General features: G+C 68.5%; 57 protein-coding genes, 1 tRNA gene and 1 riboswitch (2 of these 59 cut by a window edge). Of the genes, 29 read left to right on the top strand and 29 right to left on the bottom strand.

Going from position 1 to position 54,428, the window contains the following annotated elements:
- On the bottom strand, positions 1-372 hold the 5' portion of the coding sequence (locus ACFY5C_RS21355) for a winged helix-turn-helix transcriptional regulator (RefSeq protein WP_389446425.1). 183 nt of this gene lie to the left of the window's left edge; only the first 372 of its 555 coding nucleotides appear in the window; it begins with the start codon at positions 370-372; its stop codon lies off the left edge, out of view.
- Between the two features lie 69 nt (positions 373-441).
- Between ACFY5C_RS21355 and ACFY5C_RS21350 the strand changes: the two genes are divergently transcribed.
- Positions 442-1,860: an MFS transporter gene (locus ACFY5C_RS21350; protein ID WP_389446424.1), complete on the top strand. Its 1,419-nt coding sequence runs from the start codon at positions 442-444 to the stop codon at positions 1,858-1,860.
- Between the two features lie 11 nt (positions 1,861-1,871).
- On the opposite strand, the gene ACFY5C_RS21345 is transcribed toward ACFY5C_RS21350, so the two are convergent.
- On the bottom strand, positions 1,872-2,669 hold the full coding sequence (locus ACFY5C_RS21345; RefSeq protein ID WP_389446422.1) for a class E sortase: 798 nt from the start codon (positions 2,667-2,669) through the stop codon (positions 1,872-1,874).
- 395 nt (positions 2,670-3,064) lie between these two features.
- Here ACFY5C_RS21345 and ACFY5C_RS21340 point away from each other — a divergent pair, with 395 nt between their 5' ends.
- From ACFY5C_RS21340 to ACFY5C_RS21315, 6 genes are all read left to right on the top strand, one after another.
- Positions 3,065-4,537 (top strand): glycoside hydrolase, encoded by a 1,473-nt coding sequence (locus ACFY5C_RS21340; RefSeq protein ID WP_389446420.1) that lies wholly within the window; start codon positions 3,065-3,067, stop codon positions 4,535-4,537.
- A 63-nt stretch (positions 4,538-4,600) separates the two neighbouring features.
- On the top strand, positions 4,601-5,017 hold the full coding sequence (locus ACFY5C_RS21335) for a hypothetical protein (protein WP_389446418.1): 417 nt from the start codon (positions 4,601-4,603) through the stop codon (positions 5,015-5,017).
- Between the two features lie 113 nt (positions 5,018-5,130).
- On the top strand, positions 5,131-6,147 hold the full coding sequence (locus ACFY5C_RS21330) for an SEC-C metal-binding domain-containing protein (RefSeq protein ID WP_389446416.1): 1,017 nt from the start codon (positions 5,131-5,133) through the stop codon (positions 6,145-6,147).
- A 191-nt stretch (positions 6,148-6,338) separates the two neighbouring features.
- Entirely contained in the window at positions 6,339-7,892 is a 1,554-nt protein-coding gene (locus ACFY5C_RS21325; RefSeq protein ID WP_389446690.1) for an ATP-binding protein, read from the top strand.
- A 67-nt stretch (positions 7,893-7,959) separates the two neighbouring features.
- Positions 7,960-10,953: a Z1 domain-containing protein gene (locus ACFY5C_RS21320; RefSeq protein ID WP_389446414.1), complete on the top strand. Its 2,994-nt coding sequence runs from the start codon at positions 7,960-7,962 to the stop codon at positions 10,951-10,953.
- 17 nt (positions 10,954-10,970) lie between these two features.
- Positions 10,971-11,936 carry a NaeI family type II restriction endonuclease gene (locus ACFY5C_RS21315; protein WP_389446412.1) on the top strand — a complete coding sequence of 322 codons (966 nt, stop codon included), beginning with the start codon at positions 10,971-10,973 and terminating at the stop codon, positions 11,934-11,936.
- A 37-nt stretch (positions 11,937-11,973) separates the two neighbouring features.
- Here the strand turns inward: ACFY5C_RS21315 and ACFY5C_RS21310 are convergent, their stop codons facing one another.
- Complete coding sequence (locus ACFY5C_RS21310; RefSeq protein WP_389446410.1) at positions 11,974-12,813, bottom strand: NgoMIV family type II restriction endonuclease; 840 nt, start codon at positions 12,811-12,813, stop codon at positions 11,974-11,976.
- Between the two features lie 82 nt (positions 12,814-12,895).
- Here ACFY5C_RS21310 and ACFY5C_RS21305 point away from each other — a divergent pair, with 82 nt between their 5' ends.
- Positions 12,896-13,363, top strand: coding sequence for a very short patch repair endonuclease (locus ACFY5C_RS21305; protein ID WP_389446408.1), 468 nt, complete (start codon positions 12,896-12,898; stop codon positions 13,361-13,363).
- On the opposite strand, the gene ACFY5C_RS21300 is transcribed toward ACFY5C_RS21305, so the two are convergent.
- Entirely contained in the window at positions 13,360-14,526 is a 1,167-nt protein-coding gene (locus tag ACFY5C_RS21300) for a DNA cytosine methyltransferase (protein WP_389446407.1), read from the bottom strand. The genes ACFY5C_RS21305 and ACFY5C_RS21300 overlap by 4 nt on opposite strands.
- A 161-nt stretch (positions 14,527-14,687) precedes the next feature.
- Between ACFY5C_RS21300 and ACFY5C_RS21295 the strand changes: the two genes are divergently transcribed.
- A complete protein-coding gene (locus ACFY5C_RS21295; protein WP_389446405.1) occupies positions 14,688-15,437 on the top strand; it encodes an HNH endonuclease in 750 nt (249 codons plus the stop codon).
- On the opposite strand, the gene ACFY5C_RS21290 is transcribed toward ACFY5C_RS21295, so the two are convergent.
- Complete coding sequence (locus ACFY5C_RS21290; protein WP_389446403.1) at positions 15,434-16,066, bottom strand: ATP-binding protein; 633 nt, start codon at positions 16,064-16,066, stop codon at positions 15,434-15,436. The two genes, ACFY5C_RS21295 and ACFY5C_RS21290, sit on opposite strands and share 4 nt — an antisense overlap.
- Before the next feature lie 218 nt (positions 16,067-16,284).
- On the opposite strand from ACFY5C_RS21290, the gene ACFY5C_RS21285 reads away from it, so the two are divergent.
- From ACFY5C_RS21285 to ACFY5C_RS21265, 5 genes are all read left to right on the top strand, one after another.
- Positions 16,285-17,130: a helix-turn-helix domain-containing protein gene (locus ACFY5C_RS21285; protein WP_389446401.1), complete on the top strand. Its 846-nt coding sequence runs from the start codon at positions 16,285-16,287 to the stop codon at positions 17,128-17,130.
- Complete coding sequence (locus ACFY5C_RS21280) at positions 17,131-17,331, top strand: DUF397 domain-containing protein (RefSeq protein WP_389446399.1); 201 nt, start codon at positions 17,131-17,133, stop codon at positions 17,329-17,331.
- 382 nt (positions 17,332-17,713) lie between these two features.
- Positions 17,714-17,956 carry a hypothetical protein gene (locus tag ACFY5C_RS21275; RefSeq protein ID WP_389446397.1) on the top strand — a complete coding sequence of 81 codons (243 nt, stop codon included), beginning with the start codon at positions 17,714-17,716 and terminating at the stop codon, positions 17,954-17,956.
- A gap of 304 nt (positions 17,957-18,260) precedes the next feature.
- Positions 18,261-18,953, top strand: a complete 693-nt coding sequence (locus tag ACFY5C_RS21270) for a hypothetical protein (RefSeq protein ID WP_389446396.1) — start codon at positions 18,261-18,263, stop codon at positions 18,951-18,953.
- A gap of 87 nt (positions 18,954-19,040) precedes the next feature.
- Positions 19,041-19,235 (top strand): hypothetical protein, encoded by a 195-nt coding sequence (locus tag ACFY5C_RS21265; RefSeq protein WP_389446688.1) that lies wholly within the window; start codon positions 19,041-19,043, stop codon positions 19,233-19,235.
- A 69-nt stretch (positions 19,236-19,304) separates the two neighbouring features.
- Here the strand turns inward: ACFY5C_RS21265 and ACFY5C_RS21260 are convergent, their stop codons facing one another.
- Positions 19,305-20,840 (bottom strand): hypothetical protein, encoded by a 1,536-nt coding sequence (locus tag ACFY5C_RS21260; RefSeq protein WP_389446394.1) that lies wholly within the window; start codon positions 20,838-20,840, stop codon positions 19,305-19,307.
- A gap of 515 nt (positions 20,841-21,355) precedes the next feature.
- On the opposite strand from ACFY5C_RS21260, the gene ACFY5C_RS21255 reads away from it, so the two are divergent.
- From ACFY5C_RS21255 to ACFY5C_RS21245, 3 genes are all read left to right on the top strand, one after another.
- Entirely contained in the window at positions 21,356-22,219 is an 864-nt protein-coding gene (locus ACFY5C_RS21255) for an LLM class flavin-dependent oxidoreductase (RefSeq protein WP_389446393.1), read from the top strand.
- Positions 22,220-22,359: 140 nt separating this feature from the next.
- Positions 22,360-22,656, top strand: coding sequence for a hypothetical protein (locus ACFY5C_RS21250; RefSeq protein WP_389446391.1), 297 nt, complete (start codon positions 22,360-22,362; stop codon positions 22,654-22,656).
- Between the two features lie 54 nt (positions 22,657-22,710).
- Positions 22,711-23,013: a hypothetical protein gene (locus ACFY5C_RS21245; protein ID WP_389446389.1), complete on the top strand. Its 303-nt coding sequence runs from the start codon at positions 22,711-22,713 to the stop codon at positions 23,011-23,013.
- Between the two features lie 280 nt (positions 23,014-23,293).
- Here ACFY5C_RS21245 and ACFY5C_RS21240 read toward each other — a convergent pair whose 3' ends face one another.
- Positions 23,294-23,653, bottom strand: coding sequence for a VOC family protein (locus tag ACFY5C_RS21240; RefSeq protein WP_389446388.1), 360 nt, complete (start codon positions 23,651-23,653; stop codon positions 23,294-23,296).
- A 145-nt stretch (positions 23,654-23,798) separates the two neighbouring features.
- On the opposite strand from ACFY5C_RS21240, the gene ACFY5C_RS21235 reads away from it, so the two are divergent.
- Positions 23,799-25,319, top strand: a complete 1,521-nt coding sequence (locus tag ACFY5C_RS21235; protein WP_389446686.1) for an alginate lyase family protein — start codon at positions 23,799-23,801, stop codon at positions 25,317-25,319.
- A gap of 2 nt (positions 25,320-25,321) precedes the next feature.
- Here ACFY5C_RS21235 and ACFY5C_RS21230 read toward each other — a convergent pair whose 3' ends face one another.
- Together ACFY5C_RS21230 and ACFY5C_RS21225 are read right to left on the bottom strand one after the other, a co-directional pair.
- Entirely contained in the window at positions 25,322-26,812 is a 1,491-nt protein-coding gene (locus ACFY5C_RS21230) for an MFS transporter (RefSeq protein ID WP_389446386.1), read from the bottom strand.
- Between the two features lie 81 nt (positions 26,813-26,893).
- The gene (locus tag ACFY5C_RS21225) at positions 26,894-28,261 is read right to left on the bottom strand and encodes a DUF445 domain-containing protein (protein ID WP_362382971.1); all 1,368 of its coding nucleotides are present in this window, start codon (positions 28,259-28,261) and stop codon (positions 26,894-26,896) included.
- Positions 28,262-28,493: 232 nt separating this feature from the next.
- Here ACFY5C_RS21225 and ACFY5C_RS21220 point away from each other — a divergent pair, with 232 nt between their 5' ends.
- Complete coding sequence (locus ACFY5C_RS21220) at positions 28,494-29,831, top strand: SGNH/GDSL hydrolase family protein (protein ID WP_389446384.1); 1,338 nt, start codon at positions 28,494-28,496, stop codon at positions 29,829-29,831.
- 381 nt (positions 29,832-30,212) lie between these two features.
- Here the strand turns inward: ACFY5C_RS21220 and ACFY5C_RS21215 are convergent, their stop codons facing one another.
- From ACFY5C_RS21215 to ACFY5C_RS21200, 4 genes are all read right to left on the bottom strand, one after another.
- Positions 30,213-31,031, bottom strand: coding sequence for a DUF1707 domain-containing protein (locus tag ACFY5C_RS21215; RefSeq protein WP_389446383.1), 819 nt, complete (start codon positions 31,029-31,031; stop codon positions 30,213-30,215).
- 33 nt (positions 31,032-31,064) lie between these two features.
- Positions 31,065-32,078, bottom strand: a complete 1,014-nt coding sequence (locus ACFY5C_RS21210; RefSeq protein ID WP_389446684.1) for an ATP-binding cassette domain-containing protein — start codon at positions 32,076-32,078, stop codon at positions 31,065-31,067.
- A 35-nt stretch (positions 32,079-32,113) separates the two neighbouring features.
- Complete coding sequence (locus tag ACFY5C_RS21205) at positions 32,114-32,878, bottom strand: ABC transporter permease (protein ID WP_389446683.1); 765 nt, start codon at positions 32,876-32,878, stop codon at positions 32,114-32,116.
- A 91-nt stretch (positions 32,879-32,969) separates the two neighbouring features.
- Positions 32,970-33,770 carry an ABC transporter permease gene (locus tag ACFY5C_RS21200; protein ID WP_389446681.1) on the bottom strand — a complete coding sequence of 267 codons (801 nt, stop codon included), beginning with the start codon at positions 33,768-33,770 and terminating at the stop codon, positions 32,970-32,972.
- Between the two features lie 238 nt (positions 33,771-34,008).
- On the opposite strand from ACFY5C_RS21200, the gene ACFY5C_RS21195 reads away from it, so the two are divergent.
- Positions 34,009-36,405: a transglycosylase domain-containing protein gene (locus tag ACFY5C_RS21195; protein WP_389446381.1), complete on the top strand. Its 2,397-nt coding sequence runs from the start codon at positions 34,009-34,011 to the stop codon at positions 36,403-36,405.
- Positions 36,406-36,417: 12 nt separating this feature from the next.
- Here the strand turns inward: ACFY5C_RS21195 and ACFY5C_RS21190 are convergent, their stop codons facing one another.
- The 3 genes from ACFY5C_RS21190 to ACFY5C_RS21180 form a co-directional block, all read right to left on the bottom strand.
- A complete protein-coding gene (locus tag ACFY5C_RS21190; protein ID WP_031478377.1) occupies positions 36,418-36,738 on the bottom strand; it encodes a multidrug efflux SMR transporter in 321 nt (106 codons plus the stop codon).
- A gap of 35 nt (positions 36,739-36,773) precedes the next feature.
- A riboswitch (guanidine-III (ykkC-III) riboswitch) is annotated at positions 36,774-36,835 on the bottom strand.
- Positions 36,836-36,908: 73 nt separating this feature from the next.
- Positions 36,909-37,265: a co-chaperone GroES gene (locus ACFY5C_RS21185; RefSeq protein ID WP_328427387.1), complete on the bottom strand. Its 357-nt coding sequence runs from the start codon at positions 37,263-37,265 to the stop codon at positions 36,909-36,911.
- 55 nt (positions 37,266-37,320) lie between these two features.
- Entirely contained in the window at positions 37,321-37,650 is a 330-nt protein-coding gene (locus tag ACFY5C_RS21180) for a DUF3618 domain-containing protein (RefSeq protein WP_328427386.1), read from the bottom strand.
- A gap of 95 nt (positions 37,651-37,745) precedes the next feature.
- Here ACFY5C_RS21180 and bcp point away from each other — a divergent pair, with 95 nt between their 5' ends.
- The gene (gene bcp / locus ACFY5C_RS21175) at positions 37,746-38,213 is read left to right on the top strand and encodes a thioredoxin-dependent thiol peroxidase (protein ID WP_389446379.1); all 468 of its coding nucleotides are present in this window, start codon (positions 37,746-37,748) and stop codon (positions 38,211-38,213) included.
- Here bcp and ACFY5C_RS21170 read toward each other — a convergent pair.
- Positions 38,194-38,736, bottom strand: coding sequence for a GNAT family N-acetyltransferase (locus tag ACFY5C_RS21170; RefSeq protein WP_389446377.1), 543 nt, complete (start codon positions 38,734-38,736; stop codon positions 38,194-38,196). The two genes, bcp and ACFY5C_RS21170, sit on opposite strands and share 20 nt — an antisense overlap.
- 148 nt (positions 38,737-38,884) lie before the next feature.
- On the opposite strand from ACFY5C_RS21170, the gene ACFY5C_RS21165 reads away from it, so the two are divergent.
- The 3 genes from ACFY5C_RS21165 (at position 38,885) to ACFY5C_RS21155 (ending at position 40,301) form a co-directional block, all read left to right on the top strand.
- On the top strand, positions 38,885-39,544 hold the full coding sequence (locus ACFY5C_RS21165) for an HNH endonuclease signature motif containing protein (protein WP_389446375.1): 660 nt from the start codon (positions 38,885-38,887) through the stop codon (positions 39,542-39,544).
- Positions 39,544-40,239 (top strand): HNH endonuclease, encoded by a 696-nt coding sequence (locus ACFY5C_RS21160; RefSeq protein WP_389446373.1) that lies wholly within the window; start codon positions 39,544-39,546, stop codon positions 40,237-40,239. The genes ACFY5C_RS21165 and ACFY5C_RS21160 overlap by 1 nt, the downstream gene beginning before the upstream one ends.
- A tRNA-Leu gene (locus ACFY5C_RS21155) sits at positions 40,218-40,301 on the top strand. Before ACFY5C_RS21160 ends, ACFY5C_RS21155 begins: the two co-directional genes overlap by 22 nt.
- 54 nt (positions 40,302-40,355) lie before the next feature.
- Here the strand turns inward: ACFY5C_RS21155 and rdgB are convergent.
- The 4 genes from rdgB to ACFY5C_RS21135 all read right to left on the bottom strand — a co-directional run bounded on the left by rdgB (position 40,356) and on the right by ACFY5C_RS21135 (position 42,771).
- The gene (gene rdgB / locus ACFY5C_RS21150; RefSeq protein ID WP_389446371.1) at positions 40,356-40,958 is read right to left on the bottom strand and encodes an RdgB/HAM1 family non-canonical purine NTP pyrophosphatase; all 603 of its coding nucleotides are present in this window, start codon (positions 40,956-40,958) and stop codon (positions 40,356-40,358) included.
- A gap of 156 nt (positions 40,959-41,114) precedes the next feature.
- Positions 41,115-41,519: a hypothetical protein gene (locus ACFY5C_RS21145; protein WP_389446370.1), complete on the bottom strand. Its 405-nt coding sequence runs from the start codon at positions 41,517-41,519 to the stop codon at positions 41,115-41,117.
- A 151-nt stretch (positions 41,520-41,670) separates the two neighbouring features.
- The gene (rph, locus tag ACFY5C_RS21140) at positions 41,671-42,408 is read right to left on the bottom strand and encodes a ribonuclease PH (RefSeq protein ID WP_389446679.1); all 738 of its coding nucleotides are present in this window, start codon (positions 42,406-42,408) and stop codon (positions 41,671-41,673) included.
- A gap of 129 nt (positions 42,409-42,537) precedes the next feature.
- Positions 42,538-42,771: a PTS glucose/sucrose transporter subunit IIB gene (locus tag ACFY5C_RS21135; protein WP_328427381.1), complete on the bottom strand. Its 234-nt coding sequence runs from the start codon at positions 42,769-42,771 to the stop codon at positions 42,538-42,540.
- A 150-nt stretch (positions 42,772-42,921) separates the two neighbouring features.
- Between ACFY5C_RS21135 and ACFY5C_RS21130 the strand changes: the two genes are divergently transcribed.
- Together ACFY5C_RS21130 and ACFY5C_RS21125 are read left to right on the top strand one after the other, a co-directional pair.
- Entirely contained in the window at positions 42,922-44,214 is a 1,293-nt protein-coding gene (locus tag ACFY5C_RS21130) for a PTS transporter subunit EIIC (RefSeq protein ID WP_389446368.1), read from the top strand.
- Between the two features lie 187 nt (positions 44,215-44,401).
- Entirely contained in the window at positions 44,402-45,667 is a 1,266-nt protein-coding gene (locus ACFY5C_RS21125; protein WP_389446367.1) for a PTS transporter subunit EIIC, read from the top strand.
- A gap of 103 nt (positions 45,668-45,770) precedes the next feature.
- Here the strand turns inward: ACFY5C_RS21125 and ACFY5C_RS21120 are convergent, their stop codons facing one another.
- Positions 45,771-46,523: an MBL fold metallo-hydrolase gene (locus ACFY5C_RS21120; protein ID WP_389446365.1), complete on the bottom strand. Its 753-nt coding sequence runs from the start codon at positions 46,521-46,523 to the stop codon at positions 45,771-45,773.
- 221 nt (positions 46,524-46,744) lie between these two features.
- Between ACFY5C_RS21120 and ACFY5C_RS21115 the strand changes: the two genes are divergently transcribed.
- On the top strand, positions 46,745-47,209 hold the full coding sequence (locus ACFY5C_RS21115; RefSeq protein WP_389446363.1) for a type II toxin-antitoxin system PemK/MazF family toxin: 465 nt from the start codon (positions 46,745-46,747) through the stop codon (positions 47,207-47,209).
- A 63-nt stretch (positions 47,210-47,272) separates the two neighbouring features.
- Here ACFY5C_RS21115 and ACFY5C_RS21110 read toward each other — a convergent pair whose 3' ends face one another.
- The 7 genes from ACFY5C_RS21110 to clpS form a co-directional block, all read right to left on the bottom strand.
- Positions 47,273-48,223 carry a PLP-dependent cysteine synthase family protein gene (locus ACFY5C_RS21110; protein ID WP_383608783.1) on the bottom strand — a complete coding sequence of 317 codons (951 nt, stop codon included), beginning with the start codon at positions 48,221-48,223 and terminating at the stop codon, positions 47,273-47,275.
- 5 nt (positions 48,224-48,228) lie between these two features.
- Positions 48,229-48,507, bottom strand: a complete 279-nt coding sequence (locus ACFY5C_RS21105) for a MoaD/ThiS family protein (protein ID WP_389446361.1) — start codon at positions 48,505-48,507, stop codon at positions 48,229-48,231.
- Positions 48,508-48,621: 114 nt separating this feature from the next.
- Positions 48,622-48,717, bottom strand: coding sequence for a putative leader peptide (locus tag ACFY5C_RS21100; protein ID WP_316959376.1), 96 nt, complete (start codon positions 48,715-48,717; stop codon positions 48,622-48,624).
- Between the two features lie 147 nt (positions 48,718-48,864).
- Positions 48,865-49,287: a Mov34/MPN/PAD-1 family protein gene (locus ACFY5C_RS21095; RefSeq protein WP_389446359.1), complete on the bottom strand. Its 423-nt coding sequence runs from the start codon at positions 49,285-49,287 to the stop codon at positions 48,865-48,867.
- A gap of 245 nt (positions 49,288-49,532) precedes the next feature.
- Positions 49,533-50,972 (bottom strand): amino acid permease, encoded by a 1,440-nt coding sequence (locus ACFY5C_RS21090; RefSeq protein ID WP_389446357.1) that lies wholly within the window; start codon positions 50,970-50,972, stop codon positions 49,533-49,535.
- Positions 50,973-51,478: 506 nt separating this feature from the next.
- Entirely contained in the window at positions 51,479-52,087 is a 609-nt protein-coding gene (locus ACFY5C_RS21085; RefSeq protein ID WP_389446355.1) for a DUF2017 domain-containing protein, read from the bottom strand.
- 56 nt (positions 52,088-52,143) lie between these two features.
- Positions 52,144-52,461, bottom strand: a complete 318-nt coding sequence (clpS, locus tag ACFY5C_RS21080; RefSeq protein ID WP_328427371.1) for an ATP-dependent Clp protease adapter ClpS — start codon at positions 52,459-52,461, stop codon at positions 52,144-52,146.
- 188 nt (positions 52,462-52,649) lie between these two features.
- Between clpS and ACFY5C_RS21075 the strand changes: the two genes are divergently transcribed.
- Together ACFY5C_RS21075 and ACFY5C_RS21070 are read left to right on the top strand one after the other, a co-directional pair.
- Positions 52,650-54,008 carry a nicotinate phosphoribosyltransferase gene (locus ACFY5C_RS21075; protein ID WP_389446353.1) on the top strand — a complete coding sequence of 453 codons (1,359 nt, stop codon included), beginning with the start codon at positions 52,650-52,652 and terminating at the stop codon, positions 54,006-54,008.
- Positions 54,009-54,144: 136 nt separating this feature from the next.
- A protein-coding gene (locus tag ACFY5C_RS21070; protein ID WP_389446351.1) for an isochorismatase family protein crosses the window boundary here: on the top strand, positions 54,145-54,428 show its 5' end (the start). It continues 307 nt past the right edge of the window; the window shows 284 of its 591 coding nt (coding positions 1-284); it begins with the start codon at positions 54,145-54,147; the stop codon falls past the right edge of the window.

Here is a 54,428-nt window from a genome sequence, read left to right as displayed (position 1 = left end):
CGGGCCGAGTTCCGTACCGCAGTCGGCGTGCCGGAAGACGCGCAGCTTCTCCTCGCCGAAGTGCTCGCGGCCCCACAGGCCGAGCGAGCGCAGGGTCGGCCACAGCGCGATGCCGCGGTCTGTGAGGACGTACTCGTCCCGCGGCGGCGACTGCTGATACCGGCGCTTGTCGAGGACGCCCTCCGCGGTGAGCGCCTGGAGGCGGGCCGCCAGGACGGCGCGGGGGATGCCGAGGTGGACGAGGAAGTCGTTGTAGCGCCGGATGCCGTACAGGGCGTCGCGGACGACGAGCAGCGTCCAGCGCTCACCGACGATCTCCAGTGCCCGGGCGATCGAGCACTCCTGTGTCGCGTAGTCCTTGCCCAGTGCCATGGCGCCCACTGTAACGCCTTTCCACCTTCTTGGTTCAATGAACGAACCTACGATGCTACGGTGGGGCACATGCCCAGGTTCAATGAACGAACTCTCACGCCGACGGCCGCCGCCACACAGGCCGCCCCCGGCCCCGCCGCGGAGCAGCCCGCGAACCCACGTGCCACCCTCGCCCTCACCAGCTCCGCCACCGTCGTGGCCCTGATGACGTACACCGCGCCGATGGTCACGCTCCCCCAGACGGCCGCCGCCCTGCACACCCCGCTCTCCGCCCAGGCCTGGCTCTTGAACGGCACCCCGCTCGGCCTCGCCGCACTCCTGCTGGTGGCCGGCAGCCTCGCCGACGACTACGGCCGCCGCCGGATCTTCGTCGCCGGCACCTTCGCACTGGGCATCACCACGGCCCTGGGCGCCCTGACAAGCAGCACCTGGCTCTTCACGCTGGCCCGCGTCGCCCAGGGAGCGGCGAGCGCGGCCCTCCTCGCCAGCAGCCTCGGCCTGATCGTCCACGCCTTCCCGAGCGCACGCGGCCGCCTGCACGCGACCGGCGTATGGGGCGCGTTCGTGAGCGGCGGCATCGCGCTGGGCCCGGTCCTCACCGGGTCGATACCGAACTGGCGGCTCTCCTACGGCGTCCTGGGCGGCGCCGCGCTGGTCGTGGCGGCCCTGTCCACGCGCTGTCTGTCGGAATCCCGCGCCCCGCGCGGCGGCCGCCCCGACCTCGCCGGAGCCGTCACCTTCGGGCTGGCCCTGGTCGCCCTGGTGGCGGCACTGACCCTGGGCCGTGACGGCTGGCTGCGGGCACCGGTGGGCCTGCTGCTCCTGGCGAGCGTGGCCCTGCTGGGTCTCTTCGCCGCGGTGGAGCGCCGCACGGCGACCCCGATGATCGACCTGTCCCTGCTCCGCCGTCCCCCGTTCCTCGCGTCCTCCGCCGGCGGACTGTTCACGGGGCTCGCGGTGATCGGCCTGTTCAGCTTCCTGCCGGCACTGCTCCAGCAGACGCTCGGCCTGTCCGCGATGGACACGGCATGGCTGTTCCTTCTGTGGTCCGGCCTGTCCTTCGCGGTCGCCCTCCAGGCCCGCAGACTGTCCGGCCGGGTGTCACCGCGGTGGCAGCTGGCGATCGGTTTCGTCCTCCACGCGGGCGGCGCACTGGCGATGCTGGGCGCGTTGGACGCGGGTTCCTGGCCCCGGCTGCTGCCCGGCCTGCTGCTGGCCGGAATCGGCAGCGGCCTGCTGAACGCCGCGCTGCCACTGCTCTCCGTGGAGTCCGTACCGGCCCAGCGAGCCGCGATGGGCTCGGGCGCCCAGCAGACCTTCCGCTACATCGGCTCCTGCGCCGGAGTGGCCCTCACCATCGCCCTCGCCACGTCCGCCGAGGGCGGCCTGGCACGGGGTGCGGACATCGCGATGGTGGTGTCGGCGGGGCTGGCGCTGGTGGCGGCAGTGAGTGTGGGGGTGCTGCGGGAGCGGGGAGCGTCCGCCTGAGGGCTGCGGCTTCAGCGCGGTCGCATCGACACGAGCTTGCCCCACACCACCAGACGGTACTTCGAGGTGTACTCGGGGGTGCAGGTGGTGAGGGTGAGGTAGTACCCGGGGGCCTCGTATCCGTAGCGCGGCTTGACGCGGGAGCGCGGGACGGGCCGGATGACACTGGCGTCGTGGGCGGCGGTCTGCGGCAGGGTCTGGTCGACGGCGTACGTGTACGTCGCGCTCCGTGTCTCGACCCGCACGATGTCCTTGGGAGCGAGCCGGTTGATGTACCGGAAGGGCTCACCGTGGGTGTTGCGGTGCCCGGCGACGGCGAAGTTGCCGGCCTGGCCCGGCTGCCCGGTGCCGGGATAGTGGCCGACGTAGCCCTTGTTGAGCACACCCGCTTTGCTGACGCCCTCGGCGACGGGCACGCGCAGGTGGAGGCGCGGGATGCTGAGGATGGCGTAGGCCTGGGACCAGTCGGGGGCGGGCGGGGTGGCGGACCGGGGCCGGGTGCCGGCGGTGGGCTCGGACCCCCCGTCGTCCGCGGGCACGTCCGCGAGCGAGGGTTCAGCCGCAGCCGACGGCGCCGGTACGGCCGTACCGAAATCGCCGCCTTCACCGTCCCAGGCCCGCTCCAGGGCACGGACCTCACGCCCGGCGCCCGCCCTCGCCTCCCGGTTGGTCCACCACACCTGGTGAACGACCAGCAGCAGAAGCACCACCCCGACGGTGACGAGCGCTTCCCCGCCACCCCAGAGCACCCGGCGCCACAGGGCACGCCGCCGGAGCCCGCTGTGCTGCACGACGCGAACCCGCACCATCCGTGAGCCTCCTTCACCGGGCCGCCCGCACGATAAGGGGCGGGGCGCGAGGTCTCCAGTGCCGTACGCACAACGAGCGTCGCCGACCTGCCGCAGTCCCGACGCGTGCACCTCGCCCGGAGCGACACCTGTCCCGACCCGGCTCACCTCCGGCTCGGGGCCCACCCCCGCTTCAACACCCGGCCGTCCCCGCCGTGTCCGGCCCTCCGAACACCTCCCCGCACCCCCTCACCCCTTCCTCCACAGGTTTGAGAAAGGGCTGTCAGAACCCTCGACAACCTCACGCGCCACACCCGATGCTTCCTGACGGCACGAACGGCACGAACGGGACCAGCCACGGAGCCGGTTCGACGACGACACCGCCGACACCGGCTGTTGAGCGAAGCGGAGAAGTCATGATCCGACGTAGAACTCTGCTGGCGGCATCGGGCGGCGCACTCCTCGGCAGTGCCCTGGCGACGGGCACCGCCCACGCGGACGCCACCATCGCCGTCAACCCCGGCACCTCGTACGGCACCTGGGAGGGCTGGGGCACGTCCCTGGCCTGGTGGGCGAACGTCTTCGGCAACCGGAACGACTTCGCCGACCTGTTCTTCACCACCAACTCGGTGACGTACAACGGCACGGCCCTGCCCGGCCTCGGCCTCAACATCGCCCGCTACAACCTCGGCGCGTGCAGCTGGAACAGCGTGAACGGCGAGACGATGGTCGAGTCGCCGAACATCCCCGGCTTCAAGCAGATCGAGGGCTTCTGGCAGGACTGGAACAACGAGGACCCCGCCTCCTCGGCCTGGAACTGGACCGCGGACGCCAACCAGCGCGCGATGCTGGTGAAAGCGGCCTCTCGCGGCGCGACCACGGAACTCTTCGCCAACTCCCCCATGTGGTGGATGTGTTCCAACCACAACCCGTCCGGCGCGGCGGACGGCGGCAACAACCTCCAGACCTGGAACTACCGCCAGCACGCCTCCCACCTGGCGGCCACGGCCCTGTACGCCAGGAACAACTGGGGCGTGAACTTCGCGACGGTCGACCCCTTCAACGAGCCGGCCTCGAGCTGGTGGACGGCGACCGGCACCCAGGAGGGCTGCCACCTGGACCCGGCGGTCCAGGCGGCCGTGCTCCCTCATATGCGCAGCGAGTTGGACAGCCGCGGCCTGACGGGCGTCCGCATCGCGGCCTCGGACGAGACGAACTACGACACGGCCCGCTCGACGTGGGGGTCCTTCGGTACGTCGACGAAAGCCCTGGTCTCGCAGGTCAACGTGCACGGCTACCAGGGCTCGGGCGGCCGCAGGGACCTCCTCCACACGGACGTGGTGACGACGTCCGGCAAGAAACTCTGGAACTCGGAGACGGGCGACAGCGACGGCACCGGCCTCACCCTGGCCTCCAACCTCTGCTACGACTTCCGCTGGCTGCACCCGACCGCCTGGTGCTACTGGCAGGTCATGGACCCGTCGACAGGCTGGGCGATGATCGCGTACGACGCGAACACCCTCCAACCCACGACCATCCAGACCAAGTACTACGTAATGGCCCAATTCAGCCGCCACATCCGCCCCGGCATGCGCATCCTCGACACGGGCGTGAGCTACGCGGCGGCGGCCTACGACGCGACCGCGCGCCGCCTGGTGATCGTGGCGGTGAACACGTCGGCCTCGGCCCAGACGTTGACCTTCGACCTGTCCCGCTTCACGACGGTCGCCGGCGGCTCGGGCGGCCTGGTCCCGCGCTGGAACACGGTGACGACGGGCGGGGACCAGTACCGGGCGTACGCGAACACGTACCTGAGCGGAAAGTCGGTGGCGGTGCCGTTCGCGGCGAAGGCGGTGCAGACGTTGCAGATCGACGGGGTGGTGATCTGAAGCGACTCGGGCCGGGGGCGCCATGAAGGCAACCGGAGGCGTATCCGGAACGTCGTGTGTCACGTGACGAAAGCAGCCACGCAAGCAGGGGAAGACGAGCGCGGGCGCCCGCCCCGAGCCGGCCGCCGGTTCGGCCTGCCGGCGCCCGCACTGGCCAACCTGGCCCTCGGCGTACCCGCGATCATCCCGCTCCACCTGACGTACTGGCTGCTGACCGAGTACCTCCCCTCGGACTGCGACGCCTTCGCAACCGGGCCGGAACTGAGGGAGATGTCGAACTGCGACTACCACACGCTCGATCACGCCCCGGTGATGATGTTCCTGCTGGCGGTGACCGGCGTGATGCTGCTGATCGCGCTGCTGGCAGTGAACGTCCGGGGACCCCGCCGCCGCAAGGACGCCCGCCCGGCCCGCTGGCCGGCCATGGCGCCCTTGATCACGATCCCCTTCCTGGTGCTGCTGTACATGGCAAAGGCATAGGAAAGGCATAGGGACGAGGACAGCACCGCGGACCGGCTGGACCAGGCAATATCTGCCCCCTCTTCTCCCCTCTGTCCTCTCCTCCGTCAGCCGTGGGCAGTACGGTGTCCCCCATGCGCCCCGACACGCCTGCCGAAAACGTCGACCACACCGCCGAAGCGGCACGCCTGGAGCGAACCGCCGGCCTCTACCCCGAGGACGCCGAGGCCCTGCTCCTCCAAGCCGCGGCCCACCTGGAACTGTCCGGCGACCGCCCCGCCGCGACCGCGCTCTACGACCGCCTGCTGGCGTCGTCGGCTCCCCTGGACAACCCCCACCTGGTACGCGCCCTCAAGGCATCGAACCTGTGGGAGTACGGCCACGAGGCAGAGGCCCGCGCGATCATCGACGGCGTCCGGTCGTCCTCTCCCCGGGACCCGGCAGCGTGGGTGATCGTCGCCGAGGCCCTGGAGTCCCACGACGAGTTGGAGCAGGCGCAGGAAACCTTCACGGAGGGTGCCCGCCTCCTCCTGACGGACGTCCCGGAGCCCCCGTACGCCACGCACCCGCTCCTGTTCGGCCGCCATCGCGTACGCCGCATGCTGGGCGTCGCCCACGACGAGTGGGACGCCCTGGCGGACACGCTCCACTCGATGCCGATCTCCCTGGACGAACTCCACGACCCCAAGCGCGTGTGGTCCCTCGGCTCGGACAACCCGGCGGAGCTGGAGGCGGAGATCTCGCGCCTGCGGGCGGAGCTGGGCGCGTACCGGGAGGCGCTGTCCCGCCCGTTCCCGGTGGCGGTACTGCACTGGACGGCGGACGAGCTGACTGAGCTGCTCTCCGCGTATCCCTCACTCTCGGCCGAGTACCCCTCCCACGAGGAGCACCTGGCGACGATAGAGGGCTCCCTGAGGGAACTGTCGGCCTCCGGCACCCCGAACCTGGGCATCGTGACGGGCACGGTCCCGTCCTACGAAGCCTTCGCCGCCTCGGAGCTCTCGTCCCCGGACGACACGACCCTGCTTCCGCAGTACGCGACGACGCTGGCGGCACGGGGACGGGCGGTGGCTTGGCCGCCGCAGCGGGGGGCGGGGTGCTGGTGCGGGTCGGGGCGGGCGTATGGCGAGTGCCACGGAACAGGCAGCTGATCTGGACCCCTTCGGGCTCCTGCACCCCGTGGCCTGCCGCCTGAACCCCCTTGGCAGATAAGGGATTTATCATCCCACTTCACGGTTCAACCTCCCGCAATGTCCCACCTTTGCAGTACGGTCACATTTACCATGTGAACCGAAGGGCCGCCGTGTGCGGAGTGGCTCTGACCTGTGCCTTTGAGGAAGCGATGCCCTACGAGCCCGGCACCGTCTGGCAGTACGACGTCCCCACTACCGGCAGCACTCATCTGCCACCAGACGCCGGCTATGGGCGAGCCCTGACCAACCAGGGTTACGGCTTCGAGGTCGCCGTAGCGGACCTGATCGACAACTCGATCGACGCGGGTGCAGACAAGATCGTGGTGCACTTCCTGCGTGACGCCAAGCGGATCCTGACGCTGCTGATCATCGACAACGGCAAGGGAATGGACGAGGCCGGACTCGATGACGCGATGACGGTCGGGAGGCGCCGCACGTACGGCGAACATGCCCTCGGCATGTACGGCACCGGCCTGAAGGCCGCATCGCTCTCGCATGCTTCGTCCCTCACCGTGGTCAGCCGTACGAAGCGCAGTCGTGCCGCAGGCCGCCGCCTCACCGCGGAGGGGATCGAAGACAGCTTCCGCTGTGACACCGTCGACCCTCGATACGCGCAGGATCTCGTCGACCGGTACGACGGCCTCATCGAGTGGCACGGCACGGTCGTGCGATGGGACGGGGTGCGCACGTTCGAAACCGTGACGCCGGGGCAGAGCGACCAGTACTTGTCGAAGGCGATCGCCCGCCTGGAGAACCACCTCGGCCTCTACTTGCACCGCTTCCTGCAGCGCGGTCTCCAGCTTGACATTGCCGTATGGGACGTGAGCAGCAGCGCGAATGAGCTCGGCGAAGAAGTGGACCACATCGCCGTAGAGGCGCTGGATCCCTTCGGGTACACAGTGCCCGGGAAGAAGGGATACCCAAGGGAGTTCACGGCGCCGGTCGAGGGCATGGGGGACATGTGCCTGACCGCCCACATCTGGCCGGCCAAGTCGAAACAGGCGGGCTTCCGGCAGATCGGTGCGCTCGCGGACCGTCAGGGTTTCTACTTCTACCGGAACGACCGCCTCGTGCAGGCGGGAGGCTGGAACGGCCTGCGCAATCCCGAAGGACACCTCGTACTGGCCAGGGTAGCCGTGGATCTCCCCTCGGACGAGAACAGCGTCCTGAGTCTCGACGTGAAGAAGGAAAGGGTCACGGTCACCCCCGCCTTCACTCTCGGCGTGGACAAAGCGGTGGACGCCGGGGGAAACACTTTCCACCAGTACCTCAGCGACGCCGAGGCCGCCTATCGAAGCGGTTCGAGGCGCACGGAGATCGTCCGGAAGCCCGTCACGCCTCCGGGCAAGGGGCTCGATCCGAAGATCAAGCGGGTTATCAAGGAGGAACTGCCCGAGAAGGCAGGCGAGGAACCGATCACGTTCACATGGGCGGCGCTTCCCCGCGACCGGTTCTTCGACCTCGACCGCGAGAACAACACCGTCATCCTCAACAAGGACTTCCGCGAGGACTTCAATGACGGCCGACGGGGCGGCGCGAACGATGTTCCCGTCACAAAGACCCTGCTTTATCTGCTTCTTGAGGATTGCTTCGGGCTTGGGCGCTGGGAGCGCAGCCGACAAGATCGTGTCGACTACTGGAACACCATTCTCCTGGCCTCTGCGGAGGCGCATCGCACACGGCGTACGCAGGCGCTCTCCTGACCGCCGTACGACACCCGCCCCTGGCCCCACTGACCGCTGACCGCTGACCGCTGACTAAGGCCCGCCCATGAACTACACCCCGGCCGACGTTCTCCTGAACATCCATGCTTCCGCTCTCGCAGGCATGGTCAGCAGCCCCAAGCATTTCGAACGCTGGGCCGCGCTGGCCGCCGACGAGGACTATCCGGACGCCGACCTCAGCGAGGAGCGCTTCCACGAGAGTCTGGTCAGCGCGGACGAGGCACTCACGGCCCTGTGGAGCCGCCACGTCACCGCATGGGACTTCGCGGAAGAACCTCATTGGGCACTGGACACCCGTGCCCGCACCGACGAACGACGGACGGTCATCTACGACCGGCTCCGATTCGGCAGCGACCTGCGGAAGGCGCTGGACAACGCCGTTCCCGTGGCCAAGATCCCCGGCCCCACCGTGATCACCCGCGAGTTCACCCCCTGGTACACCCCGGAGCGGGCGGCTACTCGGTCCTTCTACTGGACCTCATACGAGGGGAAGCTCCGCGCCAAGGGCTGGTCAGACGCGGCGATAGCCAGCCTGGACGAGGCGAGCCGGGCGGTCGTCGAACGCCTCACCGACCCCGAACAGGCCGCGGCCCGGCAGGCGAAGGGCCTGGTGGTGGGCTACGTCCAGTCAGGCAAGACAGCCAACTTCACCGGCGTCACAGCCAAGGCGATCGATGTCGGCTACCGCCTCGTCATCGTGCTCGGCGGCACTCTCAACCTCCTGCGCGCACAGACTCAACGCCGCCTCGACATGGAACTGATCGGCCAGGAGAACATTCTTCGGGGCGCCGACCTCAACGACCTGGACTCCCTGGTCGGCGTTGACTACGTCAGCGACGACGACGCGGACTGGCCCGAGTTCGTCCGGCACGGAGGACGCCCCTCCACGCTGGGCGCCTTCGACATCGAGCGCCTGACGACCCGGGACAACGACTATAAGAGCCTGGCCCAGGGCATCCGGGCACTGGAATTCGAAAAGCGCGAGCCAACCCGTCCGCTCCACGACCCGGCGAACATCCATCACGCCGCGGCTCGAGTACTGGTGGTGAAAAAGAACAAGTCCGTCCTCACCAAGCTCGTCAAAGACCTCAAGCAGATTCACGGGCTGCTTGGAGAGCTCCCTGCCCTGATCATCGACGACGAGTCCGACCAGGCTTCCGTGAACACGCTGGACCCGAAGAAGTGGGAAGCCGGTACCACCGAGCGCACGGCGATCAACGGCCTGATCTCGGAGCTTCTAAAGCTCCTCCCTCGGGCGCAGTACGTGGGTTACACGGCAACTCCGTTTGCCAATGTGTTCGTTGACCCTGGTGACGACGAGGACATCTTCCCAAGCGACTTCCTGATCTCGCTTCCCCGCCCCACCGGGTATATGGGTGCTCAGGACTTCCACGACCTGGACTCTCCCGTGGCAGAAGACGAACAGACATTCGCTAACTCGCAAGAGAAGGCGCACGTCCGAGGGATCTATGAGTCAACAGGTGACCGCCTGCAGGAGGCTATGGACGCCTTTGTCCTGTCTGGCGCCTTGAAGCTCTACCGAGCTGAACACGGAGTCCCGGAGAAGCCGTTCCGGCACCACACGATGCTTGTGCATCAGTCCGTTCGCAAGGACGACCATGCCGAACTCGCGTTGCGCATCAATTCCATGTGGCATCAGGCGGGATACAGCTCGTCGGCAGGCCATGAGCGACTTGCCGCTCATTGGGCCTCCGACATCATTCCGGTGAGCGAGGCACGTGCGTCTGATCTCCCATCACCGGCCTCCTATGAGGAGCTTCGCCCGTACGTCAACCTGGCTCGGCAGCGCATCGGTTCAAACGGCCAGCCGGTCATCGTCGTGAACGGCGACAGCGACCGCTACTTCGATCAGCTCGGCCTCGACTTCGACAGGACCCCGCACGTATGGAAAATCCTGGTCGGCGGTACAAAGCTGTCGCGCGGCTTCACCGTGGAGGGCCTGACGGTCACCTACTACCGGCGCACCACCCAGCAGGCGGACACGCTGATGCAGATGGGGCGTTGGTTCGGGTTCAGACCCGGATACCGCGACCTTGTCAGGCTCTACATCGGGCGGGAAGAACCCTTCGGGCGCGACAAGTCCGCGGATCTGTACGAGGCGTATGAAGCGATATGCCGGGACGAGGAGACGTTCCGGCAGCAGCTGGCCCAATACGCCGTGGTAGTCGATGGAGAACCCCAGGTGACGCCCATGGAGGTGCCTCCTCTGGTGGCACAGCATCTGCCATGGGTCAGGCCCTCCGCACGCAACAAGATGTTCAACGCGGAACTCGTAGAGATCCGGTCCCCTGGGCGCCCCATCGAGCCTGCCTCGTACCCGCTGAACAACAGCGCGGCACACAAGCGGAACAGTGAACGCTGGCGGCCGCTTCTCGATGCGCTGGATACAACGCCGGTGTCATTCAGCAATCCACCGGACAGCTCCAGCTCTCTGAAGCGTACCTTCGAAGCTCTCACCGGGATCGTTGCTCACGACGATCTCGTGGGCGTGCTGTCCCAGCTTGAGTGGGAGCGTCCACGCTACTTCGACCCCCACCTGACCTATCTGAGGCAGCTCGACGGCTCGCTGGCGAAGGTGGACAACTGGCTGCTCGTCTCGCCCCGACTGGCCTCAAACAAACGTGTCGAGGCCGGCATCCTCGGTTCCATCCCGCTGTCCCTGGTCCGACGCAAGCGGCAGGCCGGCAAGACGTCCTTCGGGCGCATCGCCAGCGTGGAACACCGCACGGCCGCACAGCGCCTCATCGACGATGCAGCCTCACCGCTCGGCCTCCACCCGGATCAGCATGGCGCAGTCGGCCCAACAACCGGAGTCGTCCTTCTGTACCCCGTCGTCGATGGTGACAGCCACAGCGACGTCCACGCCGTCGTACGCAACGGATCGGCCGACCCGTCGAAGATCGTGATGGCCTTTACCCTGATCCCGCCGACCTCGGCCTTGAGCGCGGACCGCCGACTGGTGCGGTTCCGGGCGAAGGATTCCAGACACCTCAACGACGCTACCATTCCGGTTAGTTGAGCCTGAGGGGGATCCAAGTGCTACCCATCGACATCCATGCCGCACAGAACATCCGCGTGGCGGACGAGCTGCAACTCGACGCCGAGCTCCAGACAGTGCACTCGGAGCTCAGCCGCATGGATCCCGAGGGAGAACGGTTCGCGACAGTGCTCCGGAACACGATCGATCAGCTGCTGAACGGCGAGGTCACAGGCCGATACGCCTGGGAGTCCCTGTACAAGACGGAGCGGACCCACGCGGGAACTCTTGTAGAAATCAATCTGCAGCGGGAGTTCAAGTTCGCAGATGGCAGGGCGATGGACTACCGGATCGCCGACATCGAGGTGGACTGCAAGTACTCGCAGAGTTTCGGCGGCTGGATGATCCCACCCGAGGCCAGGGGGCATCTCTGCCTGCTCGTGTGGGCAAACGACCAGGAGAGCCGCTGGAGCGCCGGCCTCTTCCGGGTCAAGGAAGAGTGGCTGAACAAGGGAAGCAACCGTGATTCCAAGCTCACCATAAAGGCCATACACCGGGACAAAATCGCCTGGCTGTGGCACACCGCGGAACTCCCCGAGAACGTACTCCTCCACATGCACCCAACCGACCGCGCCGCAGTCTTCGCACCGCAGTCCGGGCAGCAGCGCCTGAACGAGCTGTTCCGGCGCGTACAGAAGCGGCGCATCAGCCGCAACGTAGTGCGAACTGTGGCGCAGCAGAAGGACTACATGAAACGGGTTCGCGGCAATGGTGGATGCAGATCAGCGTTACAGCCCGAGGGGATCATCATCATGGGCGACTACGACAGCCACAAGCGCATAGCTGCCCAGCTAGGGCTACCAATCCCCCAAGAAGGAGAGTTCGTTGCTGCGCGGGTCGTTGAAGTGCGGGAGTCGGAGCCAGACCGCCCCACCGCATTCCTCAACGGGCACTACTGGGCGTGCGCAAGGGAGCTGGACACTCCCCACTCAGCCCCACTCCTTCCATCACACACCAAGCAGTAGATGAAATTCCACAAACACACCATCGAAGGGTAACATCTCACTCGGCAAGAATATCGCTAGACAATTCCTGGTAGTCCCTGAGGCGCCCAGTTTTTATCATTGCACTTAGATGCTCTTGCTGCGACTTCTCACCCTTTTTCAATGTTAGCGGAGTGTACTCACTCACTGCTTCCCTCAAGAGTTCATAAGCGACATGGTAGACGGCGTCTATCTCACCCATACCTTGCGTCAACGCACTCAATCTGCTCGGCAGTGGCTCAGCCGTTACCGCAACCAGGTGCGGGGCTCTGCCACGACGTGACTTAATGAGCGAGTTGAACTCGTGACGGACATTTTGCGCACGGTCTGATCTAATTGTCCACTTACAGGAAACGACCGCCCTCAAAACTTCCCCATACTTGCCCGGAACACCTACAGTGACGTCTGGATCGATCAGATAGTCGCCAGCAATCAGATCCGTCAGGTCGGGGTATTCTTCAGCGGCTTCCTTCAGCTCTTGGATATGCGCATACTGCCAGAAGTCCCAGATCTTACTATTCCTGGAAACCTGCCATTCTCCGGACTTGGGATCGCTTCCGAAACACTCTGTCAAGTGCTTCTGGACGCTGACCTCCAAGAGCTTCCCAAGGCTCTCGTCGTCGTCTTCGGTTTCTTTTGCGATCTGCAGTCGATCGAAGATGTAGCCAGCGATCCCAAGACTCGCCCTCTGCGAGCCATCCGCGATATTCGGAGCAGTATCCCTTCCGAGCGTCTTCGCCACCAAGCTCTGGTTCCCCTTCGTCGTCGGCTTCCACGCAAACAGCTCGGGGAGCCACGAGGGCACCGTCGCGAGAGCGGGCTTCAGTCCCAGGCCACTCTCTGCATCACTTGCTGGCATTGGCATAGGGTGCTCCTGATCGCCGACCAACCTCAGTACACGCGCGTTCAGAGCTTACTGATCTACGTCCAGGAGGGCAGAGGTGTCTGACAACTGGACTCCTCCTCAAGGATCTTGGGCCTCCTCCGCAGCCCGCCGACGCAACATGCAGGCCATCCGGAACCGCGACACCAAACCGGAGTGGCTGATCCGGAAGCTCGTGCATGCACAAGGCTTGCGCTACAGAGTCGCAGCCAAGCCGCTGCCAGGCCTTCGCCGGACCGCCGACCTGGTGTTCGGTCCGGTGAAAGTAGCCGTGTTCATCGACGGCTGCTATTGGCACGGCTGCCCCGAACACTACGTGCCGCCAAAGACCAACCCGGGCTACTGGTCAGACAAGGTCGCGCGGAACATGGCCCGCGACCGTGACACCGACCAGCGCCTGGAAGAGGCGGGCTGGACGGTGCTTCGGTTCTGGGAACATGAACCCTCCGAAGACTGCGCTGCACGCATCGCGGCCGAAGTCGAGAAGCGTCGCAGCGCAGCCCGGAAGGCGAAGCCGGACAGCTAGCCCTGCTTCTGATTGCGCTCCCGCGCCGCCTTCAGCACATCGATGATCGATTCGCCGATGGCCTGCGCGACAGGCGGCGGAAACGCGTTTCCTACCTGCCGGTACTGGGCCGTCTTGCCCCCGCTGAAGTCCCAGCGTGTCGGGAACCCCTGAATGATTGCGGCTTGGCGCACCGTAAGCATCGGGCCTTCAGCACCGAACAGATCCCTGTCCTCAGTGCCCGTCGGCTCACCCTCCACGGGCGCGTTAGCGACGCCCATACCCGAGACCCCTAGCGCTCGCCACGCCTTCTTCGCGCGACTGGGACCGAGGTCGGCGCCGCCGTGCTTCTTGGAGCCGCCGACGAGCGTGGGAGCCACGTCCTTGTCAGCAGCCTGCTTCCAGTCATCGAAGACTCGCCGTGCCTGCGCGGCCCGAGGCCCTTTTTCAAACGGCTTAATGCGCTCCAGCATCGTCTTCTCCAGGGCCTTGAAGACCGAGACTCGCTCGGCACTGGGCGCGGGAGCTTCGTACTTCAGATCCTTGAGGACGTCCCTCCGGAAGGCGACAAGGATCGAGCGGGGCCGGAGCTGCGGAACGCCGAACTTCTCCGCCTCGAATACCTCCCACCCCACCACCTCATAGCCAGGCAGCCCATCGTCGCTTGGCTCCATCTCCTCGAGCTTCGCCTGAATCCGGGACCTGTAGCCGTCGAACTTGGCGTCCATGAGGCCGCGGACGTTCTCGATCATCACGGCTCGGGGACGGATCTTCTCGGCCAGAGCCAAGATGCGAGGGAAGAGGTCACGCTCATCGTCTTCACCGAGCTGCTTGCCAGCATGGGAGAACGGCGGGCACGGCACACCGCCGGCCAGCAGGTCAACCTCACCTCGGCGATAGAGCCTGGCACTCTTCTTCAGATCGCGCTCGGGCTCAAACTCCAGCACGTCCTGGCAGAGAACATCGCAGTTGTCCCGCTCCCAGTCCCACTTCGGGTGCACCTCGATGTTCTCGCGCAGGGTGGCCGCGGCGTATCTGTCGATTTCGACCAGGGCCAGGTGCCCGAAGCCAGCCTGATGCAGACCGATGGCTTGTCCGCCGGCCCCAGCGCAGATCTCGATCGACGTGAACTCAGGCTCTCGCACCTCAGTAGCGCCCTGCTCCGGTTCCTTAGTGTGGGTCATGCCCCCTCCTTACAGCCGTACAGCGGCAGACACATCTTGCAATCCACCATCACTGAGGGTGACAGACCCCACTGACAACGAGACCTCCCCAAGTGTGCAGTACGCCCCGCGGTTCGTTGAACGCACCCTCCGTCGCGCCGAACACTCATACGATATTGCCCATGCGGATACCTGCCTGGACTGAGGATGAACTGGTGCTTGCCGGAGCGCTCGTGGTGAAGAACGGCTGGCGCGAGCTGCGGACCAACGACCAGGAGGTCCAGGAGCTGTCGGAGCTGATCCGTTCGCTTCCTATCCACACGCCGGAGAAACGCGCCCTTCCCGGCTTCCGGTCGCCCGACAGCGTCAGCCGCAAAACCACCGACTTCATGACGAACCACAAGCTGTACACGGGCAAGCCCACCCGATGCGGCAAGCCCACGCTTCTCATGATCGAGGCCTTCACGGAACGTGAGGCCGAGATGCTTCAGGCAGCCCAGGCCCTCGAAGAGGGCATCGGCTCGGGCCAGCTGCAGCTCATCTCCCCGCAGCCGGACGAAGTTGATGACTCGGGAGCCACCGCCATCGAGGGCCGGCTCCTCGCCCGCTGGGCGCTGGCACGCGAACGAGACCCCAAGCTCCGCAAGCTCAAGATCGAGCAGGTACGTCGCCTCAGGCGCGCGCTGCGCTGTGAGGTTTGCGGCTTCGATTTTGCCCGCACCTACGGAGACCTGGGCGAGGGCTATATCGAAGTGCACCACGTCACTCCCCTCCACATCTCCGGAACCCGGGAGACCAAGCTCGACGACCTGGCCTGCCTGTGCGCCAATTGCCACCGCATGTGCCACAAGAGCCGACCTGGTGAATCCTGGCGCACTCCGGCCGACCTGCGGGAGCAGATGCGCAAGTCCGCTCGATCGGCCGTCCACTAGGCCGCATGCGCTTCGGCTTCGAAGTGCATCTGAGCACGGTCAAGAACGTCGTCCGGATCATGGCCCCCGGCCGCGGCCCAGTGCAGCAAGTCCGCGATCAACTCAACCGCCGACTCCTGGAGACGTACCCCGTGCCCCGTGCCCTGTAGAGCAATGCCGTCTCTTGCCCCTTCGTACTGCTCCAACGCCTCAGCAGCTCGCTGAAGACGTCGGCAGACACGCCCTTCCCCCGTCGCGATCTCGCACCAGACGGCCTTACCTGCCGTAGTCAGCGAGGCGCCCCAGGCGACGGCAACAGCCGCAACCAGATGCAGGCCACGACCGCACTCCTCGCCGCAGCCCGCCAGGCTAAGCGATGGCACCGCCCGGCTCTTGTCGTGGACCTCAAGGCGCAGCCGCTCTCCCCTCCATTCCAGGATCAAAGTCGCTGAGGTTCCCTTTCCGACGTGCTTTACGACGTTCGTCGCCAACTCGCTCACAAGCAGCTCCGCTTCGCCGACAGCTGCGGACATCCCCCACCGGATCAGCTGCTTGGCGGTAGCTCTCCGCAGCAGGCGCACCTCTGCCGGCGCCGCCTCGAAGGGCAGGACACAGCGGAGTCGGGATTCGGTGACTTCGTAGCCACGCATGGCCACTCCTCCCTCCCAGGCCACGCACATGCTGCGCCTGCCGTATCCGTACGGCTGCATTGCGTAGCGGTCTGTGGCCGAGCATGGCATAGAGAACTCTCACTGTGTAACTTCTCACGAGAATCCATCGGGTGAATCTGATGGTGGGGCAGCTTCAGCGCTGCCTAGCCTGATGGGAATCTCCGGGCCTGCAGCCCGGCACCTGGCGAAGGAGCCACATGCCTGAACGGACCACGACCCGCCGCCGCCAACTGGGCGCGATGATGCGCAAGTTGCGAGCTCGCAAGGGACTGACCCTTGAAGAGGCCGGGCAGCTTGTCGGCGTCTCGAAGGCAACGGTCAGCAGGTATGAAACCCAAGCCGGGCCAGTTAAGTGGATCGTCGTCGACGCACTGTGCCGCGAGTACGGGGCAACTGACGCTGAGCACAAAGCAGTTGTCGGGCTCGCGAAGGACGCCAAGCAGCAGGGCTGGTGGAGCTCGTTCGCCGACTCCATCCCGGAGAGCATGAACCTGCTGCTCACCCTTGAGGACGAGGCCGTACGAGAGAGTCACTTCTCCTGTGTCTACGTTCCTGGCCTTCTGCAGACGCGTGCCTACAGCACGGCGCTCCAGAAGGCCAATGAAGTACCGCTGGAGGCAAATGAGATCGAGCGCCTCGTCGACATCCGCATGAAGCGGCAGGAGATCCTTACCCGTTCGAAGCCTCTGCACCTGTGGGCGATCCTCGATGAGTCCGTAATCCGCCGCGTAGTCGGGTCGCCTCAGACGATGAAGGAACAGCTCGACCGCTTGCTTGAGGCGAACGAGTCCCCTCACGTCACGCTTCAGGTGCTGCCCTTCGCCAAGGGCGCCCATGCCGCAGCACTAGGCAGTTTCGTCATCATCGGCGGAACGGAGCCGGCCCTTGACGTTGTGTACGTCGACTTTCTCACCGGTTCGCTCTTCTTGGAGAAGGACGAGGAACTGGGGCGCTACAGACTTGCGTTCGAGTACCTCCGGGCACAAGCGTTGGACATGGAGGCCTCCTCCTCAGTGATCCAACTAGCCCGCAAGGAGCTGTGAATGCCTGCTGACTCTCAGCCTGTCACCATCGAGTCCGCCTGGTTCAAGTCGTCATACAGCGGCGGCAACGCAACCGAATGTATCGAGACCGCCTTCATATCCTCCGGGGTTCTGGTTCGAGACTCGAAGCAGCCTCGGGGCCCTCATATCTCGGTTTCAGCCACAGCATGGAGCAACTTTCTTACCGGCAGTGTGGTTTGAGAACCGCTCGCTAAAGTGTTGCCTCGGCCCTGCGATCGGTTGCATGGCATCTACCAGCGGGGGCTGGCCTGGTGGTACCGCCGCTCGCGAATCACAGCAGCCAGAACACGGACGCGCCGCGTCAGCGACGGTCACGCCCGGCCTTGTGATCCGGCCGGGCTGACGTGCTCTCACTCTCCACAGCTCGACCGCTGACTTGTACCCGTCGCGCGCGAGCCAGGTGCCCGGCCTGACGAGGCCTCACGCCAGGAGCTGATTGCCCATCACGCCCGTGCCCCGTATGGCAGCCCCAATGAGCGCCCCAGCGCATATCGGATTAGCCTCCTAAATGAGCGCAATGTGGATCTTTAGGTGTGCGCTCCAATCGACCCAAGGAGGAGACATGCGCAAGCTTCAGAAGGCCGCTCTCGCGGCCGCCATGGTCGGGAGCCTCAGCCTCATAGCCACCGGCACCGCCTCCGCTGCGCCGGCCTACGACGGGCATGGTTGCAAGTCTCACGACCAGAACATCAACCTCCTCAACAACATCGGGCTTGCCAACGGCTTGGCAGGCAACCTGCTGAACGGCGACGGCTCTCCGGGCGCTCAGTACAACCACGTCGGCTCCAGCTGCGGACACCACTGATCGACAGGGATCGTGTTACGTAGCTCGCTGATACGAGTCTCGGCGCCCGGGCGGCTTCCGTCCGGGCGCTGAGGCCTGTCCAGCTACCAAAGTTGCGGGTGCGTCGACCAACGGCCGATGACGCGGCCTGCGGCTGCCTCCAGACTCGGCAGGGCGGGGCAGGGCGAGCCGGCGGGCGGCGCCCCGCGGTCGGGATGCGCCTCGTCGGAGCGAGCAGAAGCGTGGGTGGGGGGGTATGAGGGGTACGGGGGATCTTTCGAAGAAGGGCCGTCCGTCGGTTGGCGGATCTGAGCGGGATGCCATCGTGATCGCCGAGTCGGCCTGGTTTCTGACGCTGTTCTGTGTCGCGTGCGGGGGCGGCGTCGGATGGTTGGTCACCCTTTTGGCGAAGTGGCTCGTGACGTTGGCCTGGGCGCCGTTGCAGGGGCCGGCCAAGCTGCTGACGTCCGTTCCGGAGCCGTGGCTCAGCGTCGGTGGCGTTGGGGTGGGGGCGCTGGCGGGGGTGGTGGTCGGGTTCGTCGCCGTGCATGAGTCGTTGGCGGTGACTGTGTCCTCCATGCGTGTCGTCCTCGGTGTCAGGGACTCGTCGCAGGAGTTCGGGCGGGACGAGATCGCCCTGGTGGTGCGGGACGGTAAGCAGCTCGTGCTGCTCGGGGCTGACGGTATGGAGATCGCTCGGGAGGAGTGCGGGCTGTCCTGGGAGCGGGTCGCCGATGCCTTCGCCGTGCACAGTTACCGGTGGGCCGATGAGGATCCGCACCGGGAGGAGTTCCGGCGCTGGGTTCCAGGGATGCCCGGGCTGCCCGAGGGGGCGGACGCCCTGCTCAGGGCTCGTGCGGCCGCGCGCGAGAAGGACGAGGGCGCCGAGGATGCCCGGGAGCTGCGTGGGGAGCTGCTGCGGCTCGGCGTTGTCGTACGGGACGAGAAGCGGCGGCAGTACTGGCGTATGCCGCAAACACCGGACGCGCACACGCCTCAGACGCCTCAACAGTCCTGAAGCGCCGACGCACCTGGGCTGCCGGGCCGGGGCGCAGCGTCGGCTGGGAGGATTGCGCGGACCACAGAGGAAGAAGGGGGGATGAGCATGATCGTGCTCGCCTTGGTCGGCGTTCTCCTGCTCGCCGTCGCAGGGTGCGTGTGTGTCGTCTGGGCGTCTCGGGGTGGCCCACGCTGGGTGCGTGGGGTGGCCACCGTGACGCTGGGACTGGGCGAGGTGGTGCGGGTGTTGGGACGTTCCGGAAGCGGGTCGAGGTCCTCGAACTCCGGCTCGGACGACTGACGCCCTACGGGCGCGAGGCGAGCGCGGGCCGCGCCGACGCGGGTGACGGTCGGCGCGGCCCGCATGACGTCAGCCGGTCGTCCCGGGCGACGGCGGGCCGGTTGTCGCCCCGCCCTTGCCCTCCGTCAGGAGCCACTCACGGTTCAGGGCCCCCAGCGGGATCTTCTTCTGGAAGACGGGCGTGCCGAAGATGGTCAGCTGGAGCTGGAGGGAACCGGTGAGGTCCACTCCGCCGTAGAGGGCGTAGGCACCGGTCACCGCACCCGTGCCGTCGGAGGAGCCCTCCGCCGACGCCTCGGCGTGGGCGCGGACGTACGGGGCCAGGTCGGCGGTGACTCCTACGGTGCCGTAGAGACCCACGGTCGCCTCGGCGCCGAGGGCGGCCTTGACGTCACCGGCCGCGGTGACCGTGGCCTTGAGGGGCTCGCCCGACATCTCGGACTCGCTGACCGGGGTCCAGCCCTTGGTCCAGGAGAAGGTGCCGCCGACGCGGAAGTCGCCCTTGATGTCCTGTTCGACGTCGACCGTGACGCGGCCGTCCGCGTTCACCTGGATGTAGCAGGTGAGGTCCAGGTTGACGACCACGGGGATCGGGCCGACCTGGATCACCGGGTCGGAGTGGAGCTCGGCGAAGGGGATGCGGATCGGCCGCCCGTCGGTCGATCCGGCCGCGCGGCCCTTCAGGGACCACTTCGAGGCCCAGTCGCCGGACAGGCCCAGGAAGGCACCGCCGGGCGAAGCACCCGTGCCGTCGCCGGAACCGTCGTACGAGAACGCGACCTCTGGCGCGAGCTGGACGAAGCCCTCCACGGACGCCGCGGCCGACGCCGGGGCACCCTCGGACGTCTCCACCGCAGCACCCACGTCGATACGGAGGCTGCCCAGCGGGAGTTTCGCGCCCTCGGGGCCGAAGTGGAGGTCGCCCGTCTTCGCCCAGGAGACCTTCACGCCCTTCAGGAGGGGCTCGACCTCCATGGCCGACGGGTCCACCGGGACCGTGCCCCTGGCCTTGCTTTCGCCGAGCAGGGAGTTGAGCTTCGCCGGTTCCGTCTCGACCGTCGTCTCGCCGTCCTGCGTGGCGCCTACGACCTGCGTCACCTCGGCCAGTACGCCGTCCGGGGCGCCGGGGGCCGGTGCGCTGGCGATGAAGTCGCCGACGGATACCGGGGGTTGGGCGGAGTCGGAGTTGGAGTCGGAGGCGGGGACGGAAGCGGGGACGGAAGCGGAGGGGCTGGTCGAGGGCTTCGCGGGCGAGGCAGGTGAGGGGCTGGTGCCGGCCGACGGGGCCGGGGGCGGCTTCGGCACGGACGGCGACGAGATGACGGCCCGTCCGGACTTCCTGTCGTACGAGGCGACCTTGAGGGACGACTTCCGCGCCGTGCCTCCCTCACCTCCGTCGGCGACGGCGGTGGGAGTGGCCGTACCGGACGGGGCCGACACGACGGCGAGTTGTTCCTGGACCGCGGCGGGGTCGGGGGTCTCGGCCGCCGCCCTGGTCGCCGGGTCGGTGATGGTCGGGGAGTTGGACGAGCAGCCCGTGACGAGCACGGCCGCGAGGGTGGCTGCCGACAGTAAGGCATGCCTCTTGAGCTTGGGTCTGTGCACGCGTGTTCCTCGGGAGCGGGGTATGGGGGTGCGCTTCAGGAGGTGACGCATGGGGAGCGGGCACGCCGGTCAACCAGGCGTTCCCGTACGGCCGTTGCTGCGCTGCGCGCGGCCGATGGTTACCCCCCAGTAGTCATGCATGAGCATGCCAGCACCGCGGGGGCAGCACCCGCTTTCTTTTCCGGGGGTGGCGGTGACGTGAGTCACAGCCGATTGCCGGCCAGTTCCCGCAGTCGGGTCGGGGCGGGGCGGGACGACGACCGGCGGAACTGAGCACATCCCAGCGGGGTCACGGGGAGTCCGGCGTGCCGTGCACGTCGCCGAGGGCGTCGGGCGCCACAAATGGTTTGTCCCGCGAAATCGGCCCGTCGTAAGGTGAGTTCACTTCGAAGAGACGTTCCCCAGGAAGCAAGCCGCAGAGCGGGAACGTCCCACCTCACCGAGCCACCGAGCCACACCGAGGTGCCGAAGGGGCGGCAGCCGTCTTTGTCGACCCCTTTTTTCGGAGGCCCTTCATGAACGTCCGTACGAACGTGGGCATCGGCCTGCCCATCGGCGACCCGGCCGCCCTGCTCACCTGGGCCCGGCGCGCGGACGCCGGCCCCTTCAGCACGCTCGGTCTGCTCGACCGGCTCGTCTACGACAACCCCGAACCGCTGGTCGCGCTGGCCGTCCTCGCCGGTGCCACCACGCGCGTCCGCGTCCAGACCGAGGTGCTGCTCGCCCCGCTGCGCGACACCGCCCTGCTGGCCAAGCAGGCCGCCACCCTGGACCGGATGACCGGCGGGCGGCTCGTCCTCGGCCTGGGCATCGGCGGCAGGGAGGACGACCACCGCGCCACCGGCACCGATCTGCGCACCCGGGGCCGGCGTCTGGACCAGCAGCTGGAGACGATGTGTCGCCTGTGGCACGGCGATCCCTACGGCGACGGCGACGGCGTCGGCCCGATCGGCCCTGTGCCCGCCCGCCTCGGCGGCCCGGAGCTGCTCTTCGGCGGCTTCAAGCCGGCCGCCCTCGAACGCGTCGCCCGCTGGGGCAACGGCTTCCTCGCGGCTGCGGCGCCCTCCTGGGCGGGCGGCCTGTTCGACGCCGTCCGCGGGTTCTGGAAGGAGTACGGCCGCGACGGCGAACCCCGCCTCGTCGCTCAGGTGAACGTCGCGCTCGGCCCACCGGACGTGCTCGACGACGCCCGCGCCCGCATGCACGCGTACTACGCCTTCACCGGCATGGCCGACCGCATGGTCGCCGGCCTCCTCACCACGCCCGCCGAGATCCGCGGCGCGCTCACCGCCTTCGCCGACCTGGGCGCCGACGAGGTCATGCTCTACTGCTACGGCCTGGACCCGGACCAGGTGGACCGTCTGGCGGACGTGCTGTGATTCCGGATCTGTGATCGATCCCGGATCTGTGATCCCGGATCTGTGACACCTCCGGCCTGCTGCGCGGGCCGGCGGCACTCGCGGGCGCCGGTGCGTGCGCCATGTACGCCTTAGGGCTGCTCGCTGGCACAGGCGCGGTGATGACGGCGGAGGACGGCGGAACGGACTCGTCGCCACCTCCGTCCTGCCGTACAGCGGGCTGGTGGGAACGGCATCAGCAGGGCATCGAGATCGACGGCTGCACGGTCACGTACCTCCCTCCCGGCTTCGTCCGCGAGACCAGCGACGGCGGCCGCTACGACAACGGCAACGTGCCCGGCTACGTCAACCCGGTCGTCCTGGGCCTCGCCCTCACCGCTGCCGGGTGCGCCATCGGCGCGGGGCACGCGTCGCAGCCGCGTGCCCGGGCCGAGCTGCGGAAGGGCGAGGCCGGTTAGCCTCGGTCCATCGAGGCCGGCAGGAGTTGCCGGGTGACGTGGTGGGAGGCAGACATGGCGAAGATCCCCAGCGCGGCGGTCGCCGCGGGCGGACTCGTCGGCGGCTACGGCGTGGCCCGCTGGACCAGGAAGCGGCAGCTCGGCGGGGCCGTACTGGCCGTCGCCGGCGCCGCGGCCGCACAGCAGTGGCGGCAGCAGGCGGGCGGGAAGGCCGCGGGCGCACTGACTGCCACGTATGTCGCCGCCTTCGCCGGTTCGCACCCACTGGCCAAGAAGGTGGGCGCCTGGCCCGCCGTGTTCGCGGTGGCGGGGGCGATGGCCCTGGCGTCGTGGGCGGCGGCGGACCGGCGGGGCTGACCCGCGCCACCCCGCCGCACAGCCACCACCCCGCCGCACGTGGGCAGTGGCGGACCGGCGGGGCTGACCCGCGCCGCCCCGCCGCTCGGCCACCGCCTCAACGCACAGCCACCACCCCAACGCTCGGCCACCACCCCGCCGCACAGCCACCGCCCCGCCGCTCGGCCACAGGCCCAACGCTCGGCCACCACTCCGTCACTCGGCCACCGCCCGCCGCCACCGCCCCGACGCGCTCAGGCGCAGGGCCCCGGCACCTTCGCCGACGGGCGCCCGAGGTCGCCTAGGCCCGGTGGCTCAGCACATTCACCACCCGCCCGTTCGGATCCCGTACGAAGAACCGCCGTACGCCCCACTCCTCGGCCCGAAGCTCCCGTACGATCTCCGCGCCCGAGGCCAGCACCTGGGCGTACACGGCGTCGACGTCCTCGACCTCCACGCTCAGGTCGGGGACGACCGGAGCGGTGCGCTCCTCGGTGAAGAAGCTGATCTGCGCGGTGGGGTTGGCGGGGGACGCCAGGGTCATCACCCAGCCCATGTGCATCACCTCCTCGAAGCCGAGCAGGCCGTAGAAGTCCCGGCTGGTCTCCATCTGTTCCTCGGACCCGACCTGGAAGTCGGGCATGATCCTGCGGATCGTCATCGAATGCGGCTCCTGATCGGCGGCCGGAGTCCTCGGTGGCCGGAGTTTCTGTTATCCCCGGCAGTGTCTCCCCGTCTCCTCACCGTCCCCAGCCCCAGGCACGCGAGGAATGAGCCACGTGACACGACAGATCAGCCGCCGGAGCATGCTCAAGGCCACGGGAGCGACCGCCGGAGCCGTCGGGGCCGCGACGGTCGCCGGGATCGGCATCGGTACGACCGCTCTGGCGTCCCCGGCAGCCGCGGCCGGCCGCACGTTCGCGCACCCCGGCCTCCTGCACACCCGCGCGGACCTGGACCGGATGGCCGCCGAGGTGAAGGCCGGCGCCGCTGTCCACACGGCCGGGTTCGCCAAGCTGACCGCCAACCGGCACGCGCAGAGCGGCTGGACGGCCAACCCGCAGGCGACCGTGGTCAGGGGAGGCGCCGGCCAGAACTACGCGATCCTCTACAACGACATCCATGCCGCCTACCAGAACGCCCTGCGCGGCCACGTCAGCGGCGACAGCGCGCATCTCGACACCGCCGTGGCGATCCTCAACGCCTGGTCGGCCGAGCTCACCACACTCGCCGGCAACGCCGACCGCTTCCTGGCCGCCGGGATCTACGGCTACCAGATCGCCAACGCCGCCGAACTCGTGCGCGACCACCCCGACTTCGAGCTCGGCCGGTTCCAGGAGATGCTGACCGGCGTCTTCGCGCCGCTCAGCGACAGTTTCCTGGTCAGGCACAACGGCGCCGTCGTCTCCAACTACTGGACCAACTGGGACCTCACCGCCATGTGCTGCGTCCTGGCGACCGGCATCCTCTGCGACGACAAGGCCCAGGTCGCCCGCGCTGTCGAGTACTTCAAGCACGGCGAGGGGCTCGGCTCGATCCGCAACGCCATTCCCGTCGTACGCGACGACGGACTCGCCGAGTGGCTGGAGGCCGGCCGCGACCAGGGGCACGCGCTGCTCGGTGTCGGCCTGATGGGCACCTTCTGCGAGATGGCCTGGAACCAGGGCATCGACCTGTACGGCTACGACGACAGCCGCTTCCTCAAGGGAGCCCAGTACGTGGCCAAGTGGGCCATGGGCGGGGAGGTGCCCTTCACCGCGAACACCCGCAGGAAGGGCGCGATCAACGGCTGGTCGGGGTCGGAGACCGTGACCGAGGCGGCCCCCGTCGACCCGGCGATGACGCGCCCGATCTGGGCGATGATCGCCAACCACTACACCAAGCGCCGGGGCCTGCCGGCGTCGTACCTCACCCGGATCGCCGCGAAGGCCTCGCCGGAGGGCGGCGGCGGGGACTACGGGCCGAACAGCGGTGGGTACGACCAACTGGGCTTCGGCACGCTGGCGTTCACCCGGGACAAGGCGACGGAGGCAGGGCCGGGCGCCGGCGGTTCGACCGGTCCGGTGGCTTCGGGGGCGGCGTCCCCGGCAGCCGGGGCGGGGTCAGGGGCGGGGTCGGACGCCCGGCCGCAGACGGGGGCAGCCACGGCATCGCCCTCCGCGTCCGCCGCCCCCGCCGCGTCCACCGCCCCCTCCACCACCGGCGACCTCGCCGCCACCGGCTCCGACGACGTCGTCGGCTGGACCGCCGCCACCGGCATCACCGCCCTCGCCGGCGGCCTGCTCCTCCTGCGGCGCAGGGAGCGGGGCCGGCGCGCATCCCAGTAGGGCTATGCCTTTTGTCCCACCTCGCCCGCCCGAGCAGGCTTCGTCACCGCCGTGAGCGGCCGGGCGATGTCCTCCAGCGACCGGCGTTCCGCGCGGACCGCGAGGAAGGCGGCCACCAGACCCGCCAGGCACATCAGGGCCGCCCCGATCTGGAAGGCGAGGACCGTGTCGCCGACCTTGCCCGTCTCGGTGAGGTCGGCGAAGAGCAGAGGGCCGCTGATACCGCCGGCGGCGGTGCCGAGGGCGTAGAAGAAGGCGATGGACATCGCGCGGGTCTCCATCGGGAAGACCTCGGAGACCGTGAGGTAGGCGCTCGACGCGCCGGCCGACGCGAAGAACAGGACCGCGCACCAGCAGGCCGTCAGCGTGCTCGCGCTGAGCGTGCCCTGGTCGAACAGCCAGGCCGTGCCGAACAGCAGGATGCCCGAGAGCAGATACGTCGACGAGATCATGACGCGGCGGCCGACCGTGTCGAACAGTTTGCCCAGCAGCAGCGGACCCATGAAGTTGCCGACCGCGATCACCGCGAAGTAGTAGCCGGTGTTGCCGCTCGGGACGTCGTAGAACGTGGTCAGGATCGCGCCGAAGCCGAAGGTGATGGCGTTGTAGAGGAACGCCTGGCCGATGAACAGGGAGAAGCCGAGGATCGCCCGCCTGCGGTACTTGGAGAAGACCGTGCGGCCGATCTCCACGAACGTCACGCTGCGGCGCTGGCGGATGGTGAGCTCACCCTCGGCGCGCGGCAGCGGCTCGCCCCGCTCGGCCTCCACCCGCTCCTCGATGGAGGACACGATCCGTTCCGCCTCGTCGTCGCGGCCGTGGATCAGCAGCCAGCGTGGGCTCTCCGGGACGTGCCGCCGGACCAGGAGGATCACCAGGGCGAGGACGGCGCCGAGCGCGAACGTCAGCCGCCAGCCGACGTCCGCCGGGAAGATCGCCGTGTCCAGCGCGACGATCGACAGCAGCGAGCCGCCGACCGCGCCCAGCCAGAAGCTGCCGTTGATCATCAGGTCGACACGGCCGCGGTACTGCGCGGGGATCAGCTCGTCGATCGCGGAGTTGATCGCCGCGTACTCGCCGCCGATGCCGAAGCCGGTCAGGAAGCGGAACAGGAAGAACCACCAGGTGTGGAAGGAGACCGCGGTCAGCGCCGTCGCCGCCAGGTAGACCGCCAGCGTGATCATGAACAGCTTCTTGCGGCCCCAGCGGTCGGTGAGGCGGCCCCAGAACAGGGCGCCCAGGCAGGCACCGGCCACATACAGAGCGGCGGCCAGGCCGGTGACCTGGCCGGAGGTGATCGGCAGTCCGCTGCCGGGCTCGGAGAGGCGCGGCGCGATGTTGCCGACGACCGTGACCTCCAGCCCGTCCAGGATCCACACGGTGCCGAGACCGATCACGATCGTCCAGTGCCAGCGTGACCACGGGAGGCGGTCCAGGCGGGCGGGGATGTCGGTCGTGACGGTACGGCCGGTCTCGGCTTCTGCGGTGGTCATGGGCTCCCTCCCCATCGAGCGGAACCCGAGCCGAGTGCCCTGAAGGGGGCGGGGCTACGCCACCCGGACCCTGGGGCGGGTCTACGCCCCCAGGGCCCGCGACACCGTGTAGATCACCAGGCCGGCGAGCGAGCCGACCACCGTGCCGTTGATCCGGATGAACTGCAGATCGCGTCCGATGTGCGCCTCGATCTTCTTCGTCGTGTGCTCGGCGTCCCAGCTCGCCACGGTGTCCGTGATCAGGGACGTGATCTCCTTGCGGTAGGTGGTGACGACGTACACCGCCGCGCCCTCGACCCAGCCGTCGACCTTGGCCTGCAGCCGCGGCTCGACCGCCATCCGCGAGCCCAGCGACAGCAGCGAGGCCCGCACGCGCAGGCGCAGCTCGCTGCGCTCGTCCTCGGCCGCCGAGACGATCATCGACCGTACGGCGGTCCACGCCGACGCGATCAGGTCCTGCACCTCGCCGCGCCCCAGCACCTCGCCCTTGAGCCGCTCGACACGCGCGCGCGTGTCCGTGTCGGACTGGAGGTCGGAGGCGAAGTCGGTGAGGAAGCGGTCGAGGGCGGCACGGGCCGGGTGGGAGGGCATGTCGCGCATCTCGGTGACGAAGCGCAGCAGTTCCTTGTAGACGCGCTCACCGACCCGCTTGTCGACGAACCTCGGGGTCCAGCCGGGAGCGCCGCCCTGCACCGCGTCCATGATCTCCTCGTCGTGCAGGATCAGCCAGTGCTGGGCCCGCGCGACGATCAGGTCGACGGCACGCTTGTGGCCGCCGTCCGCGACGATCTTGTCCAGCATCTTCCCTATGCCGGGCGCGATCTCCTGGGCGTCGGCCCGACGGGTGATCGCCTCCCCCACCACCGCCTGGACGTCCGAGTCGCGCATGACCGCCAGGGCGCCTCTGAGCGCCGCCGACAACTCGGCCGTCACGCGGTCCGCGTGCTCCGGGTCCGCCAGCCACGCCCCCAGCCGGCTGCCGATGCCGACGGCGCGCAGGCGCTGTCGTACGACGTCCTCGGAGAGGAAGTTCTCCCCGACGAACTCGCCCAGTGAGACTCCCAGCTGGTCCTTCTTGTTGGGGATGATCGCGGTGTGCGGGATGGGGATGCCCAGCGGATACCGGAACAGGGCCGTGACCGCGAACCAGTCGGCGAGCGCGCCGACCATGCCGGCCTCGGCGGCCGCCGCGACATAGTTCGCCCACTCGCCGGCGCCCTGATGGGACGCCACCTTGGCGAGGACGTACACCAGGGCCACGAACAGCAGCAGCCCGGTGGCGGTGAGCTTCATCCGCCGTACGCCGCGCTGTTTCTCCTCGTCGGCGGCGGTGAACGTCGTCATCGCACGTACGGCCGATGCGGGGACGCGCCGGTTACCGGCAGCGCCCGGCCGGGCATGCTGCTCTACGTCACGCGTTCCCGTTTCTTCCGGATTCGTACGTTCCATTCCGCTCCACCCGTCCAGGATCCCCCGTACTCATTGTCCCTACCTGACCGACTCCTGGAACGAAACAAGAGTTCCCGGCGTCTGTTCGATGGGGGGAGGTCGATGACGAACTCCGGATGAACGCCGGCGGCCCAATGGGGGGTCCGTGCAACTCCCCTCCGCCTTATGACGCATCATGAGGTGATCACATCGGAGCCTCGGGCTCCCATCCGCCCGAGGAGACACGCACCGCATGACCAGGCGTAACGGTTATGCCTTGCTCGCCGCGATCGTCACCCTGATCGTCACGCTGTCCGCGGCCATATACGTCGGAGTCGCCTCCGACGACGGCAGCGCCACCAGCAAGAGCACCCCCACCAACGAAGGCGCCCACCGTGGCCCCGCCGCCCCGGCCTCCACCGGCATCTGGGTCGGCGCCTGGTCGACCTCCCCGGTCGGCTCCGAGCCCGGCACCGAGATGGAGGGCCTCGCGGGCCGCTCGGTGCGCAACGTCGTGCACACCAGCGTCGGCGGTACGAGTGCCCGGATCACGCTGTCCAACCTCTACGGCCAGTCCGCGCTGACCATCACGCACGCCTCCGTCGCCGTGGCCGCCGGTACCGGGACCGCGGCGGCGATCGTGGACACCATGCGCAGGCTGACCTTCGGCGGGAACACCACGGTCGTCATCCCGCCGGGGCAGCAGGTGCTGAGCGACGCCGTGCGCATCGCCGTCCCGGCGGACACCGACATCCTTGTCACCACCTACTCCCCCACCCCGTCCGGCCCGGTGACCTACCACCCGCACGCGCGCCAGATCAGCTACGTCGCCGAGGGCGACGTCACCGAGGACGCGACCGGCGTGGCGTACACCGGGCAGGTCGGTTCCTGGCGCTACCTGACCGCGCTGGACGTACTCAGCAACGAGTCCCAGGGCACCGTCGTCGTCTTCGGCGACTCGCTGACCGACGGCATCACGTCCACTGCGAACGCCAACCGGCGCTGGACGGACGCCCTCTCGCGCCGGCTGCGCGCGGCGATCACGGCCCGTCAGGACGTGCCGCGCTACAGCGTCGTCAACCAGGGCATCAGCGGCAACCAGATCCTCGTCAGCGGCACCGGGCGCCCCGCGAACAACGAGGCCGGCCTCACCCGCTTCGGCCGCGACGTCCTCGCCCGTACGAACGTCAAGGTCGTCGTCATCGACCTCGGCGTCAACGACATCCTGCGCAACCCCAGGCTCGCCGACCCCGACCGCATCCTCGACGGCCTGCGCGCCCTGGTCCGTCAGGCCCACGCCCGCGGCATCAAGGTCGTCGGCGCCACCCTGATGCCCTTCCAGGGCCACCGCGGCTACACCGACGCCCGCGAGAACGTACGCCAGCAGATCAACGCCGAGATCCGCGCCGGCCGGGTCTTCGACGCGGTGGCCGACTTCGACGAGGCCCTCAGGGACCCGTACAACCCCCGCAAGTTCCGCCCCGACTACGACTCCGGCGACCACCTTCACCCCAGCGACAAGGGCTACGACCGCATGGGAGAGGCCTTCAACCTGGAGCACCTGAAGGGCGCGGCTCCGGCGAAGCTGTAGGGCCGAGCCGGCGGGGGCAACAGGCCGCGCGCCTGCGGCCACCGCATCGCCCGGCGCAGGCTCAGGGCCGCAGCGTCCGCCCCATCCGGCCCGCCTCAGCAGCCGGGCACAGACTGCAGCCCACGCCGCTCAACGAAGCCCGCGGGCCAAAGCGGCAGCCCCCAGCGCGCCGGCCGCATCCCCAGCCAGAGCCTGTCGGCCGCAGTCCCCGGCCCACGCGGCCTGCGGGCTAGTCGTGCCGCTGGGGCGGCTCCCGTCCCGAAGAAGGGCGGCAGCCCGCCGGCGCGGGCGAGCATCGAAGAGGGCGGCGCCCCGCCCGCGTGGGCGAGCGTCCTCGCCCCTCCTCAGTCCTTGCGCCGGGCGCCACGCGGCCGACGGCGCTCAGTCCTCGTCCCGCTCCCGCGACCGTGCTCCGCGATCCTGGCGGTCACCATGCGCATGCCGCCACATGTCCCGATGGTCCTCAAGCATCTCGCGATGCGCCTCGTGCTGCTCCTCCCGGATCGACGCCCGCAACTCCCGCCGCTGTTCGCGTCGCGCCAGCTTCTCCCGCCGCCGCTCCTCGCGCAGCTCCTGGCGCTGTTCGCGCGTGCGCTTGCGCTCCACCCCCACGCCACCCCAGAAGGCGAACCCGGTCACGATCACACGAGGGGCGCCCGGATCGCCCGGCACGCCCTCCTCCCGGTGGTCGAACCCGCCCATGATCCCGAACCCCCGCACCACGACCTCGACCCCGGGCGGCACGGTCACCTGCATCCCGCCCATGATGGCGACGCAGTTGATCACGACCTCCCGGTCCGCGAAGTTGGCCTCGCGCAGATCGATCTCCCCGCCGCCCCAGAAGGCAAAGCAGTTGAACCGCCGAGGCACGGTCCAGCGCCCCTTGCGCTGGAACCCCGACATCACGGCGACACCCCCCGTCGACGACCCCTCGCCGCCGACGATCCGATCCGCCCAACTCCCGTCCCAGTCCTCGGATTTCTTGACCATGTCGACCTTGGGAACGGCCACCGTGCCGACGGGCAGATCCCGGGTGATCGGCGCCAGCTCGCCGTACGTACGCGCCTGGTACGTCGCGTCGAGGCGTTCCTCGAACTCCTCCATGTCGAGCCGCCCCTCCGCGAGGGCGTCCCGCAGGACCTCGGCAACTCGTTCACGATCGGCGTCGGAGGCACGCAGCTCCGGGGCTTCGTCGCTCATGCGGTCAGCCTACGAGTAACCCCGGCCAGGGGGCTACGAGATCGCCCGCTCAGCCTGTCCGGGCGGGGGTTCGGGGGCGTCCCCCAGTGAGTGCAGCATCTTCGCGATGACCGCCTCGATGTCCGGTTCCCGCACCGACAGATCCACCAGCGGATACTCCGCCGCGATCCGCGCCACCAGCACCGCCGCCGACTCGGCCGCCGGGAACGCCAGCCACTGCCGCGGCCCCTCCACCTTCACCACCCGTGCGGGCGGCGCCTCGATCGGCGGCAGCTCCCGCTCCAGGTCGACGACCAGCGTGCGTTCGCTCTCCCCCACCTCGTGCAGCCCGGCGAGCGGGCCGTCGTACATCAGCCGCCCGTGGTCGATGACCATCACCCGCGAGCACAACTGCTCGATGTCCTGCAGATCGTGCGTGGTCAGCAGCACCGTCGTGCCGCGTTCCCCGTTCAGCTCCCGCAGGAACTCCCTCACCCTCGCCTTCGAGATCACGTCGAGCCCGATCGTCGGCTCGTCCAGGTACACCACCTCGGGGTCGTGCAGCAGCGCCGCCGCGATGTCGCCGCGCATCCGCTGCCCGAGGGAGAGCTGACGCACCGGGACGTCCAACAGCGCGCCCAGGTCGAGCAGTTCGACGAGCCGGTCGAGGTTCTCCCGGTAACGGCCGTCCGGGATGCGGTACATGCGGTGCATCAGCTTGTACGAGTCGATCAGCGGCAGGTCCCACCACAGCGTCGTACGCTGCCCGAACACCACCCCGATCCGGTGCGCAAGCCGCATCCGCTCGCGGGACGGGTCGATGCCGGCGACCCGGAGCCGGCCCCCGCTCGGGGTCAGGATGCCGGTCAGCATCTTGATCGTCGTCGACTTGCCGGCGCCGTTCGGCCCGATGTAGCCCACCATCTCGCCGCGTGCGACGCGGAAGGAGATCGAGTCGACGGCCCGTACCTGGCGCCGCTCCCGCTTCAGGAAACCGGTCTTCTTGCGCACGTCGAAGACCTTCTCGACGCCGTCGAGTTCGATGAACGCGTCCACCGTGCCGTCCATGGCACTCATACCGCCCATGCCCTCCACCGCTGTCCTCAACTCCCCGTACTCCGATACGACCGCAGCCCGGCCCGCCACGCCAGGCCGGCCAGCGCACAGCACACCGCCGCCACCAACGGCGACGCGAAGGCCGACCACGGGGGCAGGCCGAGCGGATACGGGCGCTCCAGCACATAGGAGGCCGGCACCCAGTTGACGAAGGCGAGCGGCAGCACGAACGTCACCCCGCGCACGAAGTCCGTCCCGAACACCGTCGGCGGGTACTGCAGCAGCGTGGTGCCGCCGTACGTGAACGCGTTCTGCACCTCGGCGGCGTCCTGCGCCAGGAACTGGAAGGACGCCCCCGCCACGAACAGGGCACAGAAGATCACCCCGCCGCAGACCACCATCACCGGCACCAGCAGCACCTTCGCCGCCGTCCAGTCCACGTCGACGGCCAGCAGCGCCCAGCCCAGCACCAGACCGCCCTGGGTGATCCGGCCGAGGCGGCGCAACGCGAAGTGGTCCGCGGCGACCTGGGCCAGCACCGGGACGGGCCGCACGAGCAGCGTGTCGAACGAGCCGTCGCGCATCCGGCCGCCGAGGACGTCCATCGAGCCGAAGGTCAGGTCGGCGATCCCGAACGCCGTCGCGGACAGCCCGTACAGGAAGGCGACCTCGGGCAGCGACCAGCCGCCCAGCGAGTCGACCTGCGAGAACATCAGCAGGATCGCCACGAAGTCCAGGCCGGTCACCAGCAGGTTGCCGAAGACCGTGACGACGAAGGAGGCGCGGTAGGTCATGGCGGACCGGATCCACATCCCGGCGATCAGCCGGTAGGCCCGCAGCCCCTCACCGGCCCGGGACACCGAGCCGTCACGGGCCCCAGGCACCTTGGTGACCCCGGAGATCTCAGCCACCCTGCACCACCACCCGCCGTGTGGCCGCCGACTGCACCAGCCGCCCGGCCGCCAGCAGCACCACCGCCCACGCCGCCTGGAACGCGTACGCCCGCAGCGGGTCGGTCTCCCCCATCAGCACGTCCGCCGGCATCTGCAGCTGCGCCGCCCAGGGCAGCACCCGCACGATCTCGCCGAAGGCGCCCGGGAAGGCGTTCAGGGGCAGCACCATGCCCGAGAAGAAGATCCCCGTGATCATCAGAGCCTGGTTGACGCCCATGCCGTCCATCAGCCAGAACACACTCAGGGCCGCCAGATAGCGGATCGCGAAGCTGACGAGGGTGGCGAGCAGGAGTGTGACCGTGAAGGCCGCCCAACGGGTGACGTCCGCCGGCAGCGCCATCGGGAAGAAGAGCGCGCCGAACGCGAACGGGATCACGCCCCGCCCGAGCATCTGGAACAGGGCCCGCCCCACGTCGCCCGCCAGCCACCACAGCTGGAGGTCGGCCGGCCGGTACAGGTCGACGGCGATCTCACCGGTGCGGATACGCTGCATCAGATCCTTCTCGGCGCCGCCGCCCTGGATGGCGAGCGTCGCGTACAGGCACTGGCCCAGCCACACATAGGTGACGGCCTGGGTCTGGTCGTAGCCGCCGAGATGCGGCTTCTCGTCCCACAGCGCCAGATAGGTGTAGACGAGGATCACGCCGAAGACCGTGTTGGTGAAAACCCCGGCCGCCGTCGCCGCCCGATAGGTCGCGTACCTTCTGAACCCGCCCACCGCGACGGCTAGGTACAACCGCCCCGATCCCACATCCACAGCCCTCCTCGCCCGCGCCCGGCACCGAAGCGCAGGAGCCTAGTGCGCGCGCAGCGGGGGCTGCCAGCCAATTTCCGGACCGCTCCCGGCGCGAGAGTCTGCTCACTTTCCGCAGACACGCGCCGGTTTCCGGGAACGGAACGCCCAGTGCGAGAGTCTTCAGCAATGGGGGCGCATTAGGCGTACGAGGCGTACGGGAACGTACGACGCGAAACAGGAGTCCGTGCACGAGATGAGTGACGAGCCGCAGCCGCAGGGGCAGGCCCAGCAGCCGAACGACAAGCCCAGGCGGCCGAAGAGGACGGGCTGGCGGCGGATCATCCCGACCTGGCGGATGGTGCTCAGCACCTTCGTCATCGGCACGCTGCTGCTGTTCGGGCTGTTCTTCCTGGGCTACTCCCTGGTCAAGATCCCGCCGGCCAACGCGCTCGCGACCAAGCAGGCCAACGTGTACATGTACGCGGACGGATCGGTGATCGCCCGCGACGGCCAGGTCAACCGGGAGAACGTCACCCTGGCGCAGATGTCCAAGGACGCCCAGCACGCGATCCTGGCCGCCGAGGACCGCGACTTCTACACCGAGTCCGCCATCGACCCGAAGGCGATGCTGCGCGCCGGCTGGAACACGGCGACCGGCAAGGGCAAGCAGTCCGGCTCCACGATCACCCAGCAGTACGTGAAGAACTACTACCTGCGTCAGGAGCAGACCGTCACCCGCAAGGTGAAGGAGTTCTTCATCTCGATCAAGCTGGACCGCGAGAAGAGCAAGAACGAGATCCTCGAGGGCTACCTCAACACCAGCTTCTTCGGCCGCAACGCCTACGGCATCCAGGCCGCCGCCCAGGCCTACTACGGCATGGACGCCAAGGACCTCGACCCGGGCCGCGCCGCCTACCTGGCCGCCCTCGTCAACGCGCCCAGCGAGTACGACGTCGTCGCCCACCCGGAGAACAAGTCCGCGGCCCTGGCCCGCTGGAACTACGTCCTGGACGGCATGGTCACCAAGGGCTGGCTCAGCGAGTCGAAGCGGGCGGGCATCAAGTTCCCGATGCCGAAGGAGGCGACGACCTCCACCAACCTGTCCGGGCAGCGCGGTTACATCGTGCAGATCGTCAAGGACTATCTGACCCAGAACAAGATCGTCAGCGCGGAGGAGCTGCAGGCCGGCGGCTACCGCGTCACCACCACCCTGCAGAAGAACCGGCAGGACGCCTTCGTCGACGCCGTCAACGACCAGCTGATGTCGAAGCTGGACAAGAAGAAGAACAAGGTCGACACCTACGTCCGCGCGGGCGGCGCCTCCGTCGACCCGAAGACCGGCAAGGTCGTCGCGATGTACAACGGCATCGACTACGTGAAGCAGTACACCCCGAACGCCACCCGCCGGGACTTCCAGGTCGGCTCCACCTTCAAGCCGTTCGTGTTCACCTCGGCCGTGGAGAACGGCTCGACGACGCAGGACGGCCGCCGGATCACCCCGAACACGATCTACGACGGCACCAACAAGCGCCCGGTACAGGGCTGGACGGGCAGCTACGACCCCGCGAACGAGGACGACGTCTCCTACGGCGACATCAGCGTCCGCGAGGCCACCGACAAGTCCGTCAACTCGGTGTACGCGCAGATGGCCGTCGACGTGGGCCCCGAGAAGGTGAAGGACACCGCGGTCGAGCTCGGCCTGCCCGAGGGCACCCCCGACCTCCATCCGTACCCGTCGATCGCGCTCGGCACCGCCACCGCCAGCGTGCTGGACATGGCGGAGGCCTACGCGACGCTCGCCAACCACGGCAAGCACGGCACGTACACCATGATCGAGAAGGTCACCAAGGACGGCGCCGACGTGATCGAGCTGCCCGAGCGCAAGACCTCCCAGGTCATCAGCCGCGAGGCCGCCGACACCACGACGTCCGTCCTGCAGAGCGTCGTCGACAACGGCACCGCCACCGCCGCCCAGGCCGCCGGCCGGCCGGCGGCGGGCAAGACCGGCACCGCGGAGGAGGACACCGCGGCCTGGTTCGCCGGGTACACCCCCGACCTCGCCACCGTCGTCTCCGTCATGGGCCAGGACCCGGTCACGGCCAAGCACAAGTCGCTGTACGGCGCGATGGGCCTGGACCGCATCAACGGCGGCGGGGCGCCCACCGAGATCTGGGCCCAGTACACCGAGGACGCGCTGAAGGGGAAGCCGGTCAGCGACTTCGACCTGGAACTCCAGGAGGGCTCCGACGTGCCCCAGTACCCGACGACCGACCCGACCCGGGGCGACGAGGGCACCGGCGAACAGGACAACGGCGGCACCACCGGGGAGCCGACCCCCGGCGGCCAGGACACCGAGGGCCAGACCGGCGGCGAGACGCCCGGTCAGACGGACGGCGGCACCACGGGCGACACGACCGGCGGCACCACAGACGGCGGCACGACGGACGGCGGCACGACCGGCGGGACCGACACCGGCGGCACCACAGACGGGGGCACGACGGACGGCGGCACCACGGGCGGGACCACCGACGGCGGCACCACAGACGGGGGCACGACGGACGGCGGCACCACGGACGGGACCGACACCGGCGGAGGCGGCGGGACGTCCGGGAACACGGCCGGGACGCTGAGTACGACCCGCCGGCAGTGAGAGCCCCCGGGCTCAGTGACCGCTGGTCGCCTTGAGACCCACCACGGCGACCAGCAGCAGACAGACGAAGAAGATCCGCGCGGCGGTGACCGGCTCCCCCAGCACCGCCATTCCGACCACCGCCGCCCCGGCCGCGCCGATGCCCACCCACACGCCGTAAGCGGTACCGATGGGCAGGGACTTCGCCGCGTACGACAGCAACAGCATGCTGGCTACGATGCCGACACCGGTGAACAGGCTCGGGACGAGCCGCGTGAAACCGTCGGTGTACTTCATGCCGATCGACCAGCCGACCTCGAGCAGACCGGCGACGACGAGCAGAACCCAGGCCATGACAGGCACCTCCGAGACGTGACGACGTGAGCGGGGGTGCGTCGTCTTTGCGTACATCCCGGTACGGCGCGTCTCGTCGGGCTCCTTCAAAGCTAGCAAACAGACAGCGAGAGGGGCTGGTGACGACGGTCACCAGCCCCTCTGGCCGTTGAATCAGAGGTACAGCCGCGCTACAGGTACAGGCCCGTCGAGTCCTCCGACCCCTCGAACCGGTCGGCGGCCACGGCATGCAGATCACGCTCGCGCATGAGCACGTACGCGACCCCGCGCACCTCGACCTCGGCGCGGTCCTCCGGGTCGTACAGCACCCGGTCACCCACCTCCACGGTCCGTACGTTCTGCCCCACCGCGACGACCTCGGCCCAGGCCAGCCGACGGCCGACGGCCGCGGTGGCGGGGATCAGGATGCCACCACCGGAACGCCGCTCGCCCTCGCTGGTGTCCTGCCGCACGAGTACCCGGTCGTGCAGCATCCGGATGGGCAGCTTGTCGTGGTGGGTGCTGTGCTCGTTTCTGTTGGCGCTCACGCCTTTGAACCTACCTGCCTTTGCCGCCTGCGTACGCCGCCGGGTCCGCCGCCCCTCAGCCCCTGCGCCGCCGGGTGCCGAGGGCCAGCAGGCCCACGAGACCGACGGCGACGAGGGCGACGGGCACGATCCGCTCCAGCCGGGGCGCGCCCTCCTCATCGGTGAACTTGGCCCGCACATCGCTCATGGCCCGGTTGACCTCGACGTAGGCCCGCCCGAGCGTGTGATCGATGTTCGAGACGACCTTGGCCTTGGCGTCGCCGACGATCGTCTTCGGGTGCACCCGCACCCCGATCTCGTCGAGCGTCTCGGCCAGCACAGCGCGACGGGCCTTGATGTCCGCCTCGATCTGCGCCGGGGTTCTGGTGTCCGACGTGTCCGCCACCGTACGGCCTCCGAAGTGAAGCTGATGCTGTTTCCGGACAGTCTGTCAGTTCCACGCCGGACCGCACCGTCAGGCTCCCCGGTTACGCTGGTTCGATGAGCGAGCGACTCCAGCCGGGGGACGTGGCCCCCGCCTTCACCCTGCCCGACGCCGACGGCCACGACGTGTCCCTGTCGGACCACAAGGGCCGCAAGGTCATCGTCTACTTCTACCCGGCCGCCCTGACCCCCGGCTGCACCAAGCAGGCCTGTGACTTCACGGACAACCTGGAGCTGCTGGCCGGCGCCGGCTACGACGTCATCGGCGTCTCCCCCGACAAGCCGGAGAAGCTCGCCAAGTTCCGCGAGCAGGAGTCCCTGAAGGTCACGCTGCTGGCCGACCCCGAGAAGACGGTCACCGAGTCCTACGGCGCCTACGGCGAGAAGAAGAACTACGGCAAGACCTACATGGGCGTCATCCGCTCCACGATCGTCGTGGACGAGGAGGGCAAGGTCGAGCGAGCCCTGTACAACGTGCGGGCGACGGGACACGTGGCGAAGATCATCAAGGACTTGGGTATCTGAACGAAACCCAGAGGTCATGGGCCAGGTCAGGCCGCCCCGGCACTGGCCTGCGCTCCTCTTTCCATACTCCCGGGGCCATTTCCTGCGCAACACGCCTCCAGAAGAGGACCGCGCCCCTGTTGGCGTCCTGAAAGGCGATCTCCCAACGCCCCGGATGCAGGGCGACGACGTCCCGAACGGCTTGCAGCCCGATTCCCGTACGCCGGAGTCCGCGCACGACGAAGAAGCTGTTCAGCACGCGTACGGGCCCGGTGAGACCGCGCACGAACGCAAACCCGGCAGCACTCTCGCCACTGCTGACGAGGTACGGCGCCCAGTCGGCGGAGCCACTGAAGGCAGCCTCCAGCCGCTCCCTGCGGAACGTCCCGTCCGGGTTGGGCAGGTGCCCGCCGAACTCCGACATGTCGTGCCTGAACATCAGCCATAGCCGTTCGACGGCGGGGCGGTCGGCGGGAGCGGCTCGACGGACCGTTATGTCGCCGGGTGGGGTACGCCTGCTGGGCTGCGCTGGGTGAATGGTCATGAAAAAAGCCTCCCGGGGCGCTCGGTTGCCCGAGCCCGGAAGGCTTGCCTGGTGATCCACACCATATCAGCCCTGCCGTGACCGTCCGATAAACGGTTCGTTGCTCCGTGCGAGCCATGAACATGCGGCCGAGGACGGAGGCGGGGCCATGGGGAGCAGCGTGTACACGAAGGAGCGGTTGGAGGAGGCGGCTCGGGGGGCTCGGACGTTGTCGGAGGCCTTGGCGAGGTTGGAGGTGGACCCGAAGAGCTGGAAGCGGCGGTACATCCACGAGCGGATGAAGAAGCTCGGGGTGAACATCTCGCACTTCGAGCGGGAGGGCGCCAAGTGGACGAGGGAGATCCTCGAGCCGGTGGTCGCGGCGTCGAGGAGCGTCAACGAGGTTCTGCGGAGGCTCGGGCTCGACGTGGTCGGAGGTCACCACTCGAACATCTCCAGACGCATCAAGGCCTATGGCCTCGACACCTCGCACTTCACGCCGGCGGCCCGCACTGAGCGGCAGCGGAACAATCAGCGCCGCCGGACGGCCGGGGAGATCCTCGTCGAGGACACCTCGGCTGGGGCCACGCGCGTACCGAGCAGCCGACTCAAGCGGGCCATGCGCGAGCTGGGCGTCGCGCAGTGCTGCGCTCTGTGCTCGATCGAACCGGTGTGGCTCGGCGAGCCGCTTCCTCTTGAGGTCGACCACATCGACGGCAACTGGCGGAACAACCGGATCGGGAACCTGAGGCTGCTGTGCCCCAACTGCCACTCGACAACCGACAGTTACCGAGGGCGCGGCAAGCGGGGCGCCAGGGGCCGGGCCTGATGACCAGCGGCACCCAGTACCCCCGTGAGGGACTGATCGAAGCAGCCCGCGCGTGTCACGACATCGACGAGGTCATCGCCTTCTTCGGCACCCGACCGTACGGGAGTCTCCGTCGCTACCTCGTCGGACGTTTCGCTCACTTCGGCATCGACATCTCGCACTTCCGCCCGTGCGGCAGGCGCCCGCGCCCCACAGAGCGCGAACTGCGTGCGGCGGTACGCGAGTCGACCTCCATCGCAGAAGTACTGCGCCGCCTGAACCGCCCGGGCAACGGCACCCAGCGCACCCAGCTGCACAAGTGGATCGCCGAGCACGAGATCTCGACCGCGCACTTCCTGGGGCAGGCCCATCAACGCGGCAGAACGCCAGTGAACGCCAAACCCCCGCAGGAGGTGCTGGTCCAGCACAGCGGCACACACCGGACAACGACCAAGCGGCTGCGTCGTGCACTTCTGGAAGTCGGTGTTGCCGATGAGTGCGCCCGGTGCGGGCTGGGCCCCGAGTGGCTCGGCAAGCCCATGACACTGGAGGTCGATCACATCAACGGGGACCGGAGCGACGACCGGCGCAAAAACCTGCGGCTCCTCTGCCCGAACTGTCATGCCGTCACGAGCACCTGGTGCAGAGGAGGGAAGAGGCATCAAGCACCGCCCGGTACGATGGCAGGCACCGAGCGGCGGTGGTGCAACGGTTGACACAGCAGGTTTAGGTCCTGTGGCCCTGATAGGGCTTGAGGGTTCGAATCCCTTCCGCCGCACATGAACGGCCTGCGAATCGAAGGATCGATGCGCAGGCCGTTTCCGTGTGGGCCTCAGCCCAACAACTCCCGAACCACCGGCACCAGCGCCCGGAACGCCTCCCCCCGGTGGCTGATCGCGTTCTTCTCCTCGGGGCTCAGCTCGGCGCAGGTCCGCGTCTCGCCCTCCGGCTGGAGGATCGGGTCGTAGCCGAAGCCGTTCGTGCCCACCGGGGCGTGCCGCAGGACGCCCCGCAGCTGCCCCTCGACCACCCGTTCGGTGCCGTCCGGCAGGGCGAGTGCCGCCGCGCAGGCGAAGTGGGCGCCGCGGTGGGCGTCGTCGATGTCGCCCAGCTGGGCGAGGAGCAGCTCCAGGTTCGCCCTGTCGTCGCCGTGCCGGCCGGCCCAGCGGGCGGAGAAGATGCCGGGGGCGCCGTTCAGGACGTCGACGCACAGACCGGAGTCGTCGGCGACGGCGGGCAGGCCGGTGGCCTGTGCGAGGGCGTGGGCCTTGAGCAGGGCGTTCTCGGCGAAGGTGACGCCGGTTTCCTTGACGTCGGGGATGTCCGGGTAGGTGTCCGCGCCGACGAGGTCGTGAGGCAGGCCTGCGTCGGCGAGGATCGCCCTGAGCTCGGTGATCTTTCCGGCGTTGCGGGTGGCGAGGATGAGGCGGGTCATGGGGACCAGTATCCCGGGGCCGTCGGACGGGCCCAACGAGGGCGCCGGAGGCGACCTCAGGGGCGCGGGGAACTGCGCGACCAGCCACAACAAATCCCGCAGCCGCCCACCACCGCAACCCGGCGGACGAGACGCACCCGCCCAGCCGGCGCGGCGTTACGGCGTGCAGACCTTTGTCAGCTCGCCCGCCGCGTCGGTGACCCCGCTGACGTCAGGGGTCTTGTCGCCGTTCTGGACGGCCCCCTGCACCTCGAGCAGCGCCTCGCGCATGTCCTGGGTCGCCTTGTCGAGGTCGGCGTTGTCCGTCTTGCTGCCGATCTTGTCGAGGTTGTCCCCGATGGACTGAATGGCCTCGTCGATCTGCGTCGGGTCGTTCGACGCGCTGTCCACGGCCTGCTGGAGTTCGGTCACGCTGTCCGCGATGGTCTCGGCGGTCTGTACGCAGTCCAGCGCCTTGTTGACGGCATCGCAGCCGGTGGTCAGCCCTGCCGTCAGCCCGACTGCCGCAATGGCTGCGGCGGTTATGGCGATTCGGCTTCGGCGGCGTCGGCTCGTGGCCATGGTTGACGTTCCCCTCCCGGCTCTCAGGCCTCGCAGGGCCCCCGTTGGTCACTGGCCGGGCGCACAGCGGTGTGCTGTACGCCCGTACCCCTAGTGACGCCGGGAGGGGCTGCGCGGTTGCCCGGAGCTGCGGCTCTTCTTGGTGCGGCCTTTACTTTTCGAGGACCGTATCAAGAGCCTTGCGCTGCAGGCCCGCCAATTCCACGCAGCCCGAAACTGCCAGGTCCAGCAGGGAGTTGAGCTCTTCCCGGGCGAAGGGTTCGGCCTCGGCGGTGCCCTGGACCTCGACGAAGCGGCCGTCGCCGGTGCAGACGACGTTCATGTCGGTGTCGGCCTTGACGTCCTCCTCGTAGCGCAGGTCGAGGAGCGGCACGCCGCCGACGATGCCGACCGAGACGGCGCTGACGGTGCCGGTGAGCGGCTTGCGGCCGGGCTTGATCAGTTTCTTGCCCTGGGCCCAGGAGACGGCGTCGGCGAGGGCGACGTAGGCGCCGGTGATGGCGGCGGTGCGGGTGCCGCCGTCGGCCTGGAGGACGTCGCAGTCGAGGACGACGGTGTTCTCGCCGAGCGCTTTGTAGTCGATGACGGCGCGCAGGGAGCGGCCGATGAGGCGGCTGATCTCGTGTGTACGGCCGCCGATCTTGCCCCGGACGGATTCGCGGTCGCCGCGGGTGTTGGTGGCGCGGGGCAGCATGGCGTACTCCGCGGTGACCCAGCCCTCTCCGCTGCCCTTGCGCCAGCGCGGGACGCCTTCGGTGAAGGAGGCGGTGCACAGGACCTTCGTGTCGCCGAAGGAGACGAGGACGGAACCCTCTGCGTGCTTGCTCCAGGCGCGTTCGATGGTGACCGGGCGGAGCTGCTCGGGGGTGCGGCCGTCGATTCGGGGAATTGAGGAGGTTGCTGCCATGGCGTTGAGCCTAGCCCCCCATGGGGAAGGGCCCCTCCCGTGGTGGGAAGGGGCCCTCAGTGGTGGAGCGGGGGGCCGTCAGGGGCTGAAGCCCGGGACGATGCCCGCGCTTCACATCATGTCTTCGATTTCCGCCGCGATCGGGTCGGCGTCGGTGCCGATGACGACCTGGATGGCGGTGCCCATCTTCACGACACCGTGGGCGCCGGCGGCCTTCAGGGCGGTCTCGTTCACCAGCGAGGGGTCGCTGACTTCGGTGCGGAGCCGGGTGATGCAGCCCTCGATCTCCTCGATGTTGTCGATGCCGCCGAGCCCGGCGACGATCTTCTCAGCCTTGCTGGCCATGTTCCTTCTCCCTGATCCGAACCGCTTTGTCGCAGTAACCCACAGTTGGCCCATCTTTGCGAGCGGTCATGTCGTAGGTGCCGAAGGATGGCGTTCACGACAGCGGAACCGTCCGACAACTGGTCTACACCACCTTACCGAGGGGCGTCCATGAGTGCCGACAGCTCCGCCATCAGCCCCGCGCGCGCCCGCTGGAACACAGCGTTCCAGGGCCTGCAGAAGATGGGTCGCAGCCTGCAGCTCCCGATCGCCGTCCTGCCCGCCGCCGGCATCCTCAACCGGCTCGGACAGCCGGACGTGTTCGGCGACGAGGGGCTCGGCTGGGACAACGTCTCGAAGGTGATGAACGGCGCGGGCGGCGCACTCCTCGACAGTTCGCTCGGGCTGCCGCTGCTGTTCTGCGTGGGCGTGGCCATCGGTATGGCGAAGAAGTCCGACGGCTCGACGGCGCTGGCGGCGGTCGCGGGGTTCCTCGTCTACTACACCGTCCTGCGCCAGTTCCCGGAGGACTGCCCGGGGGGTTCGACGGCGGTCCCGAACGTCGGCTGCCAGGTGCAGGACGGGACGGTGACCGTCTTCGAGTACCAGAACCCCGGCGTTTTCGGTGGCATCGTCATGGGGCTGCTGGCCGCGTTCTTCTGGGCCCGCTATCACCGTACGAAGCTGGTGGACTGGCTCGGCTTCTTCAACGGGCGGCGTCTCGTCCCGATCATCATGGCGTTCGTCGCGATCGTGTTCGCGGTGCTGTGTCTGTGGGTCTGGCCGCCGATCGGTGACGCGCTGGAGAGCTTCAGCGACTGGATGAGCGACCTGGACGCGTGGGGCGCGGGAGTGTTCGGCATCGCGAACCGAGCACTGCTGGTGGTGGGCCTGCACCAGTTCCTGAACGTGCCCATCTGGTTCCAGTTCGGCACCTACACCACGCCCGACGGCGAGGTCGTGCACGGCGACATCAACATGTTCCTCGCGGGCGACCCGGACGCCGGCCAGTTCACCTCGGGCTTCTTCCCGATCATGATGTTCGCCCTGCCGGCCGCGGCCCTCGCCATGACCCACTGCGCCAAGCCGAGCCGCCGCAAGGAGGTCGGCGGCCTGATGACCTCGGTGGCGCTGACGTCGTTCGTCACCGGCATCACGGAACCGATCGAGTACTCGTTCCTCTTCATCGCGCCCCTGCTGTACGCGGTGCACGCGCTGCTGACGGGTGTGTCGATGGCGGTGACCTGGGCGCTGGGGGTCCATGACGGGTTCAGCTTCTCGGCCGGGCTGATCGACTACATCATCAACTGGAACCTGGCCACGAGACCTTGGGCGATCATCCCGATCGGTCTGTGTTTCGCCGTCGTGTATTACGCGATCTTCCGGTTCGCGATCACGAAGTTTGATCTCAAGACGCCGGGTAGGGAGCCGGACGAGGAGGTCGAGGACGCGACGAAGGCGTAGCCGGTTCGCCGACGACGGCGTAGCCAATTCGTCACAGAAATCGCGGGTTCCTTATCCGCCCTTCACCGTGCTACAACAGGTCTACACCACTTAGTGGTGTAGACCATGCGGCGTTTCCGCATGGCGATGAGACGCCGCCGTCCCCAGCCTTGTTCCCCGGGCGGCGCCATGCCCTCTGGAGGAAGTTGTGACCACGGCCAGCGCCGCTCCCGCGGCCGACAAGAAGAAGGGCGCCGGCGCGATGGCTGTCCTGCAGCGCATCGGCCGCAGCCTGATGCTGCCGGTGGCTGTACTGCCCGCCGCCGCGCTGCTGGTCCGCTTCGGCAACGCCGACATGCTCGGCGACCCGGAGTACCCCGCCTTCCTGACGAAGATCGCGGGCTTCATGACCGCCGGCGGCAACGCCATCCTCGACAACATGGCCCTGCTCTTCGCGGTGGGCATCGCGATCGGCTTCGCGAAGAAGTCGGACGGCTCGACCGCGCTCGCGGCGGTCGTCGGCTACCTCGTCTTCAAGAACGTGCTGGGCACGTTCACCGACGGCAGCCTGCCCAAGAAGGAAGCCATAGTCGACGGCAAGATCGTCATGGTCGAGCAGGCGGTGGACGCCAAGGTCCTCGGCGGCGTGGTCATGGGCATCGTCGTCGCCCTCCTCTACCAGCGCTTCTACCGCACCAAGCTGCCCGACTGGGCGGGCTTCTTCGGCGGCCGCCGGCTGGTCCCGATCCTGTCGGCCTTCGCGGGCCTGATCATCGGCATCATCTTCGGCTACATCTGGCCCGTCCTCGGCACCGGTCTGCACAACTTCGGTGAGTGGCTGGTCGGTTCGGGCGCGGTCGGCGCCGGCATCTTCGGTGTCGCCAACCGTGCGCTGATCCCGATCGGCATGCACCACCTGCTGAACTCGTTCCCCTGGTTCCAGGCGGGCGAGTACGAGGGCAAGAGCGGCGACATCGCCCGCTTCCTGGCCGGTGACCCGACGGCCGGACAGTTCATGACCGGCTTCTTCCCGATCATGATGTTCGCCCTGCCGGCCGCCTGTCTGGCGATCGTGCACTGCGCCCGCCCCGAGCGCCGCAAGGTCGTCGGCGGCATGATGTTCTCCCTCGCGCTGACCTCGTTCGTCACCGGCGTGACCGAGCCCATCGAGTTCACCTTCATGTTCATCGCCCCGGTCCTGTACGCGATCCACGCGGTGCTGACCGGCGTCTCCATGGCGCTGACCTGGGCACTCGGCATGAAGGACGGTTTCGGCTTCTCGGCCGGCGCGGTCGACTTCTTCCTGAACCTCGGCATCGCCACCAACCCGTGGGGCCTGGCCCTGGTGGGTCTGTGCTTCGCCGCGGTCTACTACGTGGTCTTCCGCTTCGCGATCACGAAGTTCAACCTGCCGACGCCGGGCCGTGAGTCCGACGAGGAGCTCGCCGAACTCCAGAAGGCCGAGGCGAAGTAGCCGAGGGCTCGACAGCGACGACGAAGGCCCCGGAACCGAGAAGGTTCCGGGGCCTTCGGGCGCATGCGGGCCTGAACCCCGTGCGGGCCGGTGCTCGACCGGGCTAGATCTCGTACGCCTGACTCGGGGCCGCGAGTTCCACCGGACCGTCGTAGACCTCACGCGCGTCGGCCAGGTTGACCTGGGGGTCGGTCCACGGCGGGATGTGCGTCAGGACCAGGCGGCGGGCGCCGGCGCGGGCCGCTGACTCACCCGCCTCGCGGCCGTTGAGGTGCAGGTCGGGGATGCTCTCCTTGCCGTGCGTGAAGGCGGCCTCGCACAGGAACAGGTCGGCGTCGCGGGCGAGTTCGTCCAGGGCGGTGCTGATGCCCGTGTCGCCCGAATAGGTCAGCGTCTTTCCACCGTGCTCAATGCGGATGCCGTACGCCTCGACGGGGTGGGCCACGCGTTCCGTGTGCACCGTGAACGGGCCGATCTCGAAGGTGGACGGCTTGACCGTGTGGAAGTCGAAGACCTCGCTCATGGACGAGGCGGTGGGGGTGTCGGCGTAGGCGGTGGTCAGGCGATGCTCCGTGCCCTCGGGTCCGTAGACCGGAAGCGGGTCGCAGCGGCCGCCGTCGTGCCGGTAGTAGCGCGCCACGAAGTACGCGCACATGTCGATGCAGTGGTCGGCGTGCAGATGGCTGAGGAAGATCGCGTCGAGGTCGTAGAGACCGCAGTGGCGCTGCAGCTCGCCCAGGGCGCCGTTGCCCATGTCGAGAAGCAACCGGAAGCCGTCGGCCTCGACGAGGTAGCTCGAGCAGGCCGATTCCGCGGACGGGAACGACCCCGAGCAGCCGACGACGGTGAGCTTCATGAAACAGAAACCTCCGCTGGCGGAAAAGAGAAGATCGAGAAGTTTGGGCGTCGGGGGTCGTGCGGTTTGTCGAGCGTAAGGCGCAAAACCTTTGGTCGCTCCTCCGCCAAGGGCTGTTGTGGGCGAACTCACCTGTGGTGTCACGCGTTCGGCTGGATGCGGGGCGCGGGAGGCGGGAGTGACGGAGCGCGGGGTGGGCGCGCGCCGGTACCTTCGTGCGTATGGACACGTCCTGGTGGCTCGCCCTCGCGGCGGTGGTACTGCTCGCACTCGTCGCCACGCTCGTGGACGGGTGGGGGCGCAGACGGCGCCCCGAGGGGCGGCGGACCCGGCCGCCGGGGCGGCCCGGGGGACGTACGCGGGGGCGCACCACCACGCGTCCCGAGCCCGCGGAGATCTGGTGGGCGAACGTGCCCTACGAGGACGGGCCGGGCGCAAAGGACCGGCCCTGTCTGGTGCTCGCGGTGCGCGGGAAGCGGGTCACGGTCGCGAAGATCACCAGTAAGTACCGCGACGAGCGGTACGGCGTCATTCCGCTGCCGCCGGGCTCGGTCGGCGACGCACGCGGGCGGGCGAGCTTCCTGGAGACGAGCGAACTGCGGGACGTCCCGGTGTCGGACTTCCGGCGGCGGGTGGGGGTGATGGACCCGGTCGTCTGGGACCAGGTCCGTCACCTCGCCACATAGGGCGCCGTCACTCGCCCCGTCAGGGCCTCGCGGACCCCGAGCCGGCAGGTCGTGCGGACCGGCTCACGCCCAGAGCTGCCCCTGGAGCGTCTCGATGGCCTCTTCGGTCGTCGTCGCGGTGTAGACGCCGGTCGAGAGGTACTTCCAGCCGCCGTCGGCGACGACGAACACGATGTCCGCGCTCTCGCCCGCCTTGAGCGCCTTGTTGCCCACGCCGATCGCCGCGTGCAGGGCGGCTCCGGTGGAGACGCCCGCGAAGATGCCCTCCTGCTGGAGCAGCTCGCGGGTGCGGGTGACCGCGTCGGCCGAGCCGACCGAGAAGCGGGTGGTCAGGACGGAGGCGTCGTACAGCTCGGGTACGAAGCCCTCGTCGAGGTTGCGCAGGCCGTAGACGAGATCGTCGTAGCGGGGTTCCGCGGCGACGATCTTCACGTCCGGCTTGTGCTCGCGCAGATAGCGGCCGACGCCCATCAGCGTGCCCGTGGTGCCGAGGCCGGCGACGAAGTGGGTGACCGAGGGGAGGTCGGCGAGGATCTCCGGGCCGGTCGTGGCGTAGTGGGCGCCCGCGTTGTCGGGGTTGCCGTACTGGTAGAGCATCACCCAGTCCGGGTGCTCGGCGGACAGCTCCTTGGCGACCCGTACGGCGGTGTTGGAGCCGCCCGCGGCGGGGCTGGAGATGATCTCCGCGCCCCACATGGCGAGCAGGTCCCGACGCTCCTGTGAGGTGTTCTCGGGCATCACGCACACGATCCGGTAGCCCTTGAGCTTCGCCGCCATCGCCAGGGAGATGCCGGTGTTGCCGCTGGTCGGCTCCAGGATCGTGCAGCCCGGGGTGAGGCGGCCGTCCTTCTCCGCCTGCTCGATCATGTGCAGGGCCGGGCGGTCCTTGACCGAGCCGGTGGGGTTGCGGTCCTCCAGCTTGGCCCAGATGCGGACGTCCTCGGACGGCGACAACCGCGGCAGGCACACCAAAGGGGTGTTGCCCACCGCGGCGAGCGGGGAGTCGTAGCGCATGTGGATCAGGCCATACCGCCGGCCACGGCCGGCAGGATCGTGACGTTGTCGCCGTCGGCGAGCTTGGTGTTGATGCCGTCGAGGAAGCGGACGTCCTCGTCGTTCAGGTAGACGTTGACGAAGCGGCGCAGCTGTCCGCCGTCCACGATGCGGGCGTGGATCCCCGCGTGCCGGCTCTCGAGGTCGGTGAACAGGTCGGCGAGGGTGCCGCCGCTGCCCTCCACCGCCTTCTGACCGTCGGTGTAGGTGCGGAGGATGGTCGGGATGCGGACCTCGATGGCCATGGCTCAGGGCTCCTGTCGGGAGTAGTCAGTCGGGGGCGCGCGGCAGCGCAAGTACAGCGGGGGTGGTGCGTGTGAGGCGCCGCGGCTCACGGCCGTACGGCGGCAGGGGCAGCGTCAACAGATGGCGCTGGCGAGCCTGCACAGGTCGACGTGCAGCCGCGCCACGAGCAGCATGCCCGGCGTCTTTTCGCTCACGTCGTGGAAAACCATGGGGTCATCGTATCGATTCCCGGTCCGGCTTTTGGAATGTGATCCCACATCGCGGACGCTTTGCGGCCGGGGAGTGAGACCGCGCTGCTCAGACAGACTCAGTCGGCCGGCTCAGTCCGCCGGTCAGCACGCCGGTCAGTACGCCGGTCAGTACGCCTCGACGACCTTGACCTCCTCCTCCGTCACCTCGCCTTCGACGATCCGGAAGGAGCGGATCTGGAAGTCGCCGAGCCCGTCGGTGTCGGCGGTGGAGACGAGGACGTAGTGCGCGCCGGGCTCGTTGGCGTAGGAGATGTCGGTGCGCGAGGGGTAGGCCTCGGTGGCGGTGTGGGAGTGGTAGATGACCACCGGATCCTCGTCGCGGTCGTCCATCTCGCGGTAGAGCTTGAGCAGGTCGCCGGAGTCGAACTCGTAGAACGTGGGCGACATCGCCGCGTTCAGCATCGGGATGAAGCGCTCGGGGCGGTCCGTGCCCGCCGGGCCCGCCACGACGCCGCACGCCTCGTCGGGGTGGTCCTTGCGCGCGTGGGCGACGATCTGGTCGACGAGGGCCTGGGTGATGGTCAGCATGCTCGTCAGGATAAACAGAGGGGCCGCTCCGTACCGAGGAATGGTACGGAGCGGCCCATATACCGGACGCCCTGAGCGGCAGTCGCCTGGGGCGCCACGAGTGCCCCAGGCGACGGGACGTCCTGGTCCGGCGGTTCGACGGCCGGCCCAAGGGGCGCGGGGAACTGCGCGACCAGCCACGACGAGCCCGCAGACGATCGACGGCCTGGCGCACCAGACGCCCCACGGCCCTTTCAGCGAAGCGCCTAGCCGACCTTTTCGAGTTCGGGCTCGTCGCCGCCGCGGGCCGCGATCTGCGGGTTGCGGCGCTTGAGGAACGCCCAGCCGACACCCAGGGCGACGGCCCAGCCGGCCGCGACGTACAGGCAGACCCGCGCGTCCTTGTCGTACGCGATCATGAAGGTCACGCCGATGAGGAAGAGAAGCGCGACCCAGCTGAACAGCGCACCGCCGGGAGCGGGGAAGGACGAGGCGCGCAGCCGGCCGGCATCGACCGCGGCGCGGTAGCGGATGTGGCTGACGAGGATCATCATCCAGGTCCAGATGCCTGCCGCGGTGGCGACGGAGGTGACGTAGAGGAACGCCTTCTCCGGGACGACGTAGTTCAGCACGACGCCGATGCCCATCAGCGCCACGGACACCGAGATGCCGACGGCGGGCGTCTTGCGGGTGTTGAGCCTGCCGAACGCCTGCGGAGCCTCGCTGTTGGAGGCGAGGTCGCGCAGCATCCGGCCGGTCGAGTACATGCCGGAGTTGCAGGACGACAGGGCCGCGGTGAGCACCACGAAGTTGACGATGCCCGCGGCGAGCGGAATGCCGATCTTGCCGAAGGCGTGGACGAACGGGCTCTCGCCCGCCGAGAACTCGGTCCACTTCACGACGGAGAGGATCACCAGCAGCGCGCCGACGTAGAAGACGATGATGCGCCAGGGCAGCGTGTTGATGGCCTTGGGCAGGGTCTTCTCGGGGTTCTCGGACTCACCCGCGGTGACGCCGACGAGCTCGACGGCGAGGTAGGCGAACATGACGCCCTGGAGCGTCATCAGGCTGGAGCCGATGCCGTTCGGGAAGAAGCCGCCGTGCGACCAGAGGTTGGAGACGGTGGCGGTGTCACCGGCGTCGGAGAAGCCGAGGGTGAGCACGCCGAGGCCGATGACGATCATGCCGATGATGGCGGTGACCTTGATCATCGAGAACCAGAACTCGACCTCGCCGAAGATCTTGACGGAGATCAGGTTGACGCCGAACAGCACCACCAGGAACACCAGGGCGCTGACCCATTGCGGAATCTCTGGGAACCAGAAGTGGATGTAGATCGCGGCGGCCGTGAGCTCGGCCATGCCCGTGACCACCCACATGAGCCAGTACGTCCAGCCCGTGACGAAGCCGAAGAAGGGGCCGAGGAATTCGCGGGCGTACTCGGCGAAGGAGCCGGAGACGGGCCGGTAGAGGAGCAGCTCGCCCAGGGCCCGCATGATGAAGAAGATGACGACGCCCGCGAGGGCGTACATGAGGATGATGCTGGGGCCGGCCTTCGCGATGTTCGCTCCGGCACCCATGAAGAGGCCGACGCCGATGGCGCCGCCGATCGCGATCATCTGGACCTGACGGCTGCCGAGACCTCGCTCGTACCCCTCTTCCGGGGCACCCGTGGCCGTCGCGTCAGTGACCTTCGAAGAGGTCATGTGTAGTGCGCCTTTCTCCATGCCGACCCGGGCCCTTCGTCGGCCTCGGATCGGGTCTCGATCCCCCCGGATTGCTGGAGCTGAGCGGGCTCGGGGTGGTGCGGGTGCGTTCCCGCGTCGTTCGGTGCGTGCTCTCGGTGTGCCGGACTTGGGTCCTCGTAGCGGAGCTACCAGGGCCTTTGGCCGGTGCGGCGAGAACGCGTGCCGGGCGGCGCGGGGGCGTGCCCGAGCTTCCCCCGGGTTCGCTCGTGCCCGGCCGACGATCCGTCGGCCATGTGGCGCACCCGGCCGAACATTCGGGTGGTGCTCGGCGGGCGTCGTGAAGATTTATCACGGCCGTCACGCTGATCGGCTAAAGGACATGTGGCGCATCGCACAAGAAGAACCGGACAAAAGGATCGCCGCCCCCCAAGGCGGGTGGCGGCGGTGACGCGATCGTTATCCGGATTTGAGCGTCCGCTGAGCGAACACAGAACCGTCACATATGACTACAGAAGCGTCGCAACTTACGGCATCAGCGTGGCGACCAACGTCTCCTGGAGACCGCCCAGCCACAGATACGCCATCACCATCGGCTTGCGCGGGTCCTCGTCCGGGAGCCGGTAGAGCAGGTCGGTGTCGTCCTCGTCGGCGATGTCCAGGCGGGAGCCGATGGCCAGGCGCAGGTCGTTGAGGGCGCCGAGCCACTGCTGGGACTCCTCGACGGAGAGCTTGAGCACCGCACCCCCCTCACCGGCGGAGGCGGTGCTGAGCCCGTCCAGGGAGCGGACCACCGTGAGCGCGTTGTCGCGCTTGCCGGCCCGCAGGTCGTTCTCGGTGTAGCGGCGGAACTCCGCGGAGTACGCCCGCTGCTCCTCGGCCTCCTTGGCCTGCGGGGTGCCCTCGGGGTCGCCGTAGGCGTCCGGGAAGAGGCGCTTGAGGACGGGGTCGGCGGGCGGTTCGCTCGGCCCGTCGCTGAACAGCTCGGCGAGCGGGTCGTCGGGGGCGTCCTCGGCGGGGCCCGGGCCGATGAGCTCCAGGAGCTGGACGGCCAGCGACCGGATGATGGAGATCTCGACGTCGTCGAGGGCGACGGCCGCACCGCCGCCGGGGAGCGGTTCGAAGGTTCCTGGCATGAAGGAGATTCGCTACTTCCGGTCCTGTCGGTGCTTCCGGGCCTGCGGGCGAGCGGTCATTTGCGGTCCTGCTGGAGGGTGGCCCACAGACCGTAGCCGTGCATGGCCTGCACGTCGCGCTCCATCTCCTCGCGACTGCCGCTGGAGACGACCGCCCGGCCCTTGTGGTGGACGTCGAGCATGAGCTTCGTGGCCTTGTCCTTCGTGTAGCCGAAGTACGACTGGAAGACGTAGGTCACGTAGCTCATCAGGTTGACCGGGTCGTTGTGGACGATGGTGACCCAGGGGACGTCCGGCTCGGGGACGGCGAAGACCTCCTCCGCCGACTCGGTGCGTTCGATCTCTAGGGGAGCGGGTGACGTCACAGTGCCCATGCTGCCACCGCAGGGGGGTGGTCGCACAAACGGGCTGCGCAGGCGCGCCCGTTGTGACGTCCACCCCAGAAATCGTCAAACTGACGAGATGGGGGTACCATCCTTGCCATGCTGCATACACCGGGGGACAACCCCCGGACCCCCGGCCGCCTGGGGGCACCCGAAGAAACATGGCTAGGAGAGCTTTCGTGGATGTAGCGGACCTTGGGCTGCCGGTGGAAGTTCCGTCGACGGCGCTCTTCACGGATCAGTACGAGTTCACGATGCTGCAGGCCGCCATGAAGTCGGGCACCGCCGAGCGGCGGAGCGTGTTCGAGGTCTTCACCCGGCGGCTGCCCGAGGGCCGGCGCTACGGCGTCGTGGCCGGCACCGGCCGCGTGCTGGACGCCGTGGAGAACTTCCGCTTCGACGGGGACGTCCTCGCCTTCCTGCGCGAGCGGAAGATCGTCGACGAGGAGACTTTGGACTGGCTCGCGGACTACCGCTTCTCCGGCGACATCTGGGGCTACCCCGAGGGCGAGGTCTACTTCCCCGGCTCGCCGGTCATGCGGGTCGAGGGCACCTTCGCCGAGTGCGTGCTGCTGGAGACGGTGATCCTCTCCATCCTCAACCACGACTCCGCGATCGCCGCGGCCGCCTCCAGGATGTCGTCGGCCGCCGGTGAGCGCCCGATCATCGAGATGGGCGCCCGGCGCACCCACGAGCTTGCCGCGGTGGCCGCCTCACGTGCCGCGTATCTCGGCGGCTTCACCTCCACCTCCGACCTCGCAGCGGGCTTTCGCTACGGCATCCCCACCGTCGGCACCAGCGCCCACGCCTTCACGCTGCTGCACGACCGGGAGCGGGACGCCTTCCAGGCCCAGGTGAAGTCCATGGGCCGGGGCACCACGCTGCTCGTGGACACCTACGACGTCGCGGAGGCGGTCCGTACGGCCGTCGAGGTCGCCGGGCCCGAGCTGGGCGCCGTCCGGATCGACTCGGGCGACCTGCTGCTGGTCGCGCACCGGGTCCGGCAGCAGCTGGACGAGCTGGGCGCGACGGACACCAGGATCATCGTGACCTCCGACCTGGACGAGTACGCCATCGCCTCGCTGGCCGCGGCACCGGTGGACGCGTACGGCGTCGGCACCCAGCTGGTGACCGGCTCCGGGCATCCGACCTGCTCGATGGTCTACAAGCTGGTCGCCCGTGCCGAGTCCGCCGACCCCAAGGCACCGCTGGTGCCGGTCGCGAAGAAGTCCAGCGGCGGCAAGACCTCCGTCGGCGGCCGCAAGTGGGCGGCCCGGCGCCTGGACGAGTACGGCGTCGCGGAGGCCGAGGTCGTCGGCACCGGGCCGGTTCCGGACGCTCTCGCCGACCGGCAGCTGCTGGTCGAACTGGTCAAGGGCGGTGACGTGGTGGCCCGCGAGTCGCTGGATGTCGTACGGGACCGGCACACGGCCGCTCGCGCGAACCTGCCGCTGTCCGCGACGCAGCTCTCGCGCGGGGAACCTGTCATCCCGACGGAGTATGTCAACGGGCGCTCGGGGAGCCTGACGGGGTCGTGAAGCGAGTGCGCCCGGCGCGCTCACTCCATGCCCCCTCCCGCAGTGCACCCGAAGTCTCTAGGCTCGGAGGTTCACGGCCGGGCCCGCACGCTTTCACCGTCCCGACCTCAGCGTCCATAACCGAAGGACACCGACCATGCGCCGCGCCTTGATCGTCGTAGATGTGCAGAACGACTTCTGCGAGGGAGGCAGCCTCGCGGTGGCCGGCGGTGCCGACGTGGCCGCCGCCGTCACCGAGCTGATCGGACAGGCGGCCGGGTCGGGCTACCAGCATGTCGTGGCGACCCGCGATCACCACATCGCCCCCGGCGGCCACTTCTCCACGAACCCCGACTTCGCCCACTCCTGGCCCGCGCACTGCGTCGCCGGCACGGAGGGTGTCGGCTTCCACCCGAACTTCGCCCCCGCGGTCGCGTCCGG

Source organism: Streptomyces sp. NPDC012935 (assembly GCF_042900345.1).
Lineage (GTDB): Bacteria > Actinomycetota > Actinomycetes > Streptomycetales > Streptomycetaceae > Streptomyces.
The sequence above is the reverse complement of the archived record's forward strand: the minus strand, read 5'-3'. Positions and strand labels throughout refer to the sequence as shown.

Bases quoted from the DNA above. Each gene is read 5' to 3' on its own strand.
- ACFY5C_RS21350 (WP_389446424.1), top strand. From the start codon at position 442: ATGCCCAGGTTCAATGAACGAACTCTCACGCCGACGGCCGCCGCCACA.
- ACFY5C_RS21345 (WP_389446422.1), bottom strand. From the start codon at position 2,669: ATGGTGCGGGTTCGCGTCGTGCAGCACAGCGGGCTCCGGCGGCGTGCC.
- ACFY5C_RS21340 (WP_389446420.1), top strand. From the start codon at position 3,065: ATGATCCGACGTAGAACTCTGCTGGCGGCATCGGGCGGCGCACTCCTC.
- ACFY5C_RS21330 (WP_389446416.1), top strand. From the start codon at position 5,131: ATGCGCCCCGACACGCCTGCCGAAAACGTCGACCACACCGCCGAAGCG.
- ACFY5C_RS21325 (WP_389446690.1), top strand. From the start codon at position 6,339: ATGCCCTACGAGCCCGGCACCGTCTGGCAGTACGACGTCCCCACTACC.
- ACFY5C_RS21320 (WP_389446414.1), top strand. From the start codon at position 7,960: ATGAACTACACCCCGGCCGACGTTCTCCTGAACATCCATGCTTCCGCT.
- ACFY5C_RS21310 (WP_389446410.1), bottom strand. From the start codon at position 12,813: ATGCCAGCAAGTGATGCAGAGAGTGGCCTGGGACTGAAGCCCGCTCTC.
- ACFY5C_RS21300 (WP_389446407.1), bottom strand. From the start codon at position 14,526: ATGACCCACACTAAGGAACCGGAGCAGGGCGCTACTGAGGTGCGAGAG.
- ACFY5C_RS21295 (WP_389446405.1), top strand. From the start codon at position 14,688: ATGCGGATACCTGCCTGGACTGAGGATGAACTGGTGCTTGCCGGAGCG.
- ACFY5C_RS21290 (WP_389446403.1), bottom strand. From the start codon at position 16,066: ATGCGTGGCTACGAAGTCACCGAATCCCGACTCCGCTGTGTCCTGCCC.
- ACFY5C_RS21285 (WP_389446401.1), top strand. From the start codon at position 16,285: ATGCCTGAACGGACCACGACCCGCCGCCGCCAACTGGGCGCGATGATG.
- ACFY5C_RS21280 (WP_389446399.1), top strand. From the start codon at position 17,131: ATGCCTGCTGACTCTCAGCCTGTCACCATCGAGTCCGCCTGGTTCAAG.
- ACFY5C_RS21275 (WP_389446397.1), top strand. From the start codon at position 17,714: ATGCGCAAGCTTCAGAAGGCCGCTCTCGCGGCCGCCATGGTCGGGAGC.
- ACFY5C_RS21265 (WP_389446688.1), top strand. From the start codon at position 19,041: ATGATCGTGCTCGCCTTGGTCGGCGTTCTCCTGCTCGCCGTCGCAGGG.
- ACFY5C_RS21255 (WP_389446393.1), top strand. From the start codon at position 21,356: ATGAACGTCCGTACGAACGTGGGCATCGGCCTGCCCATCGGCGACCCG.
- ACFY5C_RS21250 (WP_389446391.1), top strand. From the start codon at position 22,360: ATGACGGCGGAGGACGGCGGAACGGACTCGTCGCCACCTCCGTCCTGC.
- ACFY5C_RS21245 (WP_389446389.1), top strand. From the start codon at position 22,711: ATGGCGAAGATCCCCAGCGCGGCGGTCGCCGCGGGCGGACTCGTCGGC.
- ACFY5C_RS21240 (WP_389446388.1), bottom strand. From the start codon at position 23,653: ATGACGATCCGCAGGATCATGCCCGACTTCCAGGTCGGGTCCGAGGAA.
- ACFY5C_RS21235 (WP_389446686.1), top strand. From the start codon at position 23,799: ATGCTCAAGGCCACGGGAGCGACCGCCGGAGCCGTCGGGGCCGCGACG.
- ACFY5C_RS21230 (WP_389446386.1), bottom strand. From the start codon at position 26,812: ATGACCACCGCAGAAGCCGAGACCGGCCGTACCGTCACGACCGACATC.
- ACFY5C_RS21225 (WP_362382971.1), bottom strand. From the start codon at position 28,261: ATGGAACGTACGAATCCGGAAGAAACGGGAACGCGTGACGTAGAGCAG.
- ACFY5C_RS21220 (WP_389446384.1), top strand. From the start codon at position 28,494: ATGACCAGGCGTAACGGTTATGCCTTGCTCGCCGCGATCGTCACCCTG.
- ACFY5C_RS21215 (WP_389446383.1), bottom strand. From the start codon at position 31,031: ATGAGCGACGAAGCCCCGGAGCTGCGTGCCTCCGACGCCGATCGTGAA.
- ACFY5C_RS21210 (WP_389446684.1), bottom strand. From the start codon at position 32,078: ATGGACGGCACGGTGGACGCGTTCATCGAACTCGACGGCGTCGAGAAG.
- ACFY5C_RS21205 (WP_389446683.1), bottom strand. From the start codon at position 32,878: ATGTGGATCCGGTCCGCCATGACCTACCGCGCCTCCTTCGTCGTCACG.
- ACFY5C_RS21195 (WP_389446381.1), top strand. From the start codon at position 34,009: ATGAGTGACGAGCCGCAGCCGCAGGGGCAGGCCCAGCAGCCGAACGAC.
- ACFY5C_RS21190 (WP_031478377.1), bottom strand. From the start codon at position 36,738: ATGGCCTGGGTTCTGCTCGTCGTCGCCGGTCTGCTCGAGGTCGGCTGG.
- bcp (WP_389446379.1), top strand. From the start codon at position 37,746: ATGAGCGAGCGACTCCAGCCGGGGGACGTGGCCCCCGCCTTCACCCTG.
- ACFY5C_RS21170 (WP_389446377.1), bottom strand. From the start codon at position 38,736: ATGACCATTCACCCAGCGCAGCCCAGCAGGCGTACCCCACCCGGCGAC.
- ACFY5C_RS21165 (WP_389446375.1), top strand. From the start codon at position 38,885: ATGGGGAGCAGCGTGTACACGAAGGAGCGGTTGGAGGAGGCGGCTCGG.
- ACFY5C_RS21160 (WP_389446373.1), top strand. From the start codon at position 39,544: ATGACCAGCGGCACCCAGTACCCCCGTGAGGGACTGATCGAAGCAGCC.
- rdgB (WP_389446371.1), bottom strand. From the start codon at position 40,958: ATGACCCGCCTCATCCTCGCCACCCGCAACGCCGGAAAGATCACCGAG.
- ACFY5C_RS21145 (WP_389446370.1), bottom strand. From the start codon at position 41,519: ATGGCCACGAGCCGACGCCGCCGAAGCCGAATCGCCATAACCGCCGCA.
- ACFY5C_RS21135 (WP_328427381.1), bottom strand. From the start codon at position 42,771: ATGGCCAGCAAGGCTGAGAAGATCGTCGCCGGGCTCGGCGGCATCGAC.
- ACFY5C_RS21130 (WP_389446368.1), top strand. From the start codon at position 42,922: ATGAGTGCCGACAGCTCCGCCATCAGCCCCGCGCGCGCCCGCTGGAAC.
- ACFY5C_RS21120 (WP_389446365.1), bottom strand. From the start codon at position 46,523: ATGAAGCTCACCGTCGTCGGCTGCTCGGGGTCGTTCCCGTCCGCGGAA.
- ACFY5C_RS21115 (WP_389446363.1), top strand. From the start codon at position 46,745: ATGGACACGTCCTGGTGGCTCGCCCTCGCGGCGGTGGTACTGCTCGCA.
- ACFY5C_RS21110 (WP_383608783.1), bottom strand. From the start codon at position 48,223: ATGCGCTACGACTCCCCGCTCGCCGCGGTGGGCAACACCCCTTTGGTG.
- ACFY5C_RS21105 (WP_389446361.1), bottom strand. From the start codon at position 48,507: ATGGCCATCGAGGTCCGCATCCCGACCATCCTCCGCACCTACACCGAC.
- ACFY5C_RS21100 (WP_316959376.1), bottom strand. From the start codon at position 48,717: ATGGTTTTCCACGACGTGAGCGAAAAGACGCCGGGCATGCTGCTCGTG.
- ACFY5C_RS21095 (WP_389446359.1), bottom strand. From the start codon at position 49,287: ATGCTGACCATCACCCAGGCCCTCGTCGACCAGATCGTCGCCCACGCG.
- ACFY5C_RS21090 (WP_389446357.1), bottom strand. From the start codon at position 50,972: ATGACCTCTTCGAAGGTCACTGACGCGACGGCCACGGGTGCCCCGGAA.
- ACFY5C_RS21085 (WP_389446355.1), bottom strand. From the start codon at position 52,087: ATGCCAGGAACCTTCGAACCGCTCCCCGGCGGCGGTGCGGCCGTCGCC.
- clpS (WP_328427371.1), bottom strand. From the start codon at position 52,461: ATGGGCACTGTGACGTCACCCGCTCCCCTAGAGATCGAACGCACCGAG.